This window comes from Laceyella tengchongensis, assembly GCF_900182735.1.
Taxonomy (GTDB): domain Bacteria; phylum Bacillota; class Bacilli; order Thermoactinomycetales; family Thermoactinomycetaceae; genus Laceyella; species Laceyella tengchongensis.
The window spans coordinates 400,250-457,920 of the sequence record NZ_FXTU01000002.1 but is presented as its reverse complement, the minus strand read 5'-3'; the positions used below and the strand labels follow the sequence as shown (position 1 = coordinate 457,920).

The following is a 57,671-nucleotide window of genomic DNA, read 5'->3' as shown; positions in this document are numbered from 1 at the left end:
AAACGGGAGTGAGGGTGTTTGCCCAGGAAGTGTTGGAACATCATTTATAAACGGCATAGGTTTTATGGCCCATCCACGTTGGAACGGATCAACTAGAAAAGCGCCTTACCAGAGGTAGGGCGCTTAACTTTATGCCGTTTTGGATTCTGCTTGTGAAAAACATGCCATGAGGACTGACTAGTCAGATGGGTGTTGCCTGTGAATGAAGGTATGACGATGTCCATCAGGCTATTGTTCTGGCGGCCCGATGTTACTAACTAAAGACCGGTACTTTTTTGCTCAGGCCAAGCGTTTGCGATGTTTCAGTGCGAATTTCTTGGAAAAGTTTTGGGTTGTCGACGAGCGATATGCCATAAGAGGGAATCATTTCTTTGATCTTGGGTTCCCATTCTTTCATTTGTTGCGGGAAGCATTTTTGCAATACCTCCAGCATGGCGTGAACGGCTGTCGAAGCGCCTGGAGAAGCGCCGAGTAAGGCGGCGATCGAACCATCGGCAGAACTTACGACTTCCGTGCCAAATTGAAGAGTGCCTTTGCCTCCAGTCTCGGTATCTTTGATTACTTGCACGCGTTGGCCTGCCACGATAATGTCCCAATCCTCGCTTCTAGCGTTAGGAATGAACTCGCGTAGTTCTTGCATGCGTTGTTCATTCGATAACATCAATTGCTGGATCAGGTATTTTGTCAAGGCCATCTCTTTTACGCCTGCCGCCAGCATGGTTAAGATGTTGTTCGGTCTGATGGAGCCAATCAAGTCAAAATAGGAACCCGTTTTTAAGAACTTGGGTGAGAAGCCGGCAAACGGTCCAAACAACAAGGTTTTTTTGTTGTCGATATATCTTGTGTCAAGATGCGGAACCGACATGGGGGGAGCGCCAACTTTTGCTTTGCCATACACTTTTGCATGATGCTGTTCAACCACTTCTTGATTGTTGCATACCATGAACAGCCCGCTTACCGGGAACCCCCCGATACGTTTTGACTCAGGGATGCCGGTTTTCTGTAGCAGTGGCAGGCTTCCGCCCCCGCCTCCGATAAAGACAAATCTTGCGGTATGGCGTTCGACTTTGCCGCTTTCCAGATTACGTACTTTCACTTCCCACAAACGGTCGCCGGCGCGTTTGATATTCTCTACCCGATGCTTGTAGTTAACTTCGACGTTTTTGTTCTTTAAATGCTCAAACAACATGCGTGTCAAAGCGCCAAAGTTGACATCCGTGCCAGAGTCGATTCTCGTCGCCGCGATGGGTTCTTTCGATTGGCGGCCTTCCATGACAAGCGGAATCCATTCTTTTAATTGTTTGGGGTCATCGGAAAATTCCATCCCTTGAAATTGATGATAGGTTGTAAGCGCTTCAAACCGTTTTTTCAAAAAGGCGACATTCTTTTCCCCTTGCACTAAGCTCATGTGAGGGATGGGCATAATAAAGTCCTTTGGATTGCGAATAAGATTGCTTTTTACCAGATAAGACCAAAATTGCAGGGAGAGCTGAAACTGCTCATTGATTTTGATCGCTTTACTAACATCAATCGAACCGTCAGGCTTTTGAGAGGTATAGTTGAGCTCACACAATGCAGCATGGCCCGTACCCGCATTGTTCCATTCATTGGAACTCTCTTCTCCAGCCTTTGCGAGTTTCTCAAACACTTTGATTTCCCATTCAGGTGCTAACGCTTTCAGCAATGCTCCCAGCGTCGCGCTCATGATTCCGGCACCAATCAAGATAACGTCTGTTTTTTTCGGCATGTTGCTCATTGCGATCTTCCCCTAAAAGTAGTTTCGTTCCAAGGCAGATAAATGTGAAGCGATGGACAAAGAATAAAACACGAATGAATCGAAAGAGGTCAAATAATATATTCATTATACAGTAGAAAACGACAAAAATGTGAAATAAGAAACTTTCTACCTTGAAAAGAGAGTCTGAAAACACAATAAAAAAAGGACGGTGACTCGCCCCCCATCTGTGTTCTCAACTCTTGGGCTTCCTTTTCATCACATTCTCATCAATCCAAGTACGGGTAATATCGTTAGACTGTAAACACTTTCCTCCCGCCGGGAAGCGTTCATCCTGTTTCCGCTTGCTTGCCGACAAGACTGGTCAGTGCTTGAAGTGAAGGGGTTCACAACCTCTTGAACATCGATCACACCAATGGGCAGCTGTGCAACCGAACGTCACGCCTGCTACTCCCAACATATCGAATTTTTCGGTATATGGCAAGGGATGATTTTCGGGTGCCAGCCAGAATGGCACCAATCGTAGCAGACAGTTTACAGTGTGCGGCACGATTTTTTAGACATGCAGTGGTGCCTTTGCGATGGAAGTATCATCATACAGAGGCCACCAGCTAGAGATATTATGATGTTCCTCTTTAAAAGAGCACCTTAATAACGATAATAATATCGTTAATATCGATAATTATTTATTTTAAAACGAGTGTCACGGAACTGTCGGAGAGGGTAGGAATCACGATGGCCAATCTGTCTATATTGAAAAATGGAAAGGCAAAAGCGATTCGATTATCAACGTTGGATGCGATTTGCAAGGCTTTGGACTGCCACCCTGGGATATTTTAGAATACAAAAGTGATGAAGCTGATTGAAAAGAGGTGATCCGATTTGGATCACCTTCTTTTTTAGAATCTGAGAGGGTTTCTTTGGTGAAAATAACCCCGACGATAAAATGGCGCCAAGTTATTGGAGGAATGAGCAGTGTCGATTCTGTTTTCGTTTACGGGGTTGTTGTTGGTGTACGTACTGGGATGGTTGATCAGTTTTAACCGCAGGGGGATAAAATATAGGCCGATTCTCACCATGTTGGTTGTGCAAGTGGCTCTCGCATTTATCTTGTTGAACACCAAAATCGGGATCTCCTTGATATCGGCCATCTCACGGGGATTTGAACGCTTGATGAGCATCGGGGTGAGCGGGGTAGATTTTGTGTTTGGTGGATTGGAGAATAAAGGCATATCCACTTTCTTTTTGGATGTGTTGCTCCCCATCGTGTTCATCTCTGTTTTGATTGGTATCTTAAATTATTACCGCATCCTCCCATTGATCATCAAATATGTTGGGCTAGGATTAAACAAAATCAATGGCATGGGCAAACTGGAAAATTATATCGCAGTGTCATCCGCGATCTTGGGGCAGTCGGAGGTTTTTTTGACGACCAAGAACCAGATCGGTTCTGTCTCCGAGCGGCGGTTGTATACGCTGTGCACTTCGGCGATGAGCGCGGTCAGCATAGCGATCGTTGGTGCCTACATGACGATGATTGAACCACGGTTCGTGGTGACGGCTATCGTGATCAATATTTTTTCGGCACTGATTGTTGCGAACATCATCAACCCGTATGACTTGGAGAATGAAGAGGATTTGGCTATTGAGCATGAACGAGAGTCAAATCTGTTTGAGAACATCAGTGAAAGCGTTATGGATGGGTTTAAAGTGGCTATTATCGTCGCTGCTATGCTGATTGGGTACATCGGGTTGATCCAGTTAATCAATGCGCTGTTTTTAACCGTGTTCACTATATCATTTCAAACGGTGCTGGGATACATTTTCGCTCCGATCGCCATGTTGATGGGAGTGCCGTGGTCGGAGGCAATCCAAGCGGGAAGCATCATGGCCACTAAGCTGGTTACAAATGAATTTGTGGCTATGCTTGACTTCAAGAAGATTGCAGGGCAGTTCTCCCCGCGCACGGCGGGCATCGTATCCGTTTTCTTAGTTAGCTTTGCCAACTTCAGCTCGATTGGCATTATTACTGGCGCTGTCAAAGCACTTCATGAGAAGCAGGGGGATGTCGTTGCGAAATTCGGTTTGAAATTGTTGTACGGTTCCACACTGGCGTCAATCTTATCAGCGACGATCGCCGAATTGTTCATCTGAATGAAAGGACAGCATGCGAGGATTTTGAAAAGGAGCGCGTTGGTGTCTCTTTTTATGCAAAAAAATCATCCCCGCTATAGCAGGGATGATGAGGGCGTGGCTGGCAAATCAAGTTGGTAGGGAAGAAGCGGCGGAAAAACCTTTTCGCGAGGAGTGCCGATGCACAAGTGAAGCGAATGAGAAAATAGTTTTGGAGCCGCTGACCTATTCATCACACACGCCCTAGTGCGATGGATTAAGCCATCATGCGGGTCAGCTTTTTGGATACCAACGTGAGAACAAGGCCGAAGAAGATTGCCAGGCTACCGATCACGCTGAAGATTTCCAAATAACCGAGCGTTGCGGTGAGTGCCGCTACTTGGCCCGCGACGATATTGGCGATACCGGTGCTTGCCAGCCATACACCCATCAGCAAGGATGCCAATTTGACAGGGGCGATGCGGCTGACCATCGACAAGCCGATCGGCGATAGGAATAGTTCGCCCAAGGTGTGGAACAAATAAGTCATCACGATAAACAGCAGGTTTGCTTTGGCTACGATGTTGGTCTCATCGCTACCGGTTTGTAGCACAGCGATAGCCAAGATGATAAATCCGGTACCCAACAGGATCATGCCTAAGCCCATTTTGATCGGTACGGGCAAATCGCCGCGTTTGGATCGTGCCAGCTTGATCCAGAGCATCGAAACCAGCGGCGCCAACAAGATAATGAACAATGGGTTCACCGATTGGAACCAAGATACGGGGATGGTCCAACCAAACACTTCTCTGTCCACGAATTTTTCCGTGTACAAGGACAGGGACGTGCCAGCTTGTTCAAACCCGGCCCAGAAAAATACAACAAAACAGGTAATGATGATGATGGCCCAAGTTCGATTCTTTTCTTGTTTGGTCAGCGGTGCGTTGCTCACTTGCTTCTTGTCCACGGTTGCCGCTTTCACGTTTGGCTTTTTGCCCAAGTCGCCAAGATAACGGTTGCCTAGCATGTTAAAGATGATTTGTCCAATAATCATACCGATGGCGGCCGCCAGGAATCCATATTTGAAGCCGAATACTTCGACGCCGTTCACGGTTGTTTTGAAGAAGTCTTCAGCCAAAAATCCGCAAACGAGCGGAGCGAAAAATGCGCCTAAGTTAATCCCCATGTAGAAGATCGTAAAGGCGGCGTCACGGCGCTCATCTTTTTCATCATACAATTCCCCAACCAAGGTGGAGATGTTTGGCTTGAAAAAGCCGTTTCCGATTATGAGCAAGCCCAAGCCCAGAAACAGGGCGGCTTTTGTTTGTGATGCGAACAAAGCCAGGTTACCCAACGCCATCGTAACCCCGCCGATGGTGATGGCCAAGCGTTTGCCGATGAAACGGTCGGTCAGCCAGCCGCCGATGAGCGGAGTGAAGTACACCGCGCCGGTGAAGAATCCGTAGATGCTAGCGGCGACCGCTTCACTAAATCCCAGTCCACCGCTGATAAATGTTTTTGTCAAATAAAGGATTAATAGGCCGCGCATGCCATAATAACTGAATCGCTCCCACATCTCTGTGAAAAAGAGCAGGTATAGTCCAGGTGGGTGTTTCTTACGAGCCGCTTGCGGCGAGCCAGATGAATCCAGCTTCGTAGCTGTGTTCATTAGTAGTCCTCCTTCAACTATCGATGCATGATAAGATTAGTATGATCTTTAATGTAAAAAGAATTTATCTAATCACACAGAATAATGTGTGATAGACTCGCGAATTAAAGCAAATAATGGAAACAAAATATCTAAAAAAAACAAGGATACTTGCAGTTGTAAATGTTTGTTTCATCTCCAATCATCAATCAATGCATCTGATCTGCGGCTCTAGGTGTTTATATTCCGTGAATTGATTGAATTTAGGTACAAAAAAAGAAAGAATGTTTCATTTTCCAGAGTTGTTTGCTACTGCACTCGGGAAAAGAATTTTAAAAAATTTTATACAAAAACATAATCTTTTCTCATCACAGATTTTAAATGATTATCTACCGGTTAGTCAACAGAAGGATATGGAAGTATATTCACGAAGCATGGATAAATCTGCATGAAACCGCTTTTATCCCCGATTTTTTTAAACAAAAAAATAATCGAACCGTGAGAGAACGGTTCGATTTAGGTTTGCAGATGTTCCGTTATACCCTGGTTCTGGGAGAAGGTGAGCGCATGTCTGGCGAAACAAGTTGGCCGGTAGAAGAGGCGGCATCCCTTTCCCAATGAGCGTCTCAATATGTGTGAAGCGAATGGGAAACAAGGGTACAGTCGCGGGCCTATGTATCTGACACACCCTAGTAGTTGTAGGTGATTTGGTACATAGTGAACACGCTACCACTGTTCATGCTACGGATATAGAACCGGTAATCACCAGCGATCATGTTGGTGAATGTGACGGCATTTGCTGTCTTGGTCAGCGTTTTGGTGATTTTTCCACCGCCGACCCTTTCAACGGTGACATCATAGACATAGTTGATGCAGGGCGCCACGCCTGGGATCCAAACCTTGATTGCTTTGCCAGCTTCGACCTGGCCGTTGAACACCAATGCGTCTCCTTCGCTGATATTGGACCAATTTTGGATAACGTTCATCTTACCTTCCCCTTATACAGAGATGTTAAATGAAAAGTAGTCAGGGTTATTATATAATATTATTCATTTTATGAATAGTATAGGAAATATTAACTCCTCTTGGTTACTTTCGTGTTGGGGTATCCAGCGTTTCTTACATCTTCTGCGCGGGCGTTAGCCAGTTCCTCATCGTCAAATTCGCCGGCCGAGACCACATAGACGGTGCCCGCATCGCCGTTCTTTTCGTAATAATGGGCCGGAATACCCTTGCTATTCAACGATTTGACGCATTCATCGGCTTGAGCCTGATCCGCGAACCGATCGACAATGACCTCGTATGTAACTGGCGCCGGCTCTTGTGGCAGTTGTGGCTTCTCTTGGCCGGGCTCTTGACCGTGAGGGCCTTCGTTTGCGGGTTCTTCTTTCACAGGGTCGTTATCGGGGTTCTGCTGGACAGGTGCAGGCTCGTCGACCTCTGTTTGCTTATTTTGCTCCTTGCGGCCACTGGTTTTTTCCTTCCATGTCGTCGCTTCGGGCTTGACGTTTTGCAATGCCTGCTCTTTGGGTTCAGGAGGAGTCACCTGCCCAGTTTGCGGCTTTTGGAGCGCTTTTTCGCCGCTTACGTTGAAATAGACAAAGCCTAAGATGAGGAAAAGGGGGATGATTCCCATCATAGCAAACCGGAAAAATTTGCTCGGTTTGGCTCCGACCACCGTCACCGAAACCGGCGGTTGGGCTTCAGCGCTTTCTCCCCTGTTGATCGGAAGCGCCAGCGCGCGTGTCGGGGCGGACAAGGCTTGTTGCAGGGCTTGCTTGAATTCTTCCGCTGATTGGTAGCGGTCTTCCGGTTTTTTCGCCAGTGCTTTGTAGATGATATCGCATAACGCCGCCGGCAAGGCTTGGTTTTTGCCGCGCGGGTCGGGTACGGGATGTTGCAGGTGTTTCAGGGCGATGGCCACCGATTGGTCTGCATCAAAGGGAACGTCACCTGTGACCAACTCATACAGGACGATCCCTAGCGAGTACAAGTCTGAGGAGTAGTTGAGCTCTTGCCCGCAAGCCTGCTCCGGCGAGAAATAATGCACCGAACCCATCACGGTGCCCGTTTTTGTATATTGCGTTGCCGCACTTAGCAAACGAGAAATCCCAAAGTCGGTGATCTTGTAGGTTCCGTCGGCCGTCGCCATGATGTTGTGCGGCTTGATGTCCCGGTGGATAATCCCATGCTTGTGGGCGTGAGCCAAGCCGTCGCAAATTTGCATCACGATGGAAATCGCTTCCTTGGCGGGCAGGGGGCCTCGTTCTTCAATCAGATCGCCGAGGGTGGGTCCTTCGATCAGCTCCATGACCATGTAGTATAAGTCGTCTTCGTTGCCGATGTCGAATACATTGACGATGTTCGGATGGGAAAACTTCCCTGCTGTCTGAGCTTCGCGAATAAATCGCTTAATCGCGGGTTCGCCTTCGTGAAGCTTTTGATTCATGATTTTAATTGCCACATCGCGGTTGAGGTGATGATCCTTGGCCTTGTATACGACAGCCATCCCGCCTTCGCCCAAGAGATGGAGAATCTCATACCTCCCGCCGAGCTGTTTTCCTTCCACTGCTATCACCTTTCTGGGATGAAATCGTGCCGTCCCTTTTTTGTGAATGAGTTGCAAACATTCCTGGAAAAGGTATTGTAATAAATAGCAAAATAAGACTACTTTATTATACATAATAGATAAAGAAAAGATCGAATTGTGAAAGTTTATTCAACAAATAGTCAAGTAGTATTTGTTGGGGACGGGATAAGGACTATACTTGAGTCAGAAATGAATCTGATACAGAATTAGATATTTTATTTTCGCGCATATGGAAATATTTCCTGCCAACCTTTTGTGAAATTTGGAAGAGATTGAGAAGAGTGGCATTTATAAGTCAAAAGCAAACGAACGCTCAGGTTCGCTTGCTTTTTTTCATCAGCCGTACCAAGAACCACGCGACAAAGCCCAAGGCGGTGGCGGGAATGAGGAGGAACAGGAGGCAAAACCAGACAAACTCTGCGCTACCGACGGTGGGCAGGCCGGAGCCAGCAAATTTCTCAAAGATGCTCAAACCGTCAGCGATGGTTGAAACGAGGACAAAGGCGAAGGATAGCACAACCACCCATGTGTTGAAACGCGTTTTCAAGTCTTCTTCACGCTCTTTTTCTTGCTTGGCCGCTTCCTCTTGCAATTGGCTTCGCTTTTGTTCCTTCAATTGAACCATCTGCGACAGAGAATCCAGTTCAAAATGCAGTTCGCCCAGCAACTGGTCAATGTGTAGATTGGTCTGAAAAAGGTTATACACGGCCGTGTGGTGGGAGGTATTAGACACTTGCTTGAAGACCGACCGCAATTTGAACAAGATGATTTTTTCTTTCAACTCAGTGATGAGCCGGGCGTCTTGCAGATACTGTTCCATCCGTTGGTGTAATGACAAGTTGTGGTCGGTTGTACCGGTACCGCTGAGCAGCGATTCGGAAGCCAGCATGGAGAAGTGCAATAAGGCGTAACGTTGGTGCAGGCTTAGCAGATAGAGATAAAAGTAAGTAGATTTCACATGGGGCAGGTAATTCATCTTGAAATATTTTTCGTTCTGAGGATGGTTGCCGATAAAGGCCAGATTGGCGCAACCCTCCAACGAGATGCCCCAGTAGCTGTTGGCGTACAATTGCAAAACTTCGGGATTGCCATGAGGATGCTCATCCTGCTTGTTCGGGCTGTAACTGTCGGTATAGGTGCGACGCATCCAAAACAGAAGCGGTCCAACTTCCTCTTCCGACAATGGTTCATCCAACAAATAGGATTGGAAGACCAGTGCTTGAAACGGGGCATTCAAGTGGCTCGCTTCAAAAAAGGTGGTCACTTTCAGGGGAGCGAGCAGTTGTTGGGTCAGTTCGCGCAGGTGAAGTTCCACTTGTTTCCCCTTCAGCAGATAGGTGAGGCGCATTTTGCTGTTGTACAACTTTTTTAATTGGTGGTTGGCTTCGATCAGCCGGCGGATGTCGGTCTGTTTGGGGTAATGGATGTCCAAAGTCAAAAAACCGACATTGCTCTCAAACAAGGTGCATTCCACCTGGTTAATGGTGAGTCGGATGTCTGGCATGAATCCACCGGCGAACGTCAACTGATGATTCGTTCCGGGCGGCAGTCCATGCGTTTGGCGCCCCTCTTTCGTGAGGTGGTAACGCTTGCCGATTACGAATGGATATGATTCAGTAGATACCAATTTTTCAATATGGGTGAACAGACGATTCATATGTAAGTCTTTCGGCTCCCACCATTTGCTGTGCCCTAGGGCCAGCGTTTCTTCGGCGGCTTCATAAGCAAAAGGAATAATCAGGCGGGAGAGTTGTTTCATTACATGTGCCATAATCCATTGCCACTCCCATCGCGTTGTCATGCTTTTTCTCCTAGCTAACCACAAAAGCAGGACGGGGGCAATCTCGAATGCGAAATGCGACCAGACAAAAAAAGAACCCGCCCAGATGACCGGTGGGCGGGTTAAGAAAGAGGGTTATCGCTTTGACAACACCGGGCAATCGATCAAGGTGATGCCATTTTGAATCAGCGAATCCAGGGCGGGATTGGCTTCCCGCAAGGCGTCCAGTTGTCCCCGCAAGCGGGTGACCCAAGGTTTGATCTGGTGCTCGGATACGATCTCCAATATCTCCAGACGCAACAACCAATCTTCGGGATAGTGGTGATCCAGCATCTCCATGATGTTGTTTAAGGAATGGATGTCCCGCTGTCCTTCGCGAACTTCGCGCACCGCTTGATAGAGGTGGTCCAAAGTAGACAAGGCGGGGGCAGGATCGTCTTCTACTTCGATGGCAGCGCTCACTTCATCGGCAAAATAGGTTTCTGGATCAGCCGCGCCAGCGTATACGGACGTGATGCGGCTACCGATAGCCAAATCGTAAGTTCCCCAATCGGGATGGAATAAGAGATGGTCGCCGCGCATGACGGAACATTGCTCAAATGACAGCAGAATCAGGCGGCCGTTGCGGAAGACGGCGTCTTTTAGGATGCCTTTGAGCTTAATGCCGCTGGTGTAATGAAGCTCCAGCTCAGTGCCAAGCGACCACCCGTCGTCGGCCCAGCGGTCAGAAGTCATCTCTTCCAACGGACAGGGCAGATCGCGCACGTGGCCAATCGGTGCGCCGAAGCCGTCGCAGTGCGTCGCTTTTCCATGGCCGGGCAAGGTGCGCCCTTCAAAGGAAAGTGCGGTTGGTCCGGCAGTGCGCAAGTAGATCGCTTCTCCCTGTTCGTCGTAGATCAGTTCAGTAAAGACGCCGCTTACTTGCAGGCCTGAATTAAATTCGGCGGTGGCTAGATGGGCGGAGCGCACTGCTTTTTGCAAGCTGGCTGTGCCCCCAACTCGAAAGGCCATCCGATCAGCGAAACGCTCGACGGCTTCGCTTAGTTCATCGAAATCCCGACAGACAAACAGCTGCGGTTGTGGTTTGGTGACATCGTAATCCGTTTGGATACATGCCTCTAGAGAAAAAGGCAGCTTGGTCACTTCCGGGGAGAGGCAGGACTGGCCTTCGCCGATGGAGGACAACAGTCCGGCGCCGTAGATTTTGGGATTTTTTAAGTCGCCGATCAAGCCGTATTCCACTGTCCACCAGTACAGGCGACCGATTTGGGTCGCTTCGGAAACCTCTGTCGCCGCGGCGATCTTCTCTTGCAATGCCTGTTCCGCGTCAGCGATCATGTCAGGGGTGGAGTGAGGATCTTCCATCACGATTGTCAAGTGCCGCGTCGCTTCAAACACCTCATGTTCTTCTCGGTTCGCCAATGCCTTGGCCCCGATTCGCCCAAACCGTTTGACATAGTCGGCATATTTTTCATCGGACAGGATCGGCGCATGGCCCGCCGATTCGTGGATAATATCAGGAGCCGGTGTGTACTGGATGTGTTCCAGCGTGCGGATCTCTGTGGCGATCGGCAACAGGCCACGAGCTTGGAAGTCAAAAAAGGCCACACCGGGAATCAAGCCGTTGATGGGAACGGCTCCCCAACCAAACGGTTTCAAACAGGCATTCATTTTCTCAACGCTGGGGATTTGTTCTATATCAATGCCGGTTTTTTGTAAGCCACTCACATAGGCTTGGTGGGCGGTATGCTGAAAAAAGTGGCGGTTTTGTCTCATCACATATCGCCAAACAGCCTGGTTGACTGGAGTGTAACGTTGGTACTGCTGCTTGGCAACATAAGGTTGTAAATGAGCGGGTATGTTCATAATCTTTCCTCTCCCAAAATACTTTAGCGCTAAAAAGCGTATAAGCTAAAAAGTGTTAAAGCAATTATAGGAAAGATAAGAGGGACTGTCAATGCAAGGATGAACAAAAAGCATTAATAATTAGAATGTGTGTTTGGAAACTTTATTTTTTCCAGTACCTTATGTTTAAATGGTATTAGAGGGGTTCTCCCTTCGCAGAGGAATCTGAAACGGGGGGTTTTGCTGATGAAACATTTATCTGATGCGACCGTGTTACATAATGGAGTGAAAATGCCTTGGTTCGGCCTTGGCGTATGGAAAGTAAAAGAGGGAGAAGAAGTAGAAAATGCGGTTAAGTCCGCAATCGCAGCGGGTTACCGCAGCATCGACACCGCCGCGGTGTACCAAAATGAAGCTGGTGTCGGTGCGGCGATCAAAGCGGCAGGGGTTCCCCGTGAAGAGTTGTTTATCACCACGAAGGTGTGGAATGCCGACCAAGGGTATGAGTCCACGCTACAAGCGTTTGAAGAGAGCCGAACCAAGTTGGGACTAGAATATGTTGACTTGTATTTGATTCATTGGCCGGTGAAAGGAAAGTACAAAGAGACATGGAAAGCGTTGGAGAAATTGTACAAAGACGGGAAAGTGCGAGCGATTGGAGTGAGCAACTTCCAAGTTCACCATCTGGAAGATTTGATGGCTGATTGCGAAGTGAAGCCGATGGTGAACCAAGTTGAGTTTCATCCGTACTTGGTGCAAACGGAGTTGCGGGCTTTCTGCAAACAGGCAGGCATCCAGTTGGAGGCGTGGAGCCCGTTAATGCAAGGGGAGGTGTTCCGTGTCCCGCTCCTGCAAGAATTGGCGGAGAAATACGGCAAAACCCCTGCTCAAATTGTGTTGCGCTGGGATTTGCAACATGGCGTGGTCACCATTCCGAAATCGGTTAACCCCGACCGGATTAAAGCAAACGCCGATGTGTTTGACTTTGAATTGAGCGCGGAGGATATGGCGCGCATCGATGCCTTGGACAAACACCATCGCTTCGGTCCCGACCCAGACAACTTCGATTTTTAAGCGCACGGCAAAACATCCCTTGGTTTCCCGCCAAGGGGTGTTTTCGCGATGCGGCCTTGACAGAGACAACCCAAAGGAGCCAAAGCAATGTTGTTTGACGCTCATATCCACCTTGAAAAGTATGATGACGATGAAATAGCTACCATGTGCGCCGATTCCTCTCTTGTGGGTATGATCGCTGTGTCCATGGATCATGCCTCCTCGCGCCGAACCTTGGCTTTGAAAAAGCGATGTCCAGAAAAAGTGTATGCCGCTTGCGGTTTCCACCCTGAGCAACCTATGACGGAGCAGGAAGCTTTCATGGCTTGGATTGAGGCGAAACAGCAGGAGATCGACGCCATTGGGGAAATCGGCCTGCCTTATTATCTGCGGCGGGAACGACTTGCCCAGGGGAAGGACTGGAATGAGTCTCCATATCTGGCGGCGCTAGACCAATGGCTTCGCTTGGCTGAACGCTTGCACAAACCAGTTGTTTTGCACGGGGTGAGGGAAGATGTGCGGACGATTTTGTCTTATCTTGACCGCTATTCGCTTCCCCGCGTTCAGTTTCACTGGCTGAAGACCGACGAAAACACTTTGTGCCAACTGGCGGAGCGGGGAATCTACGTTTCTTTCACACCGGATCTATTGTATAAGGAAGAAACGCGGAAAATCGCGGCTGCCTATCCACGCCACCTCATATTGCTTGAAACGGATGGGCCTTGGCCGCATGACGGGCCTTGGGCGGGAATGCGTACCCATCCTCGCATGCTGGAACGGGTATTGGACGAACTGGCCGTACTCCGCGGTGAGGAGCGCGAACCGTTGCGACTGGCGCTCATTGAGAATGCGCGGAGGTTCATCGGGTCAAAGGGATAAGTTCACCACACCGCTAAAACATAAATCCCCCCAGGGGCGCTGGGGGGATTGGTTATTTCAAGGCGGGTTCAGATTGTTTTAACCCGGCCAAAGCTTCCTGATAGTTGTCGCGCACGATCCCTTTTTCTGTGATGATGGCGCTGATGTAGCGGTGCGGTGTTACATCAAAAGCCGGATTGAACACATTGGTGCCGCTGGGAGCGACCGGATGGCCGTGAAAATGGGTGATCTCTTCAGGTGCGCGTTCTTCAATCGGGATGGCGTCCCCTGTCGCCGTCTCGAGGTCGATTGTGGACAAGGGAGCGGCGACATAAAACGGAACACCAAATTCTTTGGCCAGAATCGCCAACCCCAGTGTGCCGATTTTGTTGGCGGTATCCCCGTTGGCCGCCACGCGGTCGCAACCGACGATGACAGCGGAGATCGGTTTGGTGGCCAGCGTGTGGGCGGCCATGTTGTCGCTGATCAGGGTGACATCGACTCCCGCTTGTTGCAATTCCCACACGGTCAGGCGGCTGCCTTGCAACAGGGGACGCGTTTCACAAGCGTAAGCCGACAAGTGGATACCGCGTTCTTTAGCTAGATAAAGTGGGGCTAGGGCCGTGCCGTAACGGGCGGTGGCAATCGCCCCTGCATTGCAGATGGTGAGAATGGTATCCCCATCGTTCATAAGCGACAAAGCGTGTTCGCCGATGCGTCTGCACACATCCTCGTCCTCTTTTTGAATGGCGAGCGCTTCGTTTTCTATCAGTTGCCGGGCTTCGGTCACGTTGGTAGCCGTTGCCGCTCTGGCGACGACCCGATCCAGCGCCCAGAACAGATTGACCGCCGTGGGACGGGACGAAGCCAGATAATCTCGCTCCCGCCGCAACGATGCCAAGAAGTCAGTCAAATTGGTTGTTGATGCGCGGTTGGCCCACACAGCGAGAGCGAAAGCGGCGGCCATGCCGATGGCCGGCGCCCCCCGCACTTTCAACGCCTTGATGCATTCCCATACCTCCGCGGTCGTCGTGCAATGAACATACACGGTATCATGAGGAAGGCGCTGCTGATCCAATATCCGCACATGATCGCCGTGGTACGCAATCGATCTAAGCATGGGCAACCCCCCTGATCGTCTCGGACAAGTGAGTGATCCGCGTCAATTGCCGGCGTTGCTTGATCAAAACGCTTCCCAAGGTGAGCGCTTTGTCCTTCAAGCGCAATTGCGTTTCCTCGTCGGAGATGGAGTCAAGATCAGCCACATGGGCCAACCCGATGGTGCGGCGGATCACTTCACAACCTGCAAAGCCGATGGTATCTTCCAACAAGCGCTCGAAGAAATCGTCTTCTACGCCGGCTACCTGCATATAGACATCTTGCCCTTTGGTCTGCCAGAGCTGGCTGAATTGCTCTTTAAACCGCGCCCAGGTTTCTTCGATCACTTCCAGCAGATATTCTTGGAACGTCCGCCGTTGTTGCGGGTCCGGGCTGTGGTGGAAGTGCGAGAGATAATTGAGCGCGAGATTGGCGAAGAATTGCCCGATGTCGAAAGCGATGGGGCCATAATAGGCGAATTCGGGATCGATCACTTTGGTCGAATCGGCGGTGACGAAGATGCTGCCGGTGTGCAAATCCCCATGCACCAGTGCTTCGGCTCGGGTTAGGAATGCATGTTTCAACTTCGCGGTTTCCCGTTTCAGTTCCAGATCGTTCCACAGCGCTTCGACAGAAGATTGCAATGCTTCTGGGAAATCGTTGGTTTCGTGATTGAAGAAAGGATCGGTGAACACCAAGTCCTCGGTGATTTTGCACAATTCCGGATTGATAAACGCCCGCACCTGTTCTTTTTTGTCCAAGGGACTAAGGAAGAAATCGCTGGTGTGAAACAGCGTTTGCGCCAAGAAAGTAGCGATGTGCTCGGCTAGCTTAGGGTAGACCTGCCCTTGTATCAAGCCTTTGCGGAGGATCACATGATCGGAGAGGTCCTCCATGACTGTGCAAGCCAAGCGCTCGTCGGTATGGTGCACTTTGGGGACAAGAGCCGGCACGTACTCCGCTGCCCTGCGCAGCGCCTCGCTCTCAATCCGGGCACGGTCTAAGGTCAGCGGCCAGCTTTCGCCGACGACTTTGGCGTAGGGCAAGGCTTGCTTGACGATCAAAGACTTGCCTGTAGCTGGTTCTACCACATGAAAGACGTAGTTTAAGTTCCCGTCCCCGATTTCTTTTATCTCCAATTGATTCACATCAGCAAAATGGTTTAACGGCGCGACGACTTGAACCACTGTTTCCGTTGTCAAGGGATGATATCCTGCATTTGCGTGCCCGCCCATTGGAAGTCCTCCTTTGGGCATATAAAAAGAGCCTCTTCCTATCAGAGGCTCGGATCATTCGCTCCAAGCCTCTTATCTCGCAAAACGGGATGTTTTGCTGGAATTAGCACCGTGCCTTGCGTGGTTTGACACCACGGCTCCCTCCTGTTGACGGGCGCCCCATCTCACGATGGTATTACGGTCGGTTGCTGGGCTTCATCGGGCCATTTCCCTCCACCTGCTCTGGATAAGAGACTACTTCCATATGCCGTTGTCTTTAGATTGATAAGGGAATAATACACTTTCACGCAGATCATTGTCAATCATATTCATTCATTTCGGATGCGATTAGTTTCATTTGGCAATTCTTTAGATTGTCTTCTGAAAGTCCATTCTGTAGGGAAGGTGTTTTAATATAATTCTGGGCGTCGGTCGCTGAAAATGGGGATGCGCTTGCGGATTTGTAGAACCTGCGCAAGATCGATCTCCGCCAGCAGGGTTTCTTCAACAGGGCCTGCTTCGGCCACGATCTCTCCCCAGGGGTCGATGATGAGCGAATGGCCGGCAAAGGTATTGTCGGGATCACTCCCCACACGGTTGCACGCGATGACGTAACATTGATTTTCGATTGCCCGGGTGATGAGCAGATGGCGCCAATGGGCAAGCCGTGGCATCGGCCATTCAGCGACGACGAACAGCACCTGTGCCCCAGCGACGACATGTTTTCTGATCCATTCGGGAAAGCGAATGTCATAACAGATGACCCCAGCGCAAGGAATGCCATCTAGCGCGAAGGAACCCATTTGTTCGCCGGGCTGTAGGTATTTCTCTTCGTTCATCAGGCGAAAGAGGTGCACTTTGCGGTATTCACCCACTTGTTTACCACGGCGGTCAAAGGCGATGAGTGTGTTCCAGGTGCCGTCTCCTTGTCGTTCGGCGACTGAACCGGCAATGATGTGCACGCCGTGTTGCCGAGCGAGCTTGGATATGAACGCTTTTGTCTTCATTGCCATCGGATCAGCGATCTCATCCAAACGGGTCAAATCATAACCAGTGGTCCACAATTCCGGCAAAATGATCACATCCGGCTTGTCGGCGGCCGCGGCGGCAATTTTTTGTTCAGCCACGGCCATGTTTCGTTCCGGTTGCCCGAAGGCGATATCCATTTGGATCACAGAACATTTCCATTTCATAGGAGATGCATCCTCCCAAAAAAGACTTTGACAGATTCCCCACAACGATATAACATAACTGATTAGAATTTCAAGAACATTTCCCAGAGAGTGGATGTGAGAATCTTGAGCAAATTTCAACGTGCGGAAGCGTTGGATCGCTTGCCGGAGCAATTTTTCGCCCGCTTGGTTGGTCAAGTCGGCCGTCTGCAGGCGCAAGGGCATGACGTGATCAATCTGGGTCAAGGCAATCCTGATTTGCCGACTCCCCCGCATATCGTGGATGCGTTAAAGCGGGCTGCCGATAATCCGCAACATCACAAATATCCGCCGTTTCGAGGCCACGCGTTCCTCAAGGAGGCGGTCGCGCAATTTTACTTACGGGAGTACGGGGTGAAGCTAAATCCCGAAACGGAAGTGGCGGTGCTGTTCGGTGGCAAAGCAGGGCTGGTGGAGATCTCGCAATGTTATCTCAACCCCGGCGATGTCGCATTGGTGCCCGATCCGGGCTATCCCGATTATTGGTCGGGGATTGCCATGGCTGGCGCTGAGATGGCGCTCATGCCGTTGTTGGCTGAAAATCGGTTTTTGCCTGATTTTGCAGCCATTGATGAGCAAGTGTGGGACAAGGCGAAGCTGATGTTTCTCAATTATCCCAACAACCCGACAGGCGCCGTCGCCAACGCTGAATTTTTCGCCGAAGTGGTGAATCGGGCTGAGCGGCACGATGTGCTGGTCGTTCATGATTTCGCGTACGCCGCAATCGGTTTCGACGGATCGAAGCCGATGAGCTTTTTAGAGACGCCGGGTGCCAAAGAGGTAGGCATTGAGATTTACACGATGAGCAAAACCTACAACATGGCCGGTTGGCGCATTGGATTTGCGGTAGGAAATGAGCAGGTGATTGAGAGCATTCAGTTGCTACAAGACCATTTTTATGTCAGCCTGTTTGGCGCCATCCAGCAGGCAGCGGCGACCGCGCTGACGGGTTCGCAGGATTGTGTGCGCGAATTGGTGACCACATATGAAAGACGTCGCGATGCTTTTATCGACCGGTTGCGCGAGCACGGATGGCAGGTGGAAAAACCGGCCGGCTCCTTTTTCTGTTGGCTTCCGGTGCCGGAGGGGCATACCTCGCTGTCGTTTGCTAACTTGCTGTTGGAACGCGCCCATGTCGCCGTCGCTCCTGGGCTGGGCTTCGGACAGGCGGGGGATGGCTATGTGCGGGTGGGCATGCTGGACAGCGAGAAGCGCTTGATTGAGGCTGCTGACCGGCTGGCGTTGTGTTGCCCTGCGAAAAACGGATTGACATAGGCGAATGGTTATGTGATAATGACGGGGAAAATTGAAAATTGAAACGGAATTATGTTATTTCTCTCATCAAGAGCCGGCGGAGGGACGAGCCCGATGAAGCCCAGCAACCGACCGTAATGCCATCGCGAGATGGGGCGCCCGATAAGATCAGGGAGCCGTGGTCCATAACCACGAAGGCACGGTGCTAATTCTTGCAGCGAAATCAGCTGAGAGATGGGAGGAAGTGGAGTCTGTGGATCATCCCTTCCTCGCGAAGGGTTTTTTTATTTGTGAGGAGTGAATGGTATGGGTCATGTGGTGGCGACATATCTTGTGCATGAGCAAAAAGCCGACTTGCACAAAAAAGCGGAGAGCATCGCACTGGGGCTTACGGTCGGTTCGTGGACCAACTTGCCGACGATTGAACAGGCTCAATTGGAGCGACATAAGGGAGAAGTGGTGGAAGTGGCCCTGCTCCCGACTGACGGCGAGGGCACAAAAGGGCTGATTCGAATCAAATATCCTGCGGCCAATTTCTCCTTAGACCTGCCAGCGATCTTGACCACGGTATTTGGCAAGCTCTCGCTTGACAGTGAAATCAAATTGGTGGATCTCACCTTCTCCCCGGAGGTGGCAAGCGCCTTTCCAGGACCGCGATATGGCATTGACGGCATTAGGGAAACGCTCGGCGTGACGGGCAGGCCGTTGGTGATGAGCATCTTCAAGGCCATGTTGGGCCGGGATCTGTCCTATTTCCAACAGCAGTTGCGCGAGCAAGTCCTAGGAGGCATCGACTTAGTCAAAGATGATGAGATATTGTTCGACAACCCCCTGACCCCTTTTAAAGAGCGGATTCGCGCGGCCAAGGAAGTGCTTGGCGCCACAGAGGCGGAAACAGGGCACAAAACCTTGTACGCGGTGAATCTGACCGGACGCACATCCGAATTGAAGGAAAAAGCGAAGCGGGCGGTTGCATGGGGGGCTGATGCCCTGTTGTTTAACGTGTTTGCCTATGGGCTGGATGTGCTCACTGAACTGGCGGAAGACGAGGAAATCACGGTGCCGATCATGGCTCATCCCGCCGTTTCTGGCGCGTTTACCGCTTCATCCCGTTATGGTATAGACCGGGCGCTTTTGTTGGGCAAGCTCTTGCGTATGGCCGGGGCCGACTTGGTCTTGTTCCCATCCCCTTACGGAAGCGTTGCGATCCCTCAGCAGGATGCGTTGGCGATTAAAGAGCATTTGTTGGCGGAATCGGATATCCACCGCCGGGCGTTCCCTGTTCCTTCTGCCGGGATTCATCCGGGATTGGTACCTGCGCTGGTGCGGGATTTCGGCATAGATTGTGTCATCAACGCGGGAGGCGGCGTACATGGTCACCCTGACGGAGCAGTGGGCGGCGGCCGCGCGTTTCAGCAAGCGATTGAAGTGGTGTTGGCTGGTGGAGAACTGAGTGACGTAGACGATGCCCGGCCGGAGCTGGCCAAGGCGCTAACTTTGTGGGGAGGAGCGGGGCGGTCATGAGCAGGCAACCGATCTTGTTTTGCGATTTCGATGGCACAGTGACAGAGACAGACAATATCATCGCTATCATGAAAAAGTTTAATCCGCCCGGTTGGGAGGCGATCAAGGAGGATGTGCTTGCCCAGCGCCGGTCGATCCGTTCAGGCGTGGGGCAAATGTTTGCCATGTTGCCCTCTTCCTTGAAAGAGGACATCGTGCGGTTCGTGCTGGAACATGCCCGCCTGCGCAGTGGATTCCCCGAGTTTGTCCGTTTTGCCCAAGACCATGGTATTCCGCTGTACATTGTCAGCGGAGGCATTGATTTCTTTGTCCATCCCATGCTGGAAGGGCTTGTAGATCAGGCCAACATTTACTGCAATGGCAGTGACTTCAGCGGGGAGACGATCCGCATCTTGTGGCCCCACGCCTGTGATGAAAGCTGCCAAAATGATTGCGGCTTGTGCAAACCGGCCATTCTGAAACAGTATCCCAAAGAGCGGTACCATCGCATCGTCATCGGCGATTCCATCACTGATCTAGCCGCGGCCAAACAGGCAGATGAGGTGTTTGCACGCGATTTCCTAGTAAAGAAATGTGAAGAGTTGGCAATTGCCCACACACCATTTAACACGTTTTACGATATCATCTCATCCCTTGAGCAAAAGGGGGTTGTCGCATGAGTGTAGTGGCCCGAAAATGGCAGGAGTTGGCTGAAATCAAAGAAGAGTTGGCCGGCCGGGACTGGTTTCCTGGAACCAGCGGTAATCTGTCGATCAAGGTGAACGACGATCCGCTGCTATTTCTAGTCAGCGCCAGTGGCAAAGACAAACGCAAACGGACGATGGAAGATTTCCTGCTAGTCGATGGCGAGGGAAGGGTGGTGGAAGACACCGGATTAAAGGCGTCCGCGGAAACCTGTATCCATCTGGAGGTGTACCGCAACACGACCGCGGGGTGTTGTTTGCATGTGCATACGGTAGACAACAATGTGGTGTCTGAGCTGTATGCAGAGCAAGGGTTTGTCACTTTTCGCAATCAGGAACTGATCAAGGCGTTTGGTATCTGGGAAGAGGATGGCGAGATCACCGTACCGATTGTGGAGAATTTCGCCGACCTTCCCACGTTGGCCAAAGAAGTGGCTGGGGTGATCGAAACCAACACCAAAGCGGTGTTGATTCGCAACCATGGCGTCACCGTGTGGGGCAAAGACGGATTTGAAGCGAAGAAACATTTGGAAGCATTGGAATTTCTGTTTTCTTACCATTTAAAAATGTTGATGTTGCAACCGCGGTGGACGGCTTCCCCCGCGACTGCGGCTCACGCATAGGAGGAATGGATCATGGCAGAATTGCGTTTTCATGACAACGATCAGAGAGTGAGCCACCCCGATGAGGTGAGCGCATATTTGAACAGCCAAGGCATCATTTATGAAAAATGGGACATTACGAAGCTGCCCGCGCGGCTCAGTGAAAAATACAATTTGGACGAGGAAGAGAAAGCGGAGATCATCCAAACGTTCCGAAAGGAGATTGATGATTTGTCGGCACGGCGGGGCTATGTGACTGAGGATGTGATTTCTTTGTCCAACACCACCCCCAACTTGGATCAGCTATTGGAAAACTTCAAAGCCGAACATCACCACACCGATGATGAAGTGCGGTTTATTGTGAGCGGCCACGGCATTTTTGCGATTAAGGGGCAGGATGGCCGGTATTTCGATGTAGAGCTGGAACCGGGCGATCTGATTTCGGTGCCGGAAAACACCCGCCATTATTTTACGTTGATGGCAGATCGGAAAGTGGTGGCGGTGCGCATCTTTAAAACCAAAGAAGGTTGGACACCGATCTATTAACCAAAAGCAGCTTCCCTCATAGGAGAGAAGCTGCTTTTTTCGTAGATTCACAACTGAAACGAAGATTCCCCGTCTTGGTGATCCAAGTCGAGCGGATGGCTTAATGTGTCTGGTTCGTCATTCAGCTTTTTCAAACAAGATTGGCAAACCAAGACGTTTTTACCTTTCTTCGTCAAACGAGCTTCGTATTTGGCGGCCACTTTTCCGCAGCTTTCACACAGATACGTTTTTTTCATCAGTGATCCCCCCGTAAATACTCATCAGTTTACATGCCATGCAAATGGGAGTGAGCCCGAACGGTCAGCTGGGAAAGCATCCGAGTATAATAAGAATTATTTTCCCGGAACATTTTCTGCTTAAACCAAATTGTATCGATCATATTTGAAAAATTTTTATGCGTGTGTAAATGATTCGTTTCGTTATAATAAAAGTTAGTGATATCTTATGACTACATAAATTCATTGGCAGTTCGGCCATGGTATAGGAGTGTTTTGATGATGGAACGCAAATGGGAAAACATCTCGCAATGGTTGAAACAGGAAGGGGTAGAGATGGCGTTTGTCCATTCCACGCCGAATGTTTTCTATCTCACCCGTTTCTTGTGCGATCCCCATGAACGGTTGATGGGCGTCTTTCTGTTTCCGGAAGCGGACCCGTTCCTCGTTTGCCCAAACATGGAGAAAGCACGGGCGCGGGCGGCTGGCTGGACTGAACAGATCATCGGTTACGATGATGCGGAAGATCCGTGGTTGATGATTGGCGAGGCGCTAAGCAAGCGGGGAATAGAGCGCAATGCCACTATTGCGGTCGAAAAAGAGTCGTTGCCCTACGCTCGTGCAGAAGCGCTACTCGGCGTCGTGCCTGGGGCATCTTTCACGGCAGTGGACGCACTGATCAACCAAATGCGTTTGGTGAAAAGTGCGGATGAGCTGGCCATTTTGAGACAGGCAGCTTTGATTGCCGATGAGGCAGTGCAAGTGGGCTTGGATGCACTGGGGCTGGGTCGCACCGAGTTGGAAGTCGTGGCTGAGATCGAATTGGCCATGAAGAAAAAAGGAATCCGGGAAATGTCCTTCCCCACCACCATCCTGTTCGGAGCTAACTCCGCTTTGCCCCACGGCACACCTGGCGACCGGCCGCTGAATAAAGGCGACTTTGTCCTGTTTGACTTGGGCGTCGTGTTGGATGGTTATTGCTCTGATATTACGCGCACGTTTGTATACCAGGAAGCCAGCGAGGAACAACGCACCATCTATGACGCCGTGCTGACTGCGCAAGAGGCGGCGATCAATGCGTGCCGCCCTGGTGTGCGGATGGGTGATGTGGACTTGGCAGCCCGCAACCTCATCAGCGAACGCGGTTACGGCGAGTATTTTAACCACCGCCTCGGCCATGGCTTGGGGATTGGTGTGCATGAATTTCCTTCGATCCATGAACGGAACGACGACCCGTTGTTGACCGGCATGGTGTTTACCATTGAGCCGGGCATTTATGTTCCGGAAGTGGGCGGCGTCCGGATTGAAGATGATGTTCACATCACGGCGGATGGAGTGGAGTTGTTGACCCGGTTCCCGAAAACGTTCCAAATCATCGATTGACGATAGGTAAACCATATCACGAATTGCCAGCGGCGCACTACCAATTTGTCAGATGATGTGACAAGCGCGTTGCAAATGGCGCCAAGAGGAGGCGAGCATTTCGGAATAGGATGCCCTGTTTGCCGCCTCTTTTTGGTTTACACGGGATCACAAAACACCAAGTTGAAAGGGGGCGCGGCTGTGGTGATCACATTTTATCGCGTGAACGATCCATATGGCTGTTTTTCCAATTTTTCCGCACATCCGATCGTGCTAGATGGGAAGGAATGGCCAACAACCGAGCACTATTTTCAGGCGCAAAAGTTTGTGACGACGGCACCAGATTATGCAGAAAAGATCCGATTGGCACCGTCCCCCATGAAGGCTGCGCAATGGGGGCGTTCCCGAAAAGCGCCTTTACGGCCGGATTGGGAGTTGGTGAAAGACGATGTGATGCGGCGTGCGGTTTATGCCAAGTTTAAGAGCCATCCGGAGATTCGTGACGTTTTGTTGGCGACGGGTGAAGAGAAGATCGTGGAGTTGACGACCACGGATATGTATTGGGGCGTCGGCAGTGATGGTACGGGAAAAAATCGATTGGGCGTCATTTTGATGGAGGTGCGTGAGCGTCTGCGTCAGGAGTTGACGTAGTCCACATGGCCAACGACAACGGCTGGCTTGTTCGCTGTTGCTTGCCGAAACGTGTCATGGGTTGTTCACTATCACCTGCTCTTGTGACCTGCTAAAATAAAATGGTGAGATCATGAAAATGGGGTGTGCGGTGAAAAACAATCATGCGCGTTGGTATCAACACACATGATTGTGAAAGAATAGACAGAACGGAAGATGTGGGGATGATTCTAGAAGCGTGCGGGGCACGCCAATTGTTGGGAGATGCACCGGAAGGTGCCTGATGTGATATACTGATTCTAGAATCCCTAAAAAATGAAATCTTGTGCAATCATGAATATAAATGCACGTGTAAACGTTTTGTAGGTAGGCTAACAAGACAGCAGGGAGTGGACTTATGCTACAAATTGCTTTGGATTTTTTGGATAAATGTGGAATGTGGGGGCTATTTGTGGCCACGGCGATTGAAGCGTCGTCGTTGCCCTTTCCAGGAGCTCTTTTCGTTCTGATCTACGGTTACCTGATGGATGTTAGCCCATGGACCCTAGTCCTGATCTCCGCTATCAATAGTTTTGTATACGTTGCGTTCAGTTTAATTCCTTTTTATCTTGGCACCCGGATTGAGAAGTTTTCCAAAAAGAAATTTGACCAGAAAAAGATTGAAAAAGCGCAAATGTGGTTCAAAAAATACGGGGAATGGAGCATCACCCTGTCTCGCCCAACCGGGTTTGGCAACTATATTTCTTATATTTCGGGTATGAGCCGCATTTCACTGTGGCGCTTTATCGTGTTTAGTTATCTGGGGGTTTTTCCGTGGAACACCGTTTTGCTGTTTGTCGGGCGAAAGGGGAATTTGGACACGGTTCAGCATTTTCTTAATCTCATGCAGAAGTTCGGTTACATTTTGGCAGGAGTGGTCGCCTTGGCGTTTGGCGTCTGGTATCTCTTTAAAAAAAATAAGCAGAGAACGCAATGTGAAAAAGGCTGAACTGGCAAAGGGGCCAACGGAGCATGTAAAAACCAGCGAACATGTTGTTCGCTGGTTTTTTAGTCGGCAGGATGGCATTGGTCTTGCCAATGATCCAGCATGCAACTAAAGCGAGGAAAAAGGTGATGGCTTCGAGTTTATGTGAAGGCTTGATGAGAACGGGAAGAACCGCTTGCATCCTGCATTCATAACCAGCAAAATAAGAGGGAGACAATGGAGTTGGAGGAATGGATACATGGCAACATACCGATTGGAACGAGTTGGAGAAATGCTTGAAGATAAAGGATACAATGTGATAGAGACGGAAGCGGAAGAGGTGATTGCTTGGTTCCAGTACTTGTCCGACGCTGACTTGTTTCTGGCGGTTCTCGCCGAAAAAGAGCGGATGGATGCGGAGAAGGGACAACCTTCGTAACAGTGAGCCTGATGAATCACCACCGCGTCGGCACGTGTGGATGCTTCTAGGATGTGTCTGGCAAATCAAGTTGGTGGGGAAGAAGCGGCGGAAAAACCTTTTCTCGAGGAGCGCCGATGCAAAGTGAAGCGGAAGAGAAAATGGTTTTCGGGCTGCTGGCCTATTCATCAGACACGCCTTAGTCAGATCGGCGAATGTCCGGTCTTTTTGTTTTTTGCAACCCTTGGTTGCGCTGTGATATATTTATTGCCGACAAGTCTCAAGGTGGACGGTGTGAGATGTGCTAAAATTCATGGTACCTGATCTGTTTGCACAGTCGATATACGTCATTGATTATGAGGAATTAAAACGGAGAGGTGTCAGGGGAATCATTGTCGACTTGGACAACACGTTGGTCGAATCGACGCGACCTGACGCCACCCCGCGGTTAGTCACCTGGCTAGATGAGTTGCGGGATATGGGTTTTCATGTGATGATTGTGTCCAACAACAACCGGACACGTGTAGCCCATTTCGCTGATCCGTTGGGGCTTCCGTACATCCATGCGGCGAAAAAGCCTTTGTTGTCCGCTTTCCGAAAGGCGCTGGAGCGGATGGGCACCAAACGGGAGGAGACGGTGGTGATCGGGGACCAGTTGTTAACTGATGTGTTCGGCGGCAACCGCATGGGTTTGTATACCATCCTCGTTGCGCCGGTTTCAAACATCGATGGGTTCTTAACGAGAATTAATCGCCGTGTGGAGCGCTTCGTGTTTAGCTTGCTGAAGCGGAAAGGCCATGTGCAGTGGGAGCGTTCCAATAAAGGTGAATCAACGTAGAAAGCAAGGTGGAAAGACGATTGAACGACATGCATGAGTTTCGTTGCGAAGGATGCGGGGTCGCTATTCAGAGCGAAGACCCCAAACAGGTTGGTTATGCCCCGGCTCAGGCGCTCAATCGGGAGTCGGTGTTGTGCCAGCGGTGTTTCCGCATCCGGCATTATGGGCAGATTGAAGCGGTGGAGCAAGAACCTGATGCGTATTATCGGTTGTTAGATGCGATTGCATCGACGGACAGCTTGGTGGTGTTGGTGGTCGACTTGTTTGACTTCGCCGGGAGTTGGATTCCAGGATTGCATCGCCGCATTGGGAATAACCCGTTATTGCTGGTTGCTAACAAGGTCGACTTGTTCCCCCCTTCGACCAAATGGGGGCGTTTGCGGGAATGGGTGTACCAGTCCGCGCGGGACATGGGGGTTCATCCCGTAGAAGTTATCATGTGCAGTGCTGCCAAGGGCATGAAAATGCGCGATGCTGTCCAAGCGATTGAATATCATCGCCGTGGGCGGGATGTGTACATAGTCGGTACAACCAACGTAGGAAAATCTACGTTCATCAATGGCCTGATCAAAGAGGTTACCGAAGAGGGCGAGGATGTGATTACCACCTCACCTTACCCAGGCACGACATTGGACGCCATTCGCATTCCGCTGGATGATGGGAAAGAAATAATCGACACGCCGGGGATCGTCCGCAAAGACCGCGTGAGCGAGTGGGTCGAGCCCAAAGAGCTGAAGTTGGTCGTGCCTCAATCGACGCTCAAACCAAAAGTTTATCAGCTGAACGAGGAGCAAACGCTGTTCTTCGGGGGATTTGCCCGTTTTGACTTTGTGCGCGGGCCAAAGCAACCGTTTGTCTGTTATTTATCCAACCGGCTGTACGTTCATCGGACAAAATTGGCACAAGCCGATGACATTTGGCGGAAGCATCGCGGTGGCTTGCTGACGCCGCCCCGCAATCCGGAGGCGTTGCCAAGATGGAAGAAACATCCGATCCATTTAAACGGCCGCCAAAAGCAGGATATCGTGATTTCCGGATTGGGTTGGGTCGCGTGCGGCAAGGAAAAAGCTACGCTGGAAGTGTGGGCGCCGGACGGGATACAGGTGACGACACGTCCGGCATTGATCTGACGCGGGCTGTCGGGCAAGCATGAAGAGATCGCATCTCTCAAGGGGGAAGAGGAATGGGGTTCATTGACAGCCATACAGGGTTGCTCGGTTTACTCGGTGATCCGGTGAGTCATTCCAAATCGCCGGTTATGATGAATGCGGCATTGGCCGAACTGAAGGCTCCTTACGCATACTTGGCGTTCCGGGTTTCCCCATCCGCGCTGGAGGAGGCAGTGAGGGGATTACGGGCGCTAGATGTGAAGGGATGGAATGTTACCATCCCGCACAAAGTGGCGATCATGGAACATTTGGACGGATTGGATGAAACAGCGCGGGAGATCGGTGCTGTCAATACCGTGGTGAAGCGGGAAGGCAAGTGGATTGGTTATAACACCGACGGAGCTGGCTATCTTCGCTCCTTGCAGGAACAGGTTTCGTTTGAACCGGCGGAGCAACGGGTGGTTCTCTTGGGAGCGGGCGGAGCGGCGCGGGCTGTCGGTTATGCACTGGCGGCGGCTGGCGTTTCCTCGATCACCGTCGCCAATCGGACGGTGGCTAAGGCGGAGGAGCTGGCGCAACACTTGTCCCGCTATACCCAGACAAAAGCCGTAGCCGTAAATGATTGCCGGCAGGAGATTGAAGCTGCCACGTTGATCGTCAACACCACGTCGGTGGGGATGGTGCCGCGGATGGAGGAGATGCCGATTCCGGGTGAATGGCTCAATGCCCATCATTTGGTGAGCGATCTTGTCTACCATCCGCGCATGACGGCCCTGTTGCGAGCGGCCAAGGCCAAAGGCGCAACCATCCACACCGGTGAAGGCATGCTCCTGCATCAAGCGGCCTTGGCGCTGGAGTTGTGGCTCGGGAAAAAGGCACCAGTCGAAGTCATGCGCAAGGTGTTGGAAGCCTCTTTGGCGGGAAAAAGGGAACAGAAAGAGTGAATCATCATGAGAGTAGGGATATTTGGCGGAACCTTCGACCCAATTCATCTGGGTCATCTCATCTTGGCGGAACAGGCACGCGAGGTTGCCGCATTGGATCAGGTTTGGTTTATCCCCGCGGCGGAACCGCCGCACAAATTGGACAAACGGATCTCGGCCAGTATCCACAGGGTCAACATGGTTCGTTTGGCGATCCAACACCATCCTTGCTTTCAACTATCCACGATGGAACTGGAGCGGGAAGGCCCTTCCTATACGCATGACACTGTGCGGATGTTGTCGGAAGCGCATCCAGATGCCCAGTTTTACCTCTTGGTCGGGGCGGACATGGTGAAAGATTTGCCCAATTGGTATAAAATAAAGGAAATCCTGCAATCTGTCCAAGTCATCGGTTTGGGAAGGCCGGGCGTGGAGGTGGAAAGCTTGCCGGTTTACGTGAAAAATCGGCTTCATTGGATACCGGACCCGACGCTGACGAACATTTCCTCCACCATGATCCGCCAGCGTCTCAGTCAAGGGAAATCAGCGCGTTACCTTGTTCCGGATGCCGTTTACCAGTATATGAAGGAGCATGGGTTGTATGGATCTTGAGATTTTATTGCAAGCTACAAAAGAACAGATGCCGCTCTCGCGGTGGGAACACACCCTCAGGGTGAAAGATACCGCTTTGCAGCTGGCAGACCGGCTGGGCATGGACCCCCATCCCGTGACCGTCGCAAGCATTCTGCATGATTATTGTAAGTTCTGGCCCGACACCGAGCTGGCCGCACGGATTCGGCAATCGGATTTGCCGAAGGACCTGCTCCAATACAACAAAGAATTGTGGCATGGTCCGGTCGCTGCCATCGTGGCCCGCGATCAATTTGGCATAACCGATCCCGATGTGCTTCATGCAATCCAGTACCACACGTCGGGGCGCGAGGGCATGTCCCAGCTCGAAAAAGTGATTTGGCTAGCCGACTATATTGAACCGGCGCGCCAATTTCCGGGATTGGACGAAGTGCGGTTGCTGGCGGAAACGAACTTGGATCAAGCGTTGCTAAAAGCGCTGGAAAACACGATCCAATTCTTGATTCAAAAAAAGCAAAAAGTGTACCCACCGACACTGTTGGCCCGCAACTGGATGTTGGACCAAGTGGCGCAAACGCAAACGGAATCAAGGGAGGAATTTTTTTGAACGTAGTGGAAATCGCACAATTGGCGGCCACCGCTGCCGAGGAGAAAAAAGCTCAAGATGTGACGGTTCTCGACATTCGCGGGATATCGGGATTTGCCGATTATTTTGTCATCTGCCACGGGAATTCCCAAACGCAGGTGCAAGCGATTGTGACCGGCATCAAAGAGAAAATCGTCGAACTCAACCTACCACTCAAAGGAATCGAAGGATATCAGGATGCTCGCTGGGTTCTTATTGACCTCGGGGATGTGGTTGTGCATGTTTTCCACAAAGATGAGCGTGAATTTTACGGTTTGGAACGACTGTGGGGCGACGCTCAGCAAGTGAAAGTGCAATAAAGCGTTGACACTGATTTTCCCCTTTGCATATAATGATGAAAAACATATGATTTCACAGCTATGATAAGGAGTAGTACTCCGCTTGGCTCAGCACAGAGAGTTGACGGTTGGTGCAAGTCAATCTGAGGCGGTGGACGAACTCGCCTTATCGCCCTGGAGGGGAACGGACATTTAGTACCCTTCAGCGATTCATCCCCGTTACCGGATTTGAGTGAGTACTTGATTTGGTGCTAATTAGGGTGGTACCGCGGGAATTGGTTATCCAACCTCTCGTCCCTAGCTGAGACTAGGGGCGGGAGGTTTTTAATTTTTTAGGACAGGAGCGTACAGGTCATGAGAGAGTATACGCCAAAAGAAATTGAGCGCAAATGGCAACAGGCGTGGCAGGAAGCGCGCCTGCATCATACGGATGAAGATGAGAGCAAACCCAAGTATTACGCACTGGAGCAATTTCCTTATCCTTCCGGCGAAGGGTTGCATATGGGGCATATGCGGGTTTATTCCATCGGTGACGTGGTGGCTCGGTTTCGGCGCATGAACGGCTACCGCGTCTTGCATCCGATGGGGGCGGACGCGTTCGGCTTGCCTGCGGAAAACGCGGCGATCAATCGCGGCATCAATCCCAGAGAGTGGACCTTGTCCAACATGGAGCGCATTCGCAAAGAGCAAGCGCTGATCGGTGCTTCCTATGACTGGGACCGTTATTTGGGCACTTGTCTGCCTGAGTATTATAAGTTTACCCAATGGCTGTTTTTGCTGTTCTATGAGCGGGGATTGGCTTACCGCAAGAAGGCCTTCGTCAATTGGTGCCCCGATTGCAACACGGTACTGGCCAATGAACAGGTGGAAGACGGCAAGTGCTGGCGTTGTGATTCAGAAGTGACCAAAAAAGAGTTGGAACAGTGGTTCTTGCGCATCACCGACTATGCGGAACGCCTGCTGGAAGGGTTGGACCGGCTGCCGGACTGGCCTGACAAGGTGCGAGCGATGCAACGCAATTGGATCGGCAAGAGCGAAGGGGCGCATGTCACATTTACGGTGCCCGAATGTGACGATGAGCCGGTGACCGTCTTCACCACCCGGCCTGACACCCTGTTTGGGGTGACCTACATGGTGGTGGCGCCTGAACATCCCTTGGTGCCTCGTTTGGTGAAAGGTAAAGAAACGGAAGCAGATGTGCTCGCTTTCATCGAACAGATGAAAAAACAATCTGAGATCGAGCGCACATCCACCGAGGCAGAAAAAGTGGGCTTGTTCACTGGGGCTTACGCCAAGCATCCGCTTACGGGAGAAAAAGTACCCATCTGGGTGGCCAATTATGTCCTGATGGATTACGGTACGGGCGCCGTGATGGGAGTGCCTGCGCATGATGAGCGGGATTTCCAATTTGCGTCCAAATACGGACTGCCCATCAAAGCCGTGATTCAACCGGCGGCAGGGGAACCGTTGCCAGAGCCGCTCACGGAAGCGTATACCGAAGACGGGGTGCTGACTCGTTCAGGGGACTTTGACGGGATGCCTAACCGCCAAGCGGTGAAGGAGATTGCCAAGTTGCTGGAAGAGCGGAAGCAAGGCGGTTGGACGACGACATACCGCTTGCGTGATTGGCTCATCTCCCGTCAACGGTATTGGGGCACGCCCATTCCGATGATTTACTGTGACTCGTGCGGAGCGGTGCCAGTGCCCAAGGAGCAATTGCCGGTCATGTTGCCGGAAGATGTGGTGTTTGATGGAAAGCGCAACCCGCTGACCACTTCGGACACTTTTGTGCAGACGACGTGCCCGCGTTGCGGCAACAAAGCGCGCCGTGAAACAGATACGATGGACACGTTTATTGACTCTTCCTGGTATTTCATGCGTTACACGGACGCGCAAAATGAAGATGAGCCATTTACGCCGGAAAGCGCGGCCAAATGGTTGCCGGTAGATGAATATATCGGTGGGATCGAACATGCGGTGTTGCACTTGCTCTACTCCCGCTTCTTCACCAAGGTTCTCTACGATGCGGGCTTGGTGCCTGTGGACGAACCGTTCAATAGCTTGTTGACGCAAGGCATGGTGTTGAAAGACGGATTTAAAATGTCGAAATCCAAAGGCAACGTGGTGAGCCCGCTGGAAATCATCGAGAAATACGGTGCGGACACGGCTCGGCTCTTCATCCTGTTCGCGGCTCCGCCTGACCGCGATTTGGAATGGAGCGATTCCGGTGTGGAAGGCAGCTATCGGTTTATCAACCGCGTGTGGCGGCTGATCGCCCAGCATGAAGCGCTGTTTGCACAAGATATCCCTGTGCAGGGCGAACCACAAAGCGGCGAGGCGAAAGAATTGCGCCGCCTGATGCATCAAACCATCAAAAAAGTGACTAGTGAGATCGGGGAGCGTAGCCATTTCAACACCGCGATCAGTGCGATTATGGAATTGGTCAATGGGCTGTATGCATATCCCGAGCATGCTGACCGCGCAGTGTTAAAGGAAGCGCTGGAAACGCTGGTGGTCTTGCTAGCTCCGTTCGTGCCGCACGTGACGGAAGAGCTGTGGCAGTCGATGGGGAAAGAGGGCAGCGTGCACCGCGTTGACTGGCCCACCTACGATGAACAGGCGTTGGTGCTGGACGAGGTGGAAATCGCCGTGCAGATCAATGGCAAGGTGCGGGACAAATTAGTCGTCGCAACCGATGCCAGCCGTGAGGAAGTAGAAAAGCAGGCGTTGGAAACCGAGCGCATCCAAGCGTTGATCGAGGGGAAAACAGTGCGTAAAGTCATTGTGGTACCAGGTAAACTTGTGAATATCGTAGCGAATTAAGGTGGATTTAGCCAAGCAAGAGGCTCCGTTCCCGGTATAGGGGGCGGAGCCTTTTGTCGTTCTGGCAGCATGCAGGGGGGACGTCATCCCTATTGTGCAAATGGGGAGAAACGGGTATAGTGTGGGTAATTGGAAAAAAATGTCGGAGCGTGAAGGCGATGGTTTACTGGGATTGGACACCAAGGGAGAAGGGCTTGGCGATTGCGTTGGCGGGGGTGGTGTTGACAGTAGGAGCAGTCTGGCTATTTGGACAGGAAGAGCGTCCTGACAGGCAGGAGTGGATGGAATACCCGGTTCAGGCCAATCCGCCCGTGACCGAAAGACCTGAGGTAAACACGAACAAACAAGCGAGTAAGAAAGCGATCATCATCGATGTGAAAGGAGCGGTGCACAAGCCGGGCATATATCATTTTAGTTCGGAGGCGAGAGTGTATGAGGCGCTAGAGCGCGCTGGTGGGGCGCGGGACGAGGCTGATCTGGGACGGGTGAATTTAGCTGAGCCGCTCCGGGATGGGATGGTGCTATACATTCCCAAACAAGGGGAGCAGGTGACACCGTTTATGGAAACGGCGAAGGCTGACTCGGCGGATGCCGGCGGGAAGATCAATGTGAACACCGCGACGGTAGAAGAGTTGGACAAGCTGAACGGAATCGGTCCTAGCAAAGCGGAGGCCATCGTCCGCTACCGCGAAGAACACGGGCCGTTCCAATCGGTGGAGGACATCGCGCAGGTGCCCGGCATCGGCGAGAAGACAGTGGAGAAATTCCGCGAACAGATCACAGTGCATTAAAGGAAAAAGCGATCCAGGCAAACTGGATCGCTTAAAACGTGTAACGCTCTTATTTGGACATGATTTTACGCACTTTTTCCAGCGCGAGATCCAACTCTTCTTGAGTGATGGTGAGCGGAGGCGCAAACCGGATGGTGTTGTCGTGGGTTTCTTTGCAGAGCAACCCTTCTTTCATCAGTGCTTCACAGTATGGACGTGCTTTCTCATACAGTTCCATGCCGATGAAGAGACCTTTACCGCGTACTTCTTTAATGATCGGGTTTTCGATTTTTTTCAATTCGGTGATGAAGTATTCACCCAACTCGCGAGAACGGGTGGTGAGATCATCTTCCACCAGAACATCGAGTGCGGCGATGGACACAGCACAAGCGAGAGGATTACCGCCAAAAGTAGAGCCGTGCGAACCCGGATCGAAGACGCCCAAGATTTCTTTGTCGGCAGCGACTGCGGAGATCGGCATGACTCCGCCGCCCAATGCTTTACCCATAATGTACATGTCCGGCTTCACGCCTTCCCAATCGCAGGCGAAGAACTGGCCTGTCCGCCCGAAGCCAGTTTGTACCTCATCGGCGATGAAGAGGACATTGTGTTCTTTACAGATTTCCAAGGCTTGGCGCAGGAAGCCCTCCGGTGGAACGATGACTCCCGCTTCCCCTTGGATCGGCTCCAACATGAAGGCAGCCGTGTTCGGGGTGATAGCCGCTTTAAGCGCTTCCAAATCGCCATAAGGGATCACTTTAAAGCCGGGTGTGAGCGGACCGAATCCACGTTGGTATTCTTCGTTGGAAGATAGCGAAACAGCGGTGATGGTGCGGCCGTGGAAGTTATCTTCACAGACGATGATTTCTGCTTGGTTGTCGGCAACCTTTTTCACATCGTAAGCCCAGCGCCGAGCCGCTTTGATCGCCGTCTCAACAGCTTCTGCACCCGTGTTCATGGGCAGAACCATTTCTTTGCCGGTCAGCTCAGCGACTTTCTCATAAAACGTGCCCAATTGGTCGTTGTGGAAGGCGCGGGAAGTAAGCGTCACTTTGTCTGCTTGATCCTTCAGGGCTTGGATGAGTCGCGGATGACGGTGACCATGGTTGAGCGCAGAGTAAGCACTTAACATATCCATGTAACGATTGCCATCGGCGTCTTCCACCCACACGCCTTCTGCTTTGGAGATGACGATCGGCAGGGGATGGTAGTTTTTCGCTCCGTATTTATCCGTGAGTTCAATCACTGCTTGGTTTTTGGACATGGATGATGAACCTCCCTTGTAATTTACCCAATTAACCTCATTTTAGGTAATAAAGTGCGCGAAATCAATGAAATGTATACTATTTCACTGTTGCGCATAAATAACAGACTTGACGGATAAAAAAGGAGTGGGTATAATCACCTTATCATTAAAAATGCAAACGTAATAAACATTCATATTGTTTCTCTTATCAAGAGCGGCGGAGGGACTGGCCCGATGAAGCCCGGCAACCTCGGTGAGATGGTATCACCGGAAGGTGCCAAATCCTGCAGAACAAAAAGTTCTGAGAGATAAGAGGAGACGGTCCGTCCGCGCGCGCAAACCTCTTCTCTTGTCGGGAAGGGGTTTTTTGTTTGCCAAATTTCCGCATCAAAGGAGAGGAAACACCGATGAGAATGGAAACAGCGTTGGCGCAAATCGGGAACAGACAAGAACGGAATACAGGAGCAGTGAACTATCCGGTCTATTTTTCAACTGCATATGAGCATGTTGACGGGGTGAGCACTGGGTATGATTATTCACGCGCTTCCAATCCGACGCGAGACGTGCTAGAGGAAAGTATCGCCCGATTGGAAGGGGGGGACGGCGGATTCGCGTGCAGTTCGGGAATGGCGGCGATCCACACGCTGATGGGTTTGTTCAGCCAAGGGGATCACTTGATCGTATCGTTGGATCTGTACGGCGGAACGTACCGGCTATTTGAGAAGGTGATGACACGGTACGGTTGTTCCTTTTCTTATGTGGATATGCGGAACTTGGCGGACATTGAACGGTTCATTCAGCCTAACACCAAAGCGATCTTCATCGAGTCGCCCACCAATCCGCTGATGTGTGTGACAGATGTTGTTGCGGTCTGCCGGTTGGCTAAGGAACGAGGACTGATCACCATCGTGGACAATACGTTTATGACGCCTTTTCTACATCGTCCCCTCACGTTGGGAGCGGATATCGTTATTCACAGCGCCACCAAATACCTGGGTGGGCACAATGACGTGTTGGCCGGGTTGATCGTGACCAAGGGCGCAGAACTGACGGAGCGGGTCGCCTTTTTGCAGAAAGCAATCGGCGCGGTGTTAGCCCCATTGGACTGTTGGTTGTTGATCAGGGGGATGAAAACCTTGGCGCTCCGTATGAGGCAGCATGAGGCCAACGCTCAAGCGATTGCTGCTTATTTAGAGCGCCATCCGGTTGTCGACGCAGTATATTACCCCGCGCTGGACTCTCGGAGCAAAACCTTGCTCACTGAGCAGGCGGACGGGTTCGGCGGGATGTTGTCATTCCGCTTGAAGCGCAAAGAGTGGGTGCGTCCAGTTCTCAACAATTTGAAGATTATCACTTTTGCGGAAAGCCTGGGGGGCGTAGAAAGCTTGATAACCTATCCGGCCACGCAAACCCATGCCGACATTCCGGTGGAAATCAGGGAGCAAACAGGTGTCTGTGACCGCTTGTTGCGCTTATCGGTGGGGATTGAACACCAAGAGGACTTGATTGCCGACTTGGCGCAAGCCTTACCGCAAGGGTAAGCACGAAATTTGTTCCGCTGAGGGAGCTTTTACACACCGCCAAACGAGCACGGTAAGTTAAAGAAAGGGATGAGGATGAGATGAGGTTTGACACAAAGTTGTTGCACAATGGGAATGAGATCTGTTCAGTTACGGGAGCGTCGAGCATCCCGATCTACCAAGCTTCCACGTTTCACCAATTTTCGATTGACCAACCAGGGGAATTTGATTACGCCCGTTCGGGAAATCCGACCCGCCAGGCGTTGGAAGCGACGATCGCCCAACTGGAAGGCGGGTGTAGGGGATTTGCGTTTGCTTCCGGGATGGCAGCGATTTCCACGGTGTTTCTCCTCTTCTCACGCGGAGATCATCTGGTGGTTTCCCAGGATGTGTATGGTGGCACCTATCGCGTGTTGACCAACGTGTTTGAGCGGATGGGGATTGAGACGAGTTTCGTGGATACGACGGATTTGGAACAAGTGATGCAAGCGATCAAGCCTAATACCAGAGCGCTGTATATTGAGACACCATCCAACCCGCTGTTGAAAGTGACTGATCTTCGGGGAGTTGTCAACATCGCCCAAGCGCATGGTCTCCTCACGATTGTGGACAACACCTTCCTCACCCCGTATTATCAGCGTCCATTGGAATTGGGGGCCGATATCGTCATCCACAGCGCGACCAAATTCATCGGGGGCCACAGCGATGTGATCGCTGGATTGGTCGCAGTCAAAGACCGAGAATTGGCGGAGTCATTAGCGCAATTGCAAAACGCGTTTGGCGCAGTGCTAGGCGCTCATGACGCTTGGCTGGTGATGAGAGGGATCAAAACGTTGAAGGCGAGAATGGAGCTGTCGACAAGAAGTGCGGAAAAAGTGGCCTTGTGGTTGCAACAGCATCCCGATGTGGAACGGGTGTATTATCCCGGCCTGCCGTCGCATGAAGGCCACTATGTACAGGACGCGCAAGCCAGCGGGCACGGGGCTGTCCTCTCCTTTGATCTTGGCGAGGGAGATAAGGTGCGCCAATTTTTACAACGCGTCAAATTGCCGATCGTGGCGGTCAGCCTAGGTGCGGTAGAATCGATTTTGTCTTATCCGGCGCTGATGTCCCATGCCTCTATGCCACCGGAAGTTCGGCTAAAACACGGGATCACGGATGGACTGTTGCGGTTGTCGGTCGGTCTGGAAAGTGCCGACGACCTAATTGAAGACCTGGCGCAAGCGATGTCGTTTAGCGTGCCAATAGCCGTGGGGAAATAACGCCGTAGGAACTAAATTTTCCTGCGTGACATGACGCTTTTCGGGAAAGGGGTTTTTCACCGTTTCTATCTACACATACCCTATTCCGCAGTCTAATGCCTCCTTCACAGGGGGCGCTTTTCTTTTCGCCTAATTTATGTACAATAATAAAGAACGATCCAGCAGAGAAGGAGTTATCCAAGATGACAATCAAATCGGATAAATGGATACGGATGATGGCGAGAGAACGGAAGATGATCGAACCATTTATCGATCGCAATGTGGGAAAAGGGGAGGCCGTCAGCTTTGGCTTGTCCAGCTACGGATATGACCTCAGGGTGGCGGATGAGTACAAGATTTTTCACAATGCGTTAAATTCGGTGATTGATCCCAAAGAAATCAGTTCCGATTCTTTCGTGGACTTTCAAGGAGAGGTATGTATCATTCCGCCGAACTCGTTTGCTTTGGCCCGGTCGGTGGAGTATTTCCGCATTCCTGAAAACGTGCTGGCGATTTGCGTTGGCAAATCCACCTACGCGCGTTGCGGCATCATCACCAACGTCACCCCGTTGGAACCGGGTTGGGAGGGACATGTGACATTGGAGATCTCCAACACGACCCCCCTGCCGGCGAAAATATATTCCAATGAAGGATTGTGCCAAATCCTGTTCTTGGAAAGCGATGAAGCGTGCGAAGTTTCTTATGGACATAAGCAAGGGAAATACCAAGGCCAAACGGGCATCACGTTGCCGAAAGTGTAAAGCTTCAGATAGCGTGAACGTAAAAGCCGCATTGCCGGCAAGATTGAACACTCATGTGCGACATGGGTGTTTTTTTGTTGAAATTTGTTGGGGAAAGAAGGAAATAGGCATAAGGCGGGAAGAAAGAACTGGTGCGAAAAGGAGGTGGGAAAATGAAACGGCCTTTGGTGGTGTTAAGTTTGGCGTGGGTGCTCGGCTACTTCGTACATGGATGGTGTCGGCTCCCCGCCATGGCCTACCTGCTCGCCGCGCTGGCCGCACTGGTAGGTGGCGGGTGGGCATATTACCAATGGCGGAAAGGGGTTTTTATTACCTTGCTGTTGGTAGGCGTGTGCTTGTCAGGCGGGCGGATCGCATGGGTGGAGGGGCATTCGCCGTCGGCACTTTCGCCACTGATCGGGGCATCCGCCGAGTCCTCCCGATCCCTGCCGGTGGTAGGCAAGGTCACCTCCCTGCCTGAGTGTGACGGGGATCGCCTCCTGTTTGTGCTCGATGTGGAGCGGTTGCGTGTGGGCGGGAAGTGGCAGCATTTGCCGCAACGGGAGCCGGTGCAAGTTACGGTAGCTCTGTCCGACCCCAGCCAGTGGCGGCGAGCCACGCAGATCAAACCCCAGCAGACGGTAGCGATGCCACTCACTTTTCAACGTCCGCCTCTGCCGCGCAATCCGGGGGCCTTTGATTACAGGGAGTACTTGGCACGGCGAGGCATTCACTGGTTGGCTGAAGGAAAGTCGCTGTCCGATTTCCGTCTGTTGGCCGTTGCCAAATACCACCCCTTGTATTGGATGGGCGGAGTGCGGAACTGGGCAAGTGAAACCGTGAAACAGATTTATCCGGAGCAGACAAGCGGTGTGATGCGAGGCATTTTGCTGGGCGAGAGAAAAGCGGTTCCCGAACGGATTGAACAGGATTACGCTACCCTTGGCATCATCCATGTCCTCTCCATTTCAGGTTTGCATGTCAGTGTGTTGCTCGCAGTCGGGTATTGGGGATTGAAGCGGCTCGGCATGACCCGGGAAAAAGCGGCGGGCTTAGTTATGGCTCTTCTTCCGTTATACGTCATCCTGACCGGCATGGGCGCCCCTGTGATTCGGGCGGCCTTGACGGCCGGAATGGTTTTGCTCGCCACCCTTTTGCGCCGCCAGCAGGATGTGCTATCTTTCTTGGCCCTTTCATTTTTGCTCCAATGTGGCTGGAATCCGCATGTATTGGAAGAAGCTGGTTTTCAACTTACATATGCCATAACCGCCGCATTGGTCATTGGGACAGGGAGTTTGGGTGATGCCCTTCCTCTTCCCTGGGCTTGGGCGCGACAAGCATTAGCGGGAATGCTGATTGCTCAAGGGGTTTCGTTGCCGTTTGCACTGGTTCATTTTCATGAATATTCGCTTTTGTCTGGTGTCGCCAATCTATTGTTTGTGCCCATTGTCAGCTTAGTGGTGACGCCCTTGGGGATGGGTTCGGTGTTGTTGGCGGCAGTCTGGGAAACGGGCGCCCGTGCGGTGGCCGAGATGGTTACGCTTTGCCTGTATATCGTGGATGGGGGTGTCGGTGTGCTGGCGCAGATGACCCCGTTGCATCGCTTGTGGCAAACCCCACCGGGTTGGTGGCTGGTGGCGTACGCATTGGCAAGCTGGTATCTTTTTGCTGCATGGTGCGGGGCATTTCGCTTTCACAGCGGCGCGCATCGCGTCTATGGGTGGATTTGCTGGATCGGCTTACTCTTTATCGCCGCAAGCATGAAAATAGGGAGCGATGCGACGCGCATCACATTTCTAGATGTGGGCCAAGGAGATTGTGCGGTGGTTGAAGCGAAATCGGGGCAGGTGATTGTGATTGACGGCGGCGGGCGCGATGTGCGGGATGGGGAGGCTTCCTTTGATGCCGGCAAGCAAGTGGTGGTTCCTTTTCTTAAATTCCGTGGCATCAACCAGATTGATACGTTGGTGATGACCCACGGCGACTTAGATCACATCGGCGGGGTTAAGGCCATAGTGGAGCGCATACCGGTCAAGCGGGTGGTGCGCAATTCCTCCCCCATCCAATCTCCCATGGAGCGCGAAGTGATGACAGCGATCCGTCGCAGGGGCATTCTTGTGCAGGTACCGCGTTTGCATCGGTGGGAAAGGCTTGGGGAAGGCGTGAATTGGCAATTTTACCATCCGGGGATCAGCACGCGTCACGAAAGAAATGAAGATTCGCTCGTTTTTCTGTTGACGGTAGATGGCGTGCGGTTTCTTTTCACCGGAGATGCGGGAAGTCCGACGGAAGACCAGTTGCTGCGCCAACTGCGCCTGCCGGATATCCATCTGTTGAAAGTGGCTCACCATGGCAGTCGATCAGGCACGCAATCCAAGTGGTTGGAAGTGCTTAAGCCGGAGCATGCGGTCATCTCGGCCGGTAAGCGAAACCGCTACGGGCATCCCGCTCCAGAAGTGATCCGCCGCTTGCAGAAAGAACGGATACATATTTGGCGAACAGACCTTCAGGGAGCGATACAAGTGGAAGTGCAAACGGGTCGGCTACGGATTGCTTCCGTTTTAAAAGATGGCGGTTGACGCGTTGGAAAGACAAAAAAGGCAAACTTTTTTCAAAAGGGATCTGGCAAATTTATGGTACACTGGTTGCAACATCGATCTGAACGAGAAAGTCTAAATGGTAGGAGGGGTATTGTTGCTCGACTCTGATTTGATCCGGCGCGCGCAACAGGGAGACAGGCAAGCTGTCGTCCAAGTGTTGAAGCAACTGGAAGTCGCGATGTACCGCACAGCGTATTATTTGTTAAACAATGAGCAAGATGCTCTGGATGCAACACAGGAAGCCTTATTAAAGGTGTATAAGCATTTGCCGACATACAAAGGGGATGCCATGATCCACACTTGGGCGCAACGGATTGTGACCAATGTATGTATGGATATGTTTCGCAAAAGGAAGAAGGTGGTGTTAATGCGGGAAGATTTTTGGCGAGAAGATGTTAAGGCCGTCCGCGAAGTGGAAGGCGGCGCGATGATGACTGATCTGAAGCAGGCCATTTCCCGCCTGCCAGAAACGCAACAAACGGCGGTCGTGTTGCGGTATATTCAGGAGTACAATTACCAGGAGATCGCTGAGGCGATGGGGATGCCGATCAATACAGTCAAATCGCACTTGTTTCGGGCACGCAAGCAGTTGAAACAATGGCTGGCGGCTTATAAGGAAGGAGGGGCCACCACCCATGGATCGTGAAAAATGGATTGAATGGATGCAACGCGACCTTGATGGTGATTTGACGCAAGTGGAAAAGGAGATGTTGGAGAAGCATCTGGCCCGCTCGCCTGAAGATGCACGCATTTATGAAGGGTTTCGCTCCTTGTCCGATGAGCTGTCCCGTTTGCCGCAAGTGATGCCGCCGACTAGCATGGTTGATTCGCTCTTGGCGGAAATGGAAGACAAACCGTCCGAGTCCCGTCCGAATCCATCCGGCTGGATGGCGCGCTGGCGTCCGTCTCGACGAGTGGCTGTCGGCATGGCGGCTCTGTTTGTCGTGGGATTTGTGAGCGGTGCGTGGGTGAATGGATGGTTGATGAGCGATCCGCCAAAACAAACGATGACTTCGCGAGGCGACGGCAGTCCCTTCGATGGGAAAAATGCTAGCAAAGTTCCGCCTGATGTGCTCATCTCCATGAGCAGCGAAAAAGACGGACAGTCCCACATTGCGTTTTCCCCGGATCGTGAATATCAAGCGATCTGGACCGACAATCACCTTTTGGTCAAAACCAAGGATGCGAAAACCACCTATTCGCAAAAGCTGTCCGTCGGCGGGCAAAAGCCGCGCATGCAATGGGTTTCCGCTCGACGCGTCAAAGTCTCTTACCAGGATGAAAAAGGGGCTTCCAAGCAGCTCACTATTGATGTCGAGCGGGGCGAAAAGGTAAACTAGGGTGAAGAGGTGAAGTCAGTGAACCAGGAGCTTTTACGGGAGCTGAAGCAGAACAAGATTCACCCAGTTTACTTTCTTTACGGCACCGAGCGCTTTTTGATTGAAGAAGCGCTGTCGGGGTTGCGTGCGCATGTGATGCCCGAGGAAGATGAGTTTGGCAACGCGGTTACATTGGATTTGGAAGAAACGCCGATTCAGATGTTGGTTCAGGAGGCGGAGACGCTTCCTTTTTTTGGTGAACGCCGCTTTATCGTGGGCAAAAACGCGCAGTTTTTAACAGCCAGCAAAGGAAAAAGCGGTGTCTCCCATGATCCGGACGCACTGATCCATTATTTAAAAAACCCGTTGGAAACAAGCGTGGTGGTGCTCACCCTGCACGGTGACCATTTGGACAAGCGCAAGAAGGTAGTGAAGGAATTGTTGGCCGGCGCCCGCACGGCGCAATTTGACTCGCTCAAAGGCAAAGAAGCTGCGGAATGGGTAGTGCGCCGGTTGCGCGAGCGACTGGTGCGGATCGATGCCGATGCGCTGAAAGAACTGCTTGTCTTAGTGGGAAACGATTTGCACCTCTTGCATCAAGAATGCGAGAAATTGGCCACGTTTGTGGGTGAGAACGGAGTCGTCACCCCAAAGATCGTATCGGAATTGGTTCCGCGCACGTTGGAGCAGGATGTGTTCAAACTGACAGAGAAAATCGCGGAACGAAAGTTGGAAGACGCCTTTCATATCTGGCATGATTTGCTGTTCCAGAAAGAAGAACCCGTGCGGATCTTGGCGCTGGTCATTCGTCAATTCCGCCTGATGTTTCAAGTGAAGACGTTGGCAGGAAAAGGAATGAGTGAACGCGAGATGGCGCAACAGCTCAAAGTGCACCCCTATCCGGTGAAATTGGCGTTGCGCCAAGCGAGGGCTTTCAGTGAAAAGCAGTTGCGTTCTTTGTTGGCGATGGCCATTGCGGCCGACCAGGAGATCAAATCGGGAAAAGTGGACAAAGAATTGGCTGTCGAACGATTGCTGTTCCGATTGCATATGTCCGCTTGAAAGGAGCAATCAATGATGCAAGACCAACAACGACAAGCTTTGCGCAAACGGCAATGGCTGTATCTCAACGGGCTGTTTGTTGCCGTGTTACTTTTGTTGGGCCTGTTGCTGGCGATCAATGTCACCGCCCCGCAGTTTTTCTTAGCGCTGGGGTTGCTCTTTTTGGTGACGCCCGTCAGCATCTGGGTGTTTAAGGAAAGCAACCCCTTGTTGCGGGTGCTCCCCGGCATGGGAGAATTATCGCAATATGAACATGAGAAGCTGGGGGAAAGTTGGGGGAAATATCAGTTCTCCACCGCTTTATTGCAAACGGCCTGTAGCTTGTTCTTCTTTGTGCAGGCCGCGATTCGTGAGGGAGGGGCTCCATTTCGCGAAGGGATACCGATTTGGTATTTCATTGTCGTTCCGGTGATCGTGCTATTGATTATCAACTTAAACCATCGTTCGCACATTAAGCGGATGGATGGGAAGACGCCGGAACAACTGCATACTTACGCTGAAGAGAAAAGGTTATTTTCCATTGTGTTTGCATCCGTGACCTTGGGGATGACGTTGATCGGCACCTGTGTGGTCATGTTGATGAGTTGATGACAAATGCAAAAAGCCCGGCTTGCGAATAGCGAGCCGGGCTTTTTACGAATCAATCCTGTTCCTCTTCAACAGGGTGCTTCATGATGCGGCGGGTGGCTTCATAAGCGGAGGTGAAGGAAAGCTCCGACAGTTGCCCTTTTCCTTGACACCAGTCACCTGCGAAATAAGCGTTGGCCAGGCTGTGGAATTTGACCGGCATCAGCCGTTGGTCATCAATGCATTTGATTTCCTGTACCGTCGCTTTTTTGGACACACGTTTAGCTACAAGCCGGTCGCGCCAGCCGGGGAAGTGCTTGTCATAAATGGATTCGATGATGGCTACTTTCTCATCGGCTTTGTTTTGGGCGATCTCCTCTTCATTTAGATAGGCGACGGCTTGCATCAATTGTCCGCCCTCAGGTACACAGGTCGTGTCATAGTATGAAATGTCTGTGATGAATACCTTTTGCGCCTTTTGATAAATGTAAGTAAACGGGCTGGAAATCCGTTCGGAAAGGCCGACGTCGTACACGACCACACTGGTGGGGGAGTAACGAACATATTCTTCGAAATACTTTTGCAAAGGCGTTTCCGCAAACAATTGGCTACATTCTTTGGGCGGAATGCAGAATAGATAATGATCTGCGGTGTACACCCTTTCTTCTTTGCCGTAGATGGCTGTGATTTCCTTGCCGTCCAGGTCGATCCGACTCACTTTTTCTTTGGTGATGATGCGTCCGCCGTTTTTTTCGATGATGTCGGCGAAAGCCTGCACGATGGCTTGCCAACCGCCGCCGATGTAAGAAACGGCCCGTTGGGTCGCGAACAGGCGCCGGTAGTAATCGAAAAACAACGTCGAAGGAATGCGTTCTGGTTCATTGGTGAAAAAGTTGGATGAAGCGATGGTCAAAAGCAAATCGCGGACTTGTGGCGTTTCCTTTTGTAAATACTCACCAATAGGGATGCCTTCTTCCCCGCGATTGATGGAGGACATTGTTTTGAACACTTCATAAGCAAATCGCAATTTGTTTTGCGAATCCAGCACTTTGGTACGGTAAAGCCCTTCCAATGTTGCCGGCATCGGCGTTGTATACGATCCCATGTCATAAAAGGCTTTGGATGGGGAAAAATCTTTCCAATCGACGTTTAATCCAATTTCATGTTCGAATTTGCGCAAAATGGACTTGTCGCGGGCGTAAATGGCATGCGCCCCAAAGTTGAAATTAAATCCTTTCAACGGAATGGTAATCGCCCGACCACCCAATTTGGGCGCTTTTTCCAACAAAGTCACATCGTATCCATTGTGTGCGAGCCGAGCGGCGGCGCTCAAACCGGCCAAACCTCCACCCACCACAATCGCTTTTTCAGACACGTAGAAACACTCTCCTCCAGTAAACGGTTACAAAGCGGAAAAAAATGAGATATCTATCACTTTCCTATTTTATCAAGTTTAAAACACTTAGAGTAGGTTTTTATTTGAGTTCGGAAATTTCTTGCTAGTGCGTTCGATTTCCGGTCCGAAAGGGATGTTGATAAGGGCGTGGAGAAGGGGTACATTAGGGCGTGACGGATAATCAACTGGATGCATATGAGCGCTGGAGCATCTTCTCCCCGGTAAGTACCTCATCACGGGTGAAGCATAGGGGAAAGCGGTTTATAAGACGCTAGACTACTTGTCAGAGGTTGAACATGGAAGACAAGGGAAGGGATACGATGAAGAAAAAATTGGTGAGTGCTTGTTTTGCCGGTATCCATTGCCGGTATGATGGCAAGCACAATCGGGTGGAGCAGATTCAAGAACTCATTAAGCGGGGGGAGGCGGTGCCCGTCTGTCCGGAGCAGCTTGGCGGGTTGTCCACTCCACGCAAACCAGCGGAAATCGTTGGCGGCGATGGGCATGATGTGTTGGATGGAAAGGCAAAAGTGGTCACCGTGGACGGAGAAGATGTGACCGAAGCGTTTGTGCGGGGAGCTTATGAGGCGTTACGCGTAGCCCAAATGCTGGGGGTGGAGGAGGCAATCTTGAAAGAGAAAAGCCCCTCATGCGGCAATTGCATCGTATATGACGGCACCTTTCAAGGCGTGAAGAAAGCAGGACAAGGAGTGACAGCGGCATTGCTTAAGCGCCACGGGATTAACGTCGTGTCTGAGGAGGAGTGGAAGCAGGAGTCATGAGCAAGCCCTAATGGAAAACGCGTCCCGCAACTTTATGGCGCCTGGAAAAAAATAGGCCCTCCGATGAAGGAGGGCTTAACTTGTTAGGCTGTGGGCGAGGGGACGTTTTTCTGCCCAAGCTGTTCTTTGATCTTTTTATATTGGAACAGCATGGCGACGCGCCACGGCAACAACATGCCAAAGGCGAGGATGAAGAAAACGCCGCCTGTCTGGAAGATGCTGATATGATGTTCGATGTAGTTGTGCAAGGCGAGGCGCACCACAAACAATCCGCTCAAAATGACAACGAAGGCGCGGGACTGCTTCAGGTAAATGTCGTCCCCTTTAATTTCAAACGCGGATGTTTTGATGAGTGGCAACGAGAAGAACAAGGCTCCCACCAAAAAAGACAGGATCGCCCAAGAGAGGGGGATGCGGCATTCTGGAAACACGAACATCAGGAAACCGGTGCTCATCCCCAGGGGTGGTATGATAATTTTTTTTGCTGAAGTCGGCTTTTTGGAAGCTCTCAACCGCATGATAAAAAAAGTCGAAGCCATGGCGACCCCGATGATCGGCGCGATGGTTGTGAGATGAATCGGTAAAGTTTGTCCCATATCCGTCCCTCCTGATTCTAGAAAAAAACTAGCACATTCCCGGCCCTTTGTAAATAAGGGCTCGCTTGACTTTTTGGCAATATTGGAGCAAAATGAATATCATTAAGTATCATATGTGAATGGGAAAATTTTCATACGGCACAACGGCGATGATAAAGGGGAGTAGTATAGGAGCGGCCGCTTAAGAGAGTTGGCGGGTGGTGCGAGCCAACCGGCCCCCAATACGAATGGGCTTTGGAGCCGTTTTCCTGAACGCGGGGGCATGCGATAGATTCCGTCAGTAAGGAAATCCGGGTTATTCCGTTATGAATGAATGAAGTGTGCCCGAAGTGTGTGTTTTTCGGGCAAATAAGGGTGGTACCGCGAGTTCAGGCTCGTCCCTTACGGGGGCGGGCTTTTTTATTTTCTCTTAAAAGGAGTGTGTCAAGATGGAACGCGTATTGTCTGGCATCCAACCGACTGGCGCCGTGACCCTGGGGAATTATATCGGGGCGATGCAACGGTTTGTTCAAATGCAGGAGGAGGCCGACTGTTATTTCTGTGTGGTGAATATGCACGCCCTCACCATTCCGCAAGACCCCGAATTGCTAAAACAAAGAACCATTGATTTGGTGGCTATTTATCTGGCGACCGGGCTTGATCCGGCCAAGTCCACCATATTTGTCCAATCTCAGGTTCCAGCCCATGCAGAAGCGGCTTGGTTGTTACAATGCGTGGCCCGCGTCGGCGAACTGAATCGGATGGTGCAATTCAAAGAGAAGGGCAAAGGGTCCGAATCCGTCTTGGCTGGACTTTACACCTATCCCGTTCTGATGGCGGCTGACATTTTACTTTACAACCCCAAGCGGGTGCCGGTCGGTGAAGACCAAAAGCAACACTTGGAATTAACGCGTGAAATCGCGGAGCGTTTCAACCGCGATTATGCCGAGATTTTCACGTTGCCCGAACCGTACATCGGCGAAGTGGGCGCCCGGATCATGGGTCTGGACAATCCGACCAAAAAGATGAGCAAAAGCGCCGATAGCGAGTTCAACTACATCACACTGCTGGATGAACCCAAGAAGATTGAGAAAAAGCTGAAGCGCGCCGTAACCGATTCAGAGAATGTCATCCGCTTCGATCCGGTTGCGAAGCCAGGGATCAGCAACTTGCTCAACATCTACAGCAGCCTGTCAGGCAAGTCGATCAAAGAATTAGAGAAACAGTATGAAGGTTTGGGGTATGGTCAGTTTAAGAAGGATCTGATTGAGGTAACGATCGATCATCTCGCGCCGATCCAGTCGCGTTTCTATGAAATCCGCAACTCCGGCGAAGTGGAGCAAGTGCTAAAACAAGGCCGGGAGAAGGCGGCGGCGGTGGCTGATGAAACATTGAAACGCATCAAAGATGCCATGGGCATTATCTAAATGAAAAGATCTCGTCCCAAAACTTGGGGCGAGATCTTTTTAAATAAAAGCGACCCAACAAAGCGGGTCGTTCATAAGCTGCATTACGCTTGCAATGCTTGCAGTTTTTTTACGAGGCGGGATTTTTTGCGAGCTGCAGCGTTCTTATGGATCAGGCCTTTGGTTACGGCTTTGTCCAAAGTGCGAGCAGCCTCTTTGTACAGAACGGTTGCTTTTTCGTTGTCTTGTTGTTCAACGGCAACCAAGAACTTTTTCACAGCCGTACGCATAGCAGACTTTTGGGAAGCGTTGCGCTGACGGCGAATTTCGTTGGTTTTAGCGCGTTTGATTGCGGACTTAATGTTAGCCAATACATTCACCTCCTGTGGGATTCTGATCTCCGCATCCCATTTATGCAACATGCAATATTCTAGCATGAGCCATGGCAAAAAGCAATAACACAAGCCAGAGGAATAAATAAATCAACAAAAAGCAAACTATTAGCGGATTGTCGGGGAGGTGTCCCGAACAAAGGTGGCATCCACCTATGGATGCAACGGGGAGGAAGATTCATTCATGAACGCAGAGCGCACTGAACACCAAATCGATTTGTCTGGCTACTCTATTCGCACAGACCTGGCGCGGGAAGCGCATCAGATGGCGGTAGAAGAGCGGGGGGGCACAAGCGACATCCCCGGCGTACGGATGGAAGAGAACACCGATGAAGGCATCACCACCAGCTGGATCTGGATCGATGAGCAAGCGGGCAGTGAAGCGATTGGCAAAGTGCCTGGCACCTATCTGACGTTGGAAGTGCCGGCGCTTAGAAGCAGAGATTCCATGCTAGAAAAGCGCGTAAGTGAACACTTTGCCCAGCAATTCAGCCGTTTTTTGGATGAGGTTGGCATTGGCCTTGACGACTCCGGCCTGATCGTCGGCCTCGGCAACTGGAATGTCACGGCCGACGCCCTCGGGCCGCTCGTCGTCAAACACACCCTCGTCACCCGCCACCTGTTTGAGCTGGCGCCCGAGTCCGTCGCTGAAGGGTATCGGTCGATCAGCGCACTGTCGCCGGGCGTGCTGGGCATCACGGGGATCGAGACGAGCGAGATCGTGCGCGGCGTGGTGGAAAAGACGAAACCGGACTTCGTCATCGCCTTCGATTCATTGGCGTCAAGAGCGCTCAGCCGCGTGAACACCACCATCCAAGTGGCCGACACCGGTATCCATCCTGGCTCAGGGGTGGGCAACAAGCGCAAAGCCCTCACCAAAGAAACACTGGGTGTACCGGTGATTGCGATTGGAGTTCCTACAGTTACAATATTGCTGGTATGGAAACGATCCATTTGTTTAAAAGGATTGCTAGGACGTTCCCTATTCCCATCAAAAAACAGATGTTAATTAAAGTTGGTTGAGATAAAGATCTTAAAACTGATAAGACTTTTCTTTTAATTATGAGCCTGGCAAGTAAGTGCTGGGCTTTTTATTTTTCCCAAATCGTTTTGAAGTACCTTTTACATAATAGAGTATGAATTACTTAAAATGGGATAAAATATATAATCTGTTTATAAAAAATACTTAAAAACTAGATAAAAAATAATTGATTTATTATTTATAAGTAATTAAATTATATAATGTAGTTGTGACTATTTTGTGTCACGAAACAACTAGCATGTGAAGAAAGAAGGGATATGTTTGCAATTTTTTTATGCTGAACGATACGCGCGAATTCGTAGCATTGTATCGATTACTATTGTATTGGCATTGATCTTCACTCTCTGGCCGCAAGTAGCATTTGATGTATTGGCTGCTCCTGCACCCAAGCCAGTTGAATTGGAACACATGCGGACTGCCACTTCGAAAACTTATATATCTCCAGATAAAAAGACATATACTTTGGAAGAATATTTGGAGCCCATTCACTATAAAAAGGATGGTAAATGGATAGAAATTGATAACGAAATAAAAGAGATAAAAGATGTCAAATTAAAAAGAGCGGCCGCGGTGGACGATGCTGAACTTTCCCTCACAAATGGAGGAAACCAATTTCAAGTGGGGTTTGCCCCACGTAGCCGGGGCAAGAAAGTGGTTCGTTTGCAATTGGGACAAGCCCACATCGATTTCGGTTTAGTTGATGGTGCCGATGTAGCCGCGAAAAAAGCTAAGAACAAAGTGACGTACCCCTCGGTTTATCCATATACGGATTTGAGTTATTATGTCACCAATACAGGTTTTAAAGAGGCCTGGGTGTTGCAAAAATACACGGGACAGTCTACCTATACGTTATCTTTAAAAACGAAAAATGTGGATGTCAAACAAGAGAAAGACGGTTCCCTTTCATTTTTAGATAACAAGGGTAACACGGTGTTTGCCATTCCTCGACCTTTCATGGTGGATGCCAATGACGAACAATCCTTTGGTGCCCGATATGAATTGCGTGAGGAGAAAAACCAAACGTTTATAGATTTGAAAGTGGATACTGCTTGGTTAAAGGATGAAAAGCGGGCATATCCAGTGGTGATTGATCCATCTGTTTCGGTGCAAGGTGCACTTAAGACATACGATGCCACTGTCACAAATTCCACTAATGGTAAAAATGTCAACTTTGGCACTTCTTCATATTTGCTCACAGGGACCTATACTGATCCGACTTATGGTACGGGAGAATATCGTTCGTATCTCAAGTTCGCACTATCTCCATTGTTGAGTGGAGCGAACATTTCGTCAGCGACGCTTACATTGCATCAATACGCAACCACTCATACAGAGCAAGTCAATGTTTATCCAGTCACCTCGGATTGGAACTCTACTGATATCAAGGGAAGCAACCAACCATCATCTGGTACAACACCTATCTCCACGAAGTCGGTTGGAGCTGTGGGAGCTTATGATTTTGATATCACTTCACTAACAAAACAATGGTATGCAGGCACCAGCTCCAACTATGGGGTAATGTTACGCCTGAATTCGGAAAGCAATAACCGAAAAGGATTCCGTTCCAGTGACTATCTCGATCCTGATCCAAACAACTCGCAAAAGCCCAAGCTGACCATTACTTATACCATTGATCCGATAGGAGTAGAAAGTTTCTGGACGACGGCTGCTTCTAATGTGAACACCTATAACGGTAACTACTATTTGCAGGATACGGATGTCAGTATCAGTGGCCGCGGTCCAGGTTTGTCAGTGGAACGAGCTTATAACAGCCGTTCAAACAAAAGTGGTATTTTTGGCTATGGTTGGATCTCCAACCTAGAACAAAGTCTAACCATGGAATCTAGCGGGCCTGTCGCTTATACAGATGCCGATGGTACCACACATACGTTTATACCGGAATATGGATCGGGCGGAGTACCAACGGGTACCTATAAAGCGCCTGATGGAGTCAACTTAGAATTAGTGAAAAACAGTAACGGTACCTTTACCCTAGTCACATCGGATCAGACAAAATACAATTTTAACTCAGCCAAAAAGTTGGTTTCGATTGTTGATAGCAACAATAACACGACAACGATCGCTTATACCGATAACCTGCCCACGTCCATTACCGACGCGTCAGGTAGACAAATCACACTGGCTTATGACACCAACAACCGAGTCAGCAAAGTGACCGATCCCGCTAATCGTTCAGTAGAGTACACCTATGACGCGAACGGCAATTTGATTGGCATCACACACAAGGATGCAACAGGTTCGGTGGTGTCAACAGAGTCATATGGCTATGATGATAACCACAATTTGATATCGATCACCGATCCAAACAATCATACGAAAACAATCAGTTATGATACGGACAGTGACCGGGTAATTGCTGTTTCTTATCCCATCACAGTGAATGGTGCGAAACAAACGGCGAAATCAACATATAGTTATGATGCAGTAAACAACACCACCACCGTCACTGATCCAAAAGGAACGAAAACGATTTATACCCATAACGCGTATGGGAATGTGATCCAAACGACGCAAGATCCGACTGGTTTCAATATTAAGAACAAGTTTGATTATGACGACAAAAACCAATTGATCAGCCACAAAGACGGAAACGCCAACGCAACCGACGGCACGGGTACTTACAATTATACGTATGATGAGAAAGGAAATCTGACTAGCACCAGTACGCCACTCAACAACACGAGTAGCACCACTTATGACAGCAAGAACAATCCGGTGACGGAAACAGATGCCAACGGCAACACCACAACCAATGAATATGATGACAAAAATAATTTGACGGCCTCCACTGACCCAGTCGAAAAATCAACTGCGACCCAATACAATGCCTATGGCAACGTCTTGTCGGAGACATCGGCGATGAGCCCCGGCAACAACTTGGCTATCAATGGAAGCTTTGAACTGGATCGCAACAGTGATAATTGGCCGGACAATTGGAGCAAAGTGCCGAGTGGATCAGTTAATATCTCTTGGGATAGTACAGGCCTTACAACAGATGGCATTACTTTGGGGAATAAAAGCATCAAAATTTCCAATGTCTCTGGGGCTACGGCCATTGCCAGTGATAAAGTTGCTTATGATCCCAATAAAACCTATGTACTTAGCGGATATGTAAAAACGAGTGGTGCCCAAGGACGAGGTAGCATCTATGCGTTTGCGTTCAACTCTAAAACTGGAGCGTCCACAGCCATCGCCGGTGCTGGCATCACAGGTACGCAAGAAGCAACCCGCATCCACTTGTCTCTCGATCCGGGAACATTGACAGGATATGACCAGTTGCAAATACGCGGGTATATCAGCGGAATCAATGGTCAATATGGTGGAACGTACTGGTTTGATGGCTTGCAAATCGAAGAAGGGCATTACGGTGCCTATAACGTATTGGAAAACAGCGACTTTGAACGGGATCTCGATCCCGCTGGCGACAAAATTCCAGATCGCTGGTATTTGCAAGGAGACACAGCGGCAGGGGACGGCCTAGATGCCACAGAAACATATAGTGGTGCACGTTCAGTGAAGCTGGTTGGGGATTCGGCAAAATACAAAACGGTGTACCAAGATGTCAACTTAAAGGGTGGAGCGGGTTCGATTTTAACTGTATCTGGCTTTTCCAAAACGGAAAATCCGAACCCAAATGGCATTTACGGATACATTATCAATACCTATGATTCCAGTGTGGGAACTGATGTAGTGGAGAAGTTTACATTTAACTTTGATCGCTCAAAGTCTCACGATTGGCAACATATTGCCAGCGAAATAAAAACAACCAAACCCTTTGATCGAATCAGGGTGTACTATGAGTACAGCAATCAAACGGGAACAGCTTGGTTTGACACGGCTAAAGTGGTGCCGGATGCCATTACCACCTACCATGGCTATGACAGCAACAACAACTATGAAACGTCAACTACCGATCCTGAGCAACGGGTCACACAACGCACTTATGATACGGTTGGCAACACGACCAGTGAAAAGGTTGGATTGGACACGACGAAGTTCACTTACGATGCGCTGGATCGCCTGACCAAGGTGACTGATGCGAAAAATCACACCACCGAATACCAATACGATGCGGCGGGCAACAAAACCAAGGTCATCAACGCCAAAAACAAGGAAACGACCTATACCTACAACGAATTAAATCAAATAAAAAGTGTTACCGACGCTAATAACAAAACGACAACGTATGACTACGATATGAATGGAAACCAAACCAAGATCACATACCCGAACGGTAACAGTGTTTCGTATGGCTACGACAGTGTTAACCGACAAGACGTTATTTCCTACAATGGTACGCAAACATACACTTTTAACTATGATGCCAACAATAACCTCACCAAGGAAACCGATGTAGTTAGCGGCAAATCGACTGAATATGCCTATGATGCTGACAACCGCCTGAAACAAGTGAAAGAGCCAAATGGCAATCAAACGGATTATACCTATGACGCCAATGGAAACGTAACCCAACAAAAGCTGACCGCTGGATCTACAGTGATTACACAAGACTATGGGTATAATGGGAACAATCAACTAACCAAAATCACATCCAATGGTACCAACCAAGCATGGTTCAACTACAACGAGCAAGACCAAGTGGCTCGCCGTAAAACGGCTGACGGCAACATGACCTTCAACCGGTATAATGGCGCGGGAGATTTGATAGCACGCGACATTTTTGACAAAAACGGAAACCAGATTGACAGCTTTGTCTATACTTACAATAATAAAGGCAATATTACATCAGTCACATCCAAAGCGGGCACGACCTCGTATGTGTACGATGAACTTGATCAATTGACCAAAGAAACCCGTCCCGATGGCACGACTTATGAATACACCTATGATGCTGTGGGTAATCGTCTAACCAAAAAGGTAACGTCTCCAAGCGGAACGGTGACGACAACCACTTATACTTATGATGATGCAGATCAGCTTACTTCCGTCAACGGTACGACCTACACCTACGACACCAACGGCAACCTGCTAAGTGATGGCAACAAGACGTACGTCTATGACGTGGATAACCGATTGACCACTGTTAAAGACAGCGCAGGAAATACGATCGCTTCGTTCACCTATCGTGCGGATGGCATGTGGAAGACGATGACGACGGCATCGGGTACCATTACGTTCCATTATGATCAAAACAACAATGTGGCGTATGAAACAGATCAAAGTGGAGCGGTTGTAGCGAGCTACACCTATGGTTCAGAAAATGAACCTGTTAGCATGTTTCGTGGTGGAAAGACGTATTTCTATCAGTTGAACGGGCATGGGGATGTGGTAGCACTCACGGATCAAACAGGTGCTGTTGTAAACACTTATACCTATGATGCATTTGGAAACCTCGTCAACCAAACGGGTACGGTTGAAAATCCCTATACCTATGCCGGTTATCGGTATGATAAGGAAACGGGATTGTATTACTTGCAAAGCAGGTACTATAATCCAGAGACGGGAAGATTTTTGACGAGGGATACATTTGAGGGATTTGAAAAAGAACCACTGAGTCTGAATAAGTATACGTATGCAGAAAATAATCCTGTAAATAGCATAGATCCTACTGGACGATGGTCTTTTAAAAGATCATTAAAAAAGTTATTACATCGAGTTGTTTCTGCACTATTTAGTGATATGAGACAAAATACCCTTACAAACATTGCATTCTTATTTTTAGGAGGATTTGGTGCAGGGTTTAAGACATATAGAAAGTTAAGGTCTGAATTTCATCTGTTTGAAAAATATATTTTGCGAAGATCTTTCAAATCATTTCTTCGTGGAGCACTCGGAGGATATTTGCTTGGAAATGTAATAGGTACTGCCAGTAGAATAGCTTCTGCAGGAAACAAGCTATTTAATTACGAGGGCTGGTTTGATCGTACTCATGTAGGTAGATCGATTGATAAAGGTTTAACACGAGTAGAGCGGTATCTTCATAATCGAATTAACCGTTGGTAATATTGTAAGTTAATAATAAAGAGCTAGAAATAAATCTTTTTCTAGCTCTTTTCAAATGGAGGTTATATCATTGGGCTGGATCCGTTTATTTATCGGTGTTTTAGTAATTACTTGGCTTATTTATCAATGTTTTTTCAAAAAAATCCGTACCTTCAATGATATCTTAGAACGATCCCATAATTATGAGTTTCTTCTGCGAAATAAGAAATTAGCCATTCAAACATTGCAGGTGGGATTGAAACGAGATTTAAATGAGTTGGAGCGAGCAGTATTAAATTACAATATAGGAAGGCTTTATTATGATACGGGGGAAATAGATCAGGCCATCGTTTATTTTGATAAAGCCTATCCTATTTTGATTCAAGCGGAAGGGATAAAGGTGAAAGATCAATTTATCAAAATCATAATAGCATATTTGGAAAAAGGTATGAATGACAAAGCAAATGAGGTTTATCAATATTGTATGAAACATTCTTTATCTAAACGAAGATATCAAAGACTGAGAAAGAAATATACGCAGTTATTTGAAGACCAAGGATGAAAAATGTGTAATGGGTGTCTTGTTGAACATCCCAGGATTGTGCAGCTCAATCGGGCGTCAAAGTTAAATTGAACTCCTTTTTAATAAGGTGGTATGTAACAGTACTTGCCACCTTATTAAACAAAGGGGATTTAAGACGATGATCAATGAACTGAAAGAGAAGTTTAATGATAACTATCGAAAGGTAATTCTGTTTCTTTTTATTAATTATATTTTGATGTCATTTATTTTGGTGTGTATATATTTTAATAGTATCAAATATGCGTTGCTTTTATGTTTAATTAATGGGATAAATATTGTTTGGCTTGAACATAAGTGGAAGGTAAACGTTAAACTAAAAGGGACGATTTATAGAAGAATTGTAGATTACCCTTTATGTTTTATTTATATCATTATTTTCGTATTTAACTACAGAGTAATTACTATTTGGGGGAAACAACTAAGGGAGAAATAGAAATTGAGTAGAAAAGAAAAAATAGAAGAAAATGTAAGTGCAATAGGAAGTGCTCTAGTAGCAGGATTATTATTTATTTTAACGGATTATGTTCATGATGAACTAAAGTCGTTATTACAAGTAGGGTTTCTTTGGGTGGTTCCATGGGTATCGTTTCTGGTTAAATTTTTATTTGCACAGAATAAAAAGGATTATTTATCCCAGAACAAAAAGTTATTTTTAGGCTTTTTTATATTTGACTGTGTGCTTAGTGTTTTAGCGTATAAATATATGCCTATTTCATATTGATGCTCATGTTAAAAGGGATATGCTCTTTGAGCATATTCCTTTTCAGTTTAGGAGGGGAATGAAGAGTGGGATATTCCCTATAGGGTTTGGGGGTTAATATCAGTCGTAAATAAAAGGTGATCAAGCCTTAAGCCCGATTTGTTAGGTGTGAAGGAAGAATTTATCCAGCATGAAATGGTTGAAAGAGGAGAAGAGAATACCATGTTGGAAGTAGCACTTGCAATTGTGGTCATTATATTATTTTTTGTGGCCTTTGGTTTTATCTTATATCTAGCGGAATGGCGAAATGTAAAATCAGTAAAACTCTTGCTTTGGATTCCTGTTTATATCGGTTCCGTTATAAAAATATCGATCGATCTATCTACCAGTTTACTGAAACAGCAATATGTTGCTGCATATTTTAATTTGCTAATGTTATTGGTTGCGTTAATCATTAGTTTGTTTTTTATTCTTCGAGAATCGAATAAACTAGAGGAGACATTGGAGAAATGCTTTAAAAAAGGAGAGTCAGCATGAATACAGCAATGGTTATAGGTATGGTTGCAGCAAGTGTTTTCTTTATCTTATATCTATTTCTTTTTGTAATCGCTGAGAAACGCAAGAGCTCGTTTATGCGGCTTTGTTTAGAGATTCCGATTTTTACATCGATATTAGTCGATTTGTTTATGGACATGATGATAACTATCTCCGAACATCGTTATGCTATTGCTATGCTTTATTTATTTTTATTTGTGGGAGGAATTTTGTTAAGTTCCATAGTTATTATTTGCGAAATAGTAGGTGTATCTAGATTGAAAAAAATCATTCATTCGTTTACTAACACTAAATGAAAATGTGATAAAAGATATATAAATAGGATGCTATTTGATATATTTAATATATAAATTTTTTTGCGCAGGTGGTGCGATTGAAGTTAAAGCTAGTTACATTTGCTTTGTACATAGGAGCTTATATGTTGGTTATAAGCATAGTTAAACAATTCAATTTAAATGAAGATGAAATGCAGCTTTGTATTTTTTTAGCTCTGTTCTGGCTTTCCTGGATACTTATCCTTCCTAATAGGAAGGATTTTAAAAATAACGAATTTCTCGGCTTGCTGTTAAATTATGTTGTTATCACAGTTGTTTCAGTGTGTATATTTTTGTACCAATAATATACACGTAAGAATTAGGCATTAAGTTAGTCAAGGTGATTG

Annotated in this window: 50 protein-coding genes, 2 pseudogenes, 3 riboswitches and 2 other annotated features (1 of these 57 cut by a window edge); of the genes and pseudogenes, 38 read left to right on the top strand and 14 right to left on the bottom strand. The window is 49.6% G+C overall.

What is annotated here, in order from left to right:
* On the top strand, positions 1 to 12 hold the final stretch of the coding sequence (gene sigK / locus QQZ12_RS05800; protein WP_102993039.1) for an RNA polymerase sporulation sigma factor SigK. 696 nt of this gene lie to the left of the window's left edge; only the last 12 of its 708 coding nucleotides appear in the window; the start codon falls outside the window, past its left edge; it ends in the stop codon at positions 10 to 12.
* Positions 13 to 253: 241 nt separating this feature from the next.
* On the opposite strand, the gene QQZ12_RS05795 is transcribed toward sigK, so the two are convergent.
* A complete protein-coding gene (locus QQZ12_RS05795) occupies positions 254 to 1,756 on the bottom strand; it encodes a malate:quinone oxidoreductase (RefSeq protein ID WP_102993038.1) in 1,503 nt (500 codons plus the stop codon).
* Between the two features lie 630 nt (positions 1,757 to 2,386).
* On the opposite strand from QQZ12_RS05795, the pseudogene QQZ12_RS05790 reads away from it, so the two are divergent.
* Positions 2,387 to 2,601, top strand: a pseudogene (locus QQZ12_RS05790) (helix-turn-helix domain-containing protein).
* Between the two features lie 109 nt (positions 2,602 to 2,710).
* Entirely contained in the window at positions 2,711 to 3,889 is a 1,179-nt protein-coding gene (locus QQZ12_RS05785; RefSeq protein ID WP_284724092.1) for a NupC/NupG family nucleoside CNT transporter, read from the top strand.
* Positions 3,890 to 4,124: 235 nt separating this feature from the next.
* Here the strand turns inward: QQZ12_RS05785 and QQZ12_RS05780 are convergent, their stop codons facing one another.
* The 5 genes from QQZ12_RS05780 to QQZ12_RS05760 all read right to left on the bottom strand — a co-directional run bounded on the left by QQZ12_RS05780 (position 4,125) and on the right by QQZ12_RS05760 (position 11,731).
* Positions 4,125 to 5,516 (bottom strand): peptide MFS transporter, encoded by a 1,392-nt coding sequence (locus QQZ12_RS05780; protein ID WP_284724091.1) that lies wholly within the window; start codon positions 5,514 to 5,516, stop codon positions 4,125 to 4,127.
* A 668-nt stretch (positions 5,517 to 6,184) separates the two neighbouring features.
* Entirely contained in the window at positions 6,185 to 6,481 is a 297-nt protein-coding gene (locus QQZ12_RS05775; protein ID WP_102993035.1) for a hypothetical protein, read from the bottom strand.
* Between the two features lie 89 nt (positions 6,482 to 6,570).
* Positions 6,571 to 8,064 carry a protein kinase domain-containing protein gene (locus QQZ12_RS05770; RefSeq protein ID WP_181352761.1) on the bottom strand — a complete coding sequence of 498 codons (1,494 nt, stop codon included), beginning with the start codon at positions 8,062 to 8,064 and terminating at the stop codon, positions 6,571 to 6,573.
* A 334-nt stretch (positions 8,065 to 8,398) separates the two neighbouring features.
* Entirely contained in the window at positions 8,399 to 9,886 is a 1,488-nt protein-coding gene (locus QQZ12_RS05765) for a hypothetical protein (protein WP_284724090.1), read from the bottom strand.
* A 114-nt stretch (positions 9,887 to 10,000) separates the two neighbouring features.
* Complete coding sequence (locus tag QQZ12_RS05760) at positions 10,001 to 11,731, bottom strand: aromatic amino acid hydroxylase (protein WP_154987267.1); 1,731 nt, start codon at positions 11,729 to 11,731, stop codon at positions 10,001 to 10,003.
* Positions 11,732 to 11,956: 225 nt separating this feature from the next.
* Between QQZ12_RS05760 and QQZ12_RS05755 the strand changes: the two genes are divergently transcribed.
* Together QQZ12_RS05755 and QQZ12_RS05750 are read left to right on the top strand one after the other, a co-directional pair.
* On the top strand, positions 11,957 to 12,784 hold the full coding sequence (locus tag QQZ12_RS05755; protein WP_102993031.1) for an aldo/keto reductase: 828 nt from the start codon (positions 11,957 to 11,959) through the stop codon (positions 12,782 to 12,784).
* Positions 12,785 to 12,871: 87 nt separating this feature from the next.
* Positions 12,872 to 13,642, top strand: a complete 771-nt coding sequence (locus QQZ12_RS05750) for a TatD family hydrolase (protein WP_284724089.1) — start codon at positions 12,872 to 12,874, stop codon at positions 13,640 to 13,642.
* 52 nt (positions 13,643 to 13,694) lie between these two features.
* Here QQZ12_RS05750 and mtnA read toward each other — a convergent pair whose 3' ends face one another.
* The 3 genes from mtnA to QQZ12_RS05735 all read right to left on the bottom strand — a co-directional run bounded on the left by mtnA (position 13,695) and on the right by QQZ12_RS05735 (position 17,126).
* On the bottom strand, positions 13,695 to 14,741 hold the full coding sequence (gene mtnA / locus QQZ12_RS05745) for an S-methyl-5-thioribose-1-phosphate isomerase (protein WP_102993029.1): 1,047 nt from the start codon (positions 14,739 to 14,741) through the stop codon (positions 13,695 to 13,697).
* A complete protein-coding gene (mtnK, locus tag QQZ12_RS05740) occupies positions 14,734 to 15,954 on the bottom strand; it encodes an S-methyl-5-thioribose kinase (protein WP_102993028.1) in 1,221 nt (406 codons plus the stop codon). The genes mtnA and mtnK overlap by 8 nt, the downstream gene beginning before the upstream one ends.
* A 69-nt stretch (positions 15,955 to 16,023) precedes the next feature.
* Positions 16,024 to 16,187, bottom strand: a riboswitch (SAM riboswitch).
* Positions 16,188 to 16,343: 156 nt separating this feature from the next.
* Positions 16,344 to 17,126, bottom strand: coding sequence for a carbon-nitrogen family hydrolase (locus QQZ12_RS05735; RefSeq protein ID WP_102993027.1), 783 nt, complete (start codon positions 17,124 to 17,126; stop codon positions 16,344 to 16,346).
* Between the two features lie 105 nt (positions 17,127 to 17,231).
* Here QQZ12_RS05735 and QQZ12_RS05730 point away from each other — a divergent pair, with 105 nt between their 5' ends.
* From QQZ12_RS05730 to QQZ12_RS05710, 5 genes are all read left to right on the top strand, one after another.
* Positions 17,232 to 18,419, top strand: a complete 1,188-nt coding sequence (locus QQZ12_RS05730; protein WP_102993026.1) for a pyridoxal phosphate-dependent aminotransferase — start codon at positions 17,232 to 17,234, stop codon at positions 18,417 to 18,419.
* 60 nt (positions 18,420 to 18,479) lie between these two features.
* A riboswitch (SAM riboswitch) is annotated at positions 18,480 to 18,639 on the top strand.
* Between the two features lie 65 nt (positions 18,640 to 18,704).
* On the top strand, positions 18,705 to 19,922 hold the full coding sequence (locus QQZ12_RS05725) for a 2,3-diketo-5-methylthiopentyl-1-phosphate enolase (RefSeq protein ID WP_284724088.1): 1,218 nt from the start codon (positions 18,705 to 18,707) through the stop codon (positions 19,920 to 19,922).
* The gene (locus QQZ12_RS05720) at positions 19,919 to 20,581 is read left to right on the top strand and encodes a 2-hydroxy-3-keto-5-methylthiopentenyl-1-phosphate phosphatase (RefSeq protein WP_284724087.1); all 663 of its coding nucleotides are present in this window, start codon (positions 19,919 to 19,921) and stop codon (positions 20,579 to 20,581) included. The genes QQZ12_RS05725 and QQZ12_RS05720 overlap by 4 nt, the downstream gene beginning before the upstream one ends.
* Positions 20,578 to 21,228 carry a methylthioribulose 1-phosphate dehydratase gene (locus QQZ12_RS05715; RefSeq protein ID WP_102993023.1) on the top strand — a complete coding sequence of 217 codons (651 nt, stop codon included), beginning with the start codon at positions 20,578 to 20,580 and terminating at the stop codon, positions 21,226 to 21,228. The genes QQZ12_RS05720 and QQZ12_RS05715 overlap by 4 nt, the downstream gene beginning before the upstream one ends.
* Positions 21,229 to 21,240: 12 nt before the next feature.
* Entirely contained in the window at positions 21,241 to 21,753 is a 513-nt protein-coding gene (locus tag QQZ12_RS05710; RefSeq protein ID WP_284724086.1) for a 1,2-dihydroxy-3-keto-5-methylthiopentene dioxygenase, read from the top strand.
* Positions 21,754 to 21,800: 47 nt separating this feature from the next.
* On the opposite strand, the gene QQZ12_RS05705 is transcribed toward QQZ12_RS05710, so the two are convergent.
* A complete protein-coding gene (locus tag QQZ12_RS05705; RefSeq protein WP_102993021.1) occupies positions 21,801 to 21,989 on the bottom strand; it encodes a hypothetical protein in 189 nt (62 codons plus the stop codon).
* 261 nt (positions 21,990 to 22,250) lie between these two features.
* Between QQZ12_RS05705 and QQZ12_RS05700 the strand changes: the two genes are divergently transcribed.
* The 12 genes from QQZ12_RS05700 to QQZ12_RS05645 all read left to right on the top strand — a co-directional run bounded on the left by QQZ12_RS05700 (position 22,251) and on the right by QQZ12_RS05645 (position 33,341).
* Positions 22,251 to 23,351: a M24 family metallopeptidase gene (locus tag QQZ12_RS05700; RefSeq protein WP_284724085.1), complete on the top strand. Its 1,101-nt coding sequence runs from the start codon at positions 22,251 to 22,253 to the stop codon at positions 23,349 to 23,351.
* Between the two features lie 180 nt (positions 23,352 to 23,531).
* Positions 23,532 to 23,981 carry a riboflavin biosynthesis intermediates N-glycosidase gene (gene ybiA / locus QQZ12_RS05695; protein WP_223247960.1) on the top strand — a complete coding sequence of 150 codons (450 nt, stop codon included), beginning with the start codon at positions 23,532 to 23,534 and terminating at the stop codon, positions 23,979 to 23,981.
* A 376-nt stretch (positions 23,982 to 24,357) separates the two neighbouring features.
* A complete protein-coding gene (locus QQZ12_RS05690) occupies positions 24,358 to 24,948 on the top strand; it encodes a DedA family protein (protein WP_102993020.1) in 591 nt (196 codons plus the stop codon).
* A gap of 235 nt (positions 24,949 to 25,183) precedes the next feature.
* Positions 25,184 to 25,363 (top strand): hypothetical protein, encoded by a 180-nt coding sequence (locus QQZ12_RS05685; protein WP_102993019.1) that lies wholly within the window; start codon positions 25,184 to 25,186, stop codon positions 25,361 to 25,363.
* 292 nt (positions 25,364 to 25,655) lie between these two features.
* Positions 25,656 to 26,180 (top strand): YqeG family HAD IIIA-type phosphatase, encoded by a 525-nt coding sequence (locus QQZ12_RS05680; protein WP_284724162.1) that lies wholly within the window; start codon positions 25,656 to 25,658, stop codon positions 26,178 to 26,180.
* Between the two features lie 29 nt (positions 26,181 to 26,209).
* A complete protein-coding gene (gene yqeH, locus QQZ12_RS05675) occupies positions 26,210 to 27,310 on the top strand; it encodes a ribosome biogenesis GTPase YqeH (RefSeq protein ID WP_284724161.1) in 1,101 nt (366 codons plus the stop codon).
* Between the two features lie 53 nt (positions 27,311 to 27,363).
* Complete coding sequence (locus tag QQZ12_RS05670) at positions 27,364 to 28,233, top strand: shikimate dehydrogenase (RefSeq protein ID WP_284724084.1); 870 nt, start codon at positions 27,364 to 27,366, stop codon at positions 28,231 to 28,233.
* Positions 28,234 to 28,239: 6 nt separating this feature from the next.
* Positions 28,240 to 28,824: a nicotinate-nucleotide adenylyltransferase gene (locus QQZ12_RS05665; RefSeq protein ID WP_102993016.1), complete on the top strand. Its 585-nt coding sequence runs from the start codon at positions 28,240 to 28,242 to the stop codon at positions 28,822 to 28,824.
* Complete coding sequence (gene yqeK, locus QQZ12_RS05660; RefSeq protein ID WP_284724083.1) at positions 28,814 to 29,410, top strand: bis(5'-nucleosyl)-tetraphosphatase (symmetrical) YqeK; 597 nt, start codon at positions 28,814 to 28,816, stop codon at positions 29,408 to 29,410. Before QQZ12_RS05665 ends, yqeK begins: the two co-directional genes overlap by 11 nt.
* Positions 29,407 to 29,748 (top strand): ribosome silencing factor, encoded by a 342-nt coding sequence (gene rsfS / locus QQZ12_RS05655; protein WP_022736699.1) that lies wholly within the window; start codon positions 29,407 to 29,409, stop codon positions 29,746 to 29,748. Before yqeK ends, rsfS begins: the two co-directional genes overlap by 4 nt.
* A 51-nt stretch (positions 29,749 to 29,799) precedes the next feature.
* Positions 29,800 to 30,029 (top strand) — a binding site (T-box leader).
* Positions 30,030 to 30,081: 52 nt separating this feature from the next.
* Entirely contained in the window at positions 30,082 to 32,550 is a 2,469-nt protein-coding gene (gene leuS, locus QQZ12_RS05650) for a leucine--tRNA ligase (protein WP_102993014.1), read from the top strand.
* A gap of 53 nt (positions 32,551 to 32,603) precedes the next feature.
* Positions 32,604 to 33,341 (top strand): helix-hairpin-helix domain-containing protein, encoded by a 738-nt coding sequence (locus tag QQZ12_RS05645; protein WP_123827465.1) that lies wholly within the window; start codon positions 32,604 to 32,606, stop codon positions 33,339 to 33,341.
* A 49-nt stretch (positions 33,342 to 33,390) separates the two neighbouring features.
* On the opposite strand, the gene QQZ12_RS05640 is transcribed toward QQZ12_RS05645, so the two are convergent.
* Positions 33,391 to 34,584, bottom strand: coding sequence for an ornithine--oxo-acid transaminase (locus tag QQZ12_RS05640; protein WP_284724082.1), 1,194 nt, complete (start codon positions 34,582 to 34,584; stop codon positions 33,391 to 33,393).
* 184 nt (positions 34,585 to 34,768) lie between these two features.
* Positions 34,769 to 34,881: riboswitch (SAM riboswitch) on the top strand.
* Between the two features lie 92 nt (positions 34,882 to 34,973).
* Between QQZ12_RS05640 and QQZ12_RS05635 the strand changes: the two genes are divergently transcribed.
* The 8 genes from QQZ12_RS05635 to QQZ12_RS05600 all read left to right on the top strand — a co-directional run bounded on the left by QQZ12_RS05635 (position 34,974) and on the right by QQZ12_RS05600 (position 43,636).
* Entirely contained in the window at positions 34,974 to 36,107 is a 1,134-nt protein-coding gene (locus QQZ12_RS05635) for a PLP-dependent transferase (RefSeq protein ID WP_102993011.1), read from the top strand.
* Between the two features lie 80 nt (positions 36,108 to 36,187).
* On the top strand, positions 36,188 to 37,348 hold the full coding sequence (locus QQZ12_RS05630; RefSeq protein ID WP_102993010.1) for an aminotransferase class I/II-fold pyridoxal phosphate-dependent enzyme: 1,161 nt from the start codon (positions 36,188 to 36,190) through the stop codon (positions 37,346 to 37,348).
* Between the two features lie 182 nt (positions 37,349 to 37,530).
* A complete protein-coding gene (gene dcd, locus QQZ12_RS05625; protein ID WP_102993009.1) occupies positions 37,531 to 38,088 on the top strand; it encodes a dCTP deaminase in 558 nt (185 codons plus the stop codon).
* 152 nt (positions 38,089 to 38,240) lie between these two features.
* A complete protein-coding gene (locus QQZ12_RS05620) occupies positions 38,241 to 40,646 on the top strand; it encodes a DNA internalization-related competence protein ComEC/Rec2 (RefSeq protein WP_102993008.1) in 2,406 nt (801 codons plus the stop codon).
* A 115-nt stretch (positions 40,647 to 40,761) separates the two neighbouring features.
* A complete protein-coding gene (locus QQZ12_RS05615) occupies positions 40,762 to 41,313 on the top strand; it encodes an RNA polymerase sigma factor (RefSeq protein ID WP_022736691.1) in 552 nt (183 codons plus the stop codon).
* On the top strand, positions 41,303 to 42,007 hold the full coding sequence (locus QQZ12_RS05610; RefSeq protein ID WP_106341478.1) for an anti-sigma factor family protein: 705 nt from the start codon (positions 41,303 to 41,305) through the stop codon (positions 42,005 to 42,007). Before QQZ12_RS05615 ends, QQZ12_RS05610 begins: the two co-directional genes overlap by 11 nt.
* An 18-nt stretch (positions 42,008 to 42,025) precedes the next feature.
* The gene (gene holA / locus QQZ12_RS05605) at positions 42,026 to 43,048 is read left to right on the top strand and encodes a DNA polymerase III subunit delta (protein WP_181352759.1); all 1,023 of its coding nucleotides are present in this window, start codon (positions 42,026 to 42,028) and stop codon (positions 43,046 to 43,048) included.
* A 15-nt stretch (positions 43,049 to 43,063) separates the two neighbouring features.
* Positions 43,064 to 43,636, top strand: coding sequence for a hypothetical protein (locus tag QQZ12_RS05600; RefSeq protein WP_106341476.1), 573 nt, complete (start codon positions 43,064 to 43,066; stop codon positions 43,634 to 43,636).
* 52 nt (positions 43,637 to 43,688) lie between these two features.
* Here the strand turns inward: QQZ12_RS05600 and QQZ12_RS05595 are convergent, their stop codons facing one another.
* Positions 43,689 to 44,990: a phytoene desaturase family protein gene (locus tag QQZ12_RS05595; protein ID WP_284724081.1), complete on the bottom strand. Its 1,302-nt coding sequence runs from the start codon at positions 44,988 to 44,990 to the stop codon at positions 43,689 to 43,691.
* A gap of 341 nt (positions 44,991 to 45,331) precedes the next feature.
* Here QQZ12_RS05595 and QQZ12_RS05590 point away from each other — a divergent pair, with 341 nt between their 5' ends.
* Positions 45,332 to 45,793 carry a 2-thiouracil desulfurase family protein gene (locus QQZ12_RS05590; RefSeq protein ID WP_102993886.1) on the top strand — a complete coding sequence of 154 codons (462 nt, stop codon included), beginning with the start codon at positions 45,332 to 45,334 and terminating at the stop codon, positions 45,791 to 45,793.
* A gap of 83 nt (positions 45,794 to 45,876) precedes the next feature.
* Here the strand turns inward: QQZ12_RS05590 and QQZ12_RS05585 are convergent, their stop codons facing one another.
* Positions 45,877 to 46,389 (bottom strand): CcdC family protein, encoded by a 513-nt coding sequence (locus QQZ12_RS05585; RefSeq protein ID WP_102993003.1) that lies wholly within the window; start codon positions 46,387 to 46,389, stop codon positions 45,877 to 45,879.
* Between the two features lie 140 nt (positions 46,390 to 46,529).
* Positions 46,530 to 46,774, top strand: a binding site (T-box leader).
* 43 nt (positions 46,775 to 46,817) lie between these two features.
* Between QQZ12_RS05585 and trpS the strand changes: the two genes are divergently transcribed.
* Positions 46,818 to 47,795: a tryptophan--tRNA ligase gene (gene trpS, locus QQZ12_RS05580; protein WP_102993002.1), complete on the top strand. Its 978-nt coding sequence runs from the start codon at positions 46,818 to 46,820 to the stop codon at positions 47,793 to 47,795.
* An 83-nt stretch (positions 47,796 to 47,878) separates the two neighbouring features.
* On the opposite strand, the gene rpsT is transcribed toward trpS, so the two are convergent.
* A complete protein-coding gene (gene rpsT / locus QQZ12_RS05575; RefSeq protein ID WP_022736683.1) occupies positions 47,879 to 48,145 on the bottom strand; it encodes a 30S ribosomal protein S20 in 267 nt (88 codons plus the stop codon).
* A gap of 205 nt (positions 48,146 to 48,350) precedes the next feature.
* Here rpsT and gpr point away from each other — a divergent pair.
* The 6 genes and pseudogenes from gpr to QQZ12_RS05545 form a co-directional block, all read left to right on the top strand.
* Positions 48,351 to 49,091: pseudogene (gene gpr / locus QQZ12_RS05570) on the top strand (GPR endopeptidase); the annotation flags it as partial.
* Between the two features lie 378 nt (positions 49,092 to 49,469).
* Positions 49,470 to 55,193: a DNRLRE domain-containing protein gene (locus QQZ12_RS05565; protein WP_284724080.1), complete on the top strand. Its 5,724-nt coding sequence runs from the start codon at positions 49,470 to 49,472 to the stop codon at positions 55,191 to 55,193.
* Positions 55,194 to 55,263: 70 nt separating this feature from the next.
* Positions 55,264 to 55,734, top strand: a complete 471-nt coding sequence (locus tag QQZ12_RS05560) for a tol-pal system YbgF family protein (RefSeq protein ID WP_102992999.1) — start codon at positions 55,264 to 55,266, stop codon at positions 55,732 to 55,734.
* A gap of 457 nt (positions 55,735 to 56,191) precedes the next feature.
* Positions 56,192 to 56,476: a hypothetical protein gene (locus QQZ12_RS05555; protein ID WP_102992997.1), complete on the top strand. Its 285-nt coding sequence runs from the start codon at positions 56,192 to 56,194 to the stop codon at positions 56,474 to 56,476.
* Between the two features lie 201 nt (positions 56,477 to 56,677).
* Entirely contained in the window at positions 56,678 to 56,992 is a 315-nt protein-coding gene (locus tag QQZ12_RS05550) for a hypothetical protein (RefSeq protein ID WP_102992996.1), read from the top strand.
* Positions 56,989 to 57,306 (top strand): hypothetical protein, encoded by a 318-nt coding sequence (locus tag QQZ12_RS05545; RefSeq protein WP_102992995.1) that lies wholly within the window; start codon positions 56,989 to 56,991, stop codon positions 57,304 to 57,306. The genes QQZ12_RS05550 and QQZ12_RS05545 overlap by 4 nt, the downstream gene beginning before the upstream one ends.
* Positions 57,307 to 57,671 lie beyond the last annotated feature (365 nt).

Bases quoted from the DNA above. Each gene is read 5' to 3' on its own strand.
- QQZ12_RS05795 (WP_102993038.1), bottom strand. From the start codon at position 1,756: ATGAGCAACATGCCGAAAAAAACAGACGTTATCTTGATTGGTGCCGGA.
- QQZ12_RS05780 (WP_284724091.1), bottom strand. From the start codon at position 5,516: ATGAACACAGCTACGAAGCTGGATTCATCTGGCTCGCCGCAAGCGGCT.
- QQZ12_RS05775 (WP_102993035.1), bottom strand. From the start codon at position 6,481: ATGAACGTTATCCAAAATTGGTCCAATATCAGCGAAGGAGACGCATTG.
- QQZ12_RS05765 (WP_284724090.1), bottom strand. From the start codon at position 9,886: ATGACAACGCGATGGGAGTGGCAATGGATTATGGCACATGTAATGAAA.
- QQZ12_RS05760 (WP_154987267.1), bottom strand. From the start codon at position 11,731: ATGAACATACCCGCTCATTTACAACCTTATGTTGCCAAGCAGCAGTAC.
- QQZ12_RS05755 (WP_102993031.1), top strand. From the start codon at position 11,957: ATGAAACATTTATCTGATGCGACCGTGTTACATAATGGAGTGAAAATG.
- QQZ12_RS05750 (WP_284724089.1), top strand. From the start codon at position 12,872: ATGTTGTTTGACGCTCATATCCACCTTGAAAAGTATGATGACGATGAA.
- mtnA (WP_102993029.1), bottom strand. From the start codon at position 14,741: ATGCTTAGATCGATTGCGTACCACGGCGATCATGTGCGGATATTGGAT.
- mtnK (WP_102993028.1), bottom strand. From the start codon at position 15,954: ATGGGCGGGCACGCAAATGCAGGATATCATCCCTTGACAACGGAAACA.
- QQZ12_RS05735 (WP_102993027.1), bottom strand. From the start codon at position 17,126: ATGAAATGGAAATGTTCTGTGATCCAAATGGATATCGCCTTCGGGCAA.
- QQZ12_RS05725 (WP_284724088.1), top strand. From the start codon at position 18,705: ATGGGTCATGTGGTGGCGACATATCTTGTGCATGAGCAAAAAGCCGAC.
- QQZ12_RS05720 (WP_284724087.1), top strand. From the start codon at position 19,919: ATGAGCAGGCAACCGATCTTGTTTTGCGATTTCGATGGCACAGTGACA.
- QQZ12_RS05715 (WP_102993023.1), top strand. From the start codon at position 20,578: ATGAGTGTAGTGGCCCGAAAATGGCAGGAGTTGGCTGAAATCAAAGAA.
- QQZ12_RS05710 (WP_284724086.1), top strand. From the start codon at position 21,241: ATGGCAGAATTGCGTTTTCATGACAACGATCAGAGAGTGAGCCACCCC.
- QQZ12_RS05705 (WP_102993021.1), bottom strand. From the start codon at position 21,989: ATGAAAAAAACGTATCTGTGTGAAAGCTGCGGAAAAGTGGCCGCCAAA.
- QQZ12_RS05700 (WP_284724085.1), top strand. From the start codon at position 22,251: ATGGAACGCAAATGGGAAAACATCTCGCAATGGTTGAAACAGGAAGGG.
- QQZ12_RS05690 (WP_102993020.1), top strand. From the start codon at position 24,358: ATGCTACAAATTGCTTTGGATTTTTTGGATAAATGTGGAATGTGGGGG.
- QQZ12_RS05685 (WP_102993019.1), top strand. From the start codon at position 25,184: ATGGCAACATACCGATTGGAACGAGTTGGAGAAATGCTTGAAGATAAA.
- QQZ12_RS05680 (WP_284724162.1), top strand. From the start codon at position 25,656: ATGGTACCTGATCTGTTTGCACAGTCGATATACGTCATTGATTATGAG.
- yqeH (WP_284724161.1), top strand. From the start codon at position 26,210: ATGCATGAGTTTCGTTGCGAAGGATGCGGGGTCGCTATTCAGAGCGAA.
- QQZ12_RS05670 (WP_284724084.1), top strand. From the start codon at position 27,364: ATGGGGTTCATTGACAGCCATACAGGGTTGCTCGGTTTACTCGGTGAT.
- QQZ12_RS05665 (WP_102993016.1), top strand. From the start codon at position 28,240: ATGAGAGTAGGGATATTTGGCGGAACCTTCGACCCAATTCATCTGGGT.
- yqeK (WP_284724083.1), top strand. From the start codon at position 28,814: ATGGATCTTGAGATTTTATTGCAAGCTACAAAAGAACAGATGCCGCTC.
- leuS (WP_102993014.1), top strand. From the start codon at position 30,082: ATGAGAGAGTATACGCCAAAAGAAATTGAGCGCAAATGGCAACAGGCG.
- QQZ12_RS05640 (WP_284724082.1), bottom strand. From the start codon at position 34,584: ATGTCCAAAAACCAAGCAGTGATTGAACTCACGGATAAATACGGAGCG.
- QQZ12_RS05635 (WP_102993011.1), top strand. From the start codon at position 34,974: ATGAGAATGGAAACAGCGTTGGCGCAAATCGGGAACAGACAAGAACGG.
- QQZ12_RS05630 (WP_102993010.1), top strand. From the start codon at position 36,188: ATGAGGTTTGACACAAAGTTGTTGCACAATGGGAATGAGATCTGTTCA.
- dcd (WP_102993009.1), top strand. From the start codon at position 37,531: ATGACAATCAAATCGGATAAATGGATACGGATGATGGCGAGAGAACGG.
- QQZ12_RS05620 (WP_102993008.1), top strand. From the start codon at position 38,241: ATGAAACGGCCTTTGGTGGTGTTAAGTTTGGCGTGGGTGCTCGGCTAC.
- QQZ12_RS05610 (WP_106341478.1), top strand. From the start codon at position 41,303: ATGGATCGTGAAAAATGGATTGAATGGATGCAACGCGACCTTGATGGT.
- QQZ12_RS05600 (WP_106341476.1), top strand. From the start codon at position 43,064: ATGCAAGACCAACAACGACAAGCTTTGCGCAAACGGCAATGGCTGTAT.
- QQZ12_RS05590 (WP_102993886.1), top strand. From the start codon at position 45,332: ATGAAGAAAAAATTGGTGAGTGCTTGTTTTGCCGGTATCCATTGCCGG.
- QQZ12_RS05585 (WP_102993003.1), bottom strand. From the start codon at position 46,389: ATGGGACAAACTTTACCGATTCATCTCACAACCATCGCGCCGATCATC.
- trpS (WP_102993002.1), top strand. From the start codon at position 46,818: ATGGAACGCGTATTGTCTGGCATCCAACCGACTGGCGCCGTGACCCTG.
- QQZ12_RS05550 (WP_102992996.1), top strand. From the start codon at position 56,678: ATGTTGGAAGTAGCACTTGCAATTGTGGTCATTATATTATTTTTTGTG.
- QQZ12_RS05545 (WP_102992995.1), top strand. From the start codon at position 56,989: ATGAATACAGCAATGGTTATAGGTATGGTTGCAGCAAGTGTTTTCTTT.